Genomic DNA, 57058 nt, shown 5'->3' on the forward strand with positions numbered 1-57058 from the left:
TTGATCTCCTTGATGCGGTCCCAGGTGAAGCCCATCCGGTCGACCGCGCCCGGTCCGAAGTTCTCGACCATGACGTCCGAGCGCCGGATCAGCTCGGTGAGGATCTCCTTGCCGCGCTCGGTCTTGGTGTTGAGGGTGATGCTCCGCTTGTTGCAGTTGAGCATCGTGAAGTAGAGGGAGTCGACGTCCGGCAGATCGCGCAGCTGCTTGCGCGTGATGTCGCCGCTCGGCGCCTCCAGCTTGACGACGTCCGCGCCGAGCCAGGCGAGCAGCTGGGTCGCGGAGGGCCCGGACTGTACGTGCGTCATGTCCAGCACCCGGATGCCGTCGAGTGCCTTGGCCGGCGTTCCGGTCATGGGTGCCACCTCACTTGTACATCGTCTGGTTCATGGTTCCGGGGGCGTACGCGTCCGGGTCGACCCAGACGTTGACCAGGGACGGCTTGCCGGACTCGCGGGCCCGGCGCAGCGCGGGGCCGATGTCGGCGGGGTCGCGGACCTCCTCGCCGTGGCCGCCCAGCATCCGCGCGAACCGGTCGTAGGGCACGTCGCCGAGGGTGTTGCCGACCCGCTCGCGTTCCTTGCCGTACTTGGCGGCCTGGCCGTAACGGATCTGGTTCATGGAGGAGTTGTTGCCGACGATGCCGACGAAGGGGAGGTCGTAGCGGACGAGGGTCTCGAAGTCCCAGCCGGTGAGCGAGAAGGCGCCGTCGCCGAAGAGGGCGACGACCTCCTTGTCGGGCCGCGCCTGCTTGGCCGCGAGCACGAAGGGGATTCCGACGCCGAGTGTGCCCAGCGGACCCGGGTCCATCCAGTGGCCCGGTGACTTGGGCTGCACGACCTGCCCGGAGAAGGTGACGATGTCGCCGCCGTCGCCGATGTAGATCGAGTCCTCGGTGAGGAAGTCGTTGATCTCGCTGACCAGCCGGTACGGGTGGATGGGGGAGGCGTCCGACCTGAGCTGCGGCAACCGCTTGTCGAGGGCGGTCTGTTCCGCGGCGCGCAGTTCGTCGAGCCACTCCTTGCGTTTGGACGCCCCTGCGTCGACCCGTCCCGACGCGGCCTCGGTCACCGATTTCAGGACGAGTCCCGCGTCACCGACGATCCCGAGGTCGACGTCGCGGTTCTTGCCGACGGTGCGGTAGTCGAGGTCGATCTGCACGACGGTCGCGTCCGGGGAGAGCCGCTTGCCGTAGCCCATGCGGAAGTCGAAGGGCGTGCCGACGATGACGATGAGGTCGGCGTTCGAGAAGGCGTAGCGGCGCGAGAGCTGGAAGTGGTGCGGGTCGCCGGGCGGGAGGGTGCCGCGTCCGGCGCCGTTCATGTACGCCGGGATGTTCAGCGTGCGGACCAGTTCGACGGCCGTCTCGGTCGCGCGGGCCGTCCACACCTGGCTGCCGAGCAGGATGGCCGGCTTCTCCGCGTGGACCAGCAGGTCGGCGAGCCGCTGCACCGCCTCCGGGTCACCGCCCGAGCGGGTCGAGGCCCGGTAGGCCCCGGCCTTCGGGACCCGTGCCTTGCCGACCGCCACCTTGGCGTCCAGTACGTCGCGCGGGATCTCCAGGAAGGAGGGGCCCGGGGCACCGTGGTAGCACTCGCGGAAGGCCATCGACACCATGTCGGCGGCCCGGGCCGTGTCCGGCACGGTCGCCGCGAACTTGGTGATCGGGGTCATCATGTCGACGTGCGGCAGGTCCTGGAGGGACCCCATCTTGTGCTGGGTGTGCGCGCCCTGACCGCCGATCAGCAGTATCGGCGACTCGGCGCGGAAGGCGTTGGCGACACCGGTGACGGCGTCGGTCGTACCCGGTCCCGCGGTGACCACCGCGCAGCCGGGCTTGCCGGTGACGCGGGCGTAACCGTCGGCGGCGTGCGCGGCGACTTGCTCGTGGCGTACGTCGACGACCTCGATGCCCTCGTCGACGCAGCCGTCGTAGATGTCGATGATGTGGCCGCCGCACAGCGTGTAGATGCGGTCGACCCCCTCGGCCTTGAGTGCCTTGGCAACGAGGTGTCCGCCGGAAATGACGTCCTGGGTGTCGTCGGGCATGGCGAAGTCCTGTCCCTTCACGAGGGGTTGGGGCGCTGTCGCGGTACATTGCATACAGTCGACGAATACTGTATGAAGCTTGTTATCCCGCATCCGGTGGGTGGTGTCCAGGGGGCGTGCGGCACTTTCAGTCAGGAGCCGAAATGGACCTGTACGAACACCAGGCAAGGGAACTCTTCGAGGAACACGGCATCGTGGTGCCGCGGGCCGAGGTCACCGACTCGCCCGAACGGGCCCGTGAGATCGCCCGCGCGCTCGGCGGACGGGCCGTCGTCAAGGCACAGGTGAAGACCGGCGGGCGCGGCAAAGCGGGCGGAGTGAGGCCGGCCGCCGACCCGCCCGCGGCCGAGGAGGCGGCACGGCACATCCTCGGCATGGACATCAAGGGCCACACGGTCGACACGGTGATGCTCGCCGAACCCGTCGACATCGACCGCGAGTTCTACGTCGCCTACGTCCTCGACCGCGCGGCCGGCCGCTTCCTCGCGATCGCGTCCGCGGAGGGCGGCATGGAGATCGAGGAGGTCGCGGCCGAGCGGCCCGAAGCAGTGGCGCGCGTCCCCGTCGACCCGGCCGTGGGCGTGCACACGGCGATGGCGGTACGCATCGCGGACGCCGCGGGCCTGCCTCCGCAGACCGTCGACGTGCTGGTACGGCTGTGGAAGGCGCTGGTCCGTGAGGACGCCCTGCTCGTCGAGATCAACCCGCTGGTCAGGACGGTCGAGGGCAGGATCGTGGCTCTCGACGGCAAGGTCACTCTCGACGACAACGCCCTCTTCCGGCAGACCCGTCGGGAAGGCGGACGGGCGACGCCCGCCGACCCGCTGGAGGCGCGGGCCGCGGCCAAGGGCCTGAACTACGTCAAGCTCGACGGAGAGGTGGGCGTCATCGGCAACGGCGCCGGCCTGGTGATGTCGACGCTCGACGTGGTCGCCGGCTGTGGTGCCCGGCCCGCCAACTTCCTCGACATCGGCGGCGGAGCCTCCGCCCGGGTCATGGCCGACGGACTCTCGGTCGTCCTCTCCGACCCCGCAGTGAAGTCCGTCCTCGTCAACGTCTTCGGCGGCATCACCGCCTGCGACGCGGTCGCCGACGGCATCGTCCGGGCCCTGGACGAGGTCCGGCTGACCAAACCGCTGGTCGTACGCCTCGACGGCAACAACGCCGCCCGCGGCCGGGCCCTCCTCGACGCACGCGCGCATCCGCTCGTCGAACAGGCCACCACCATGGACGGCGCCGCCCGCCGTGCCGCCCGACTCGCCACCGCGGCATAAGGAGACAGAACGACATGGCGATCCACCTCACCAAGGAGAGCAAGATCCTCGTCCAGGGCATGACCGGTGCCGAGGGCATGAGGCACACCCGCCGCATGCTGGCCGCCGGCACCGACGTGGTCGGCGGCGTCAACCCCCGCAAGGCGGGTCGCACCGTGGACTTCGACGAGCGGGCCGTGCCGGTCTTCGGATCGGTGCGAGAGGGTGTCGAGCGCACCGGCGCGGACGTCACCGTCGTGTTCGTGCCGCCAGCCTTCGCCAAGGCCGCGGTCGTCGAAGCCGCCGACGCCGGCATCGGCCTCGCCGTCGTCATCACCGAGGGCATCCCCGTCCACGACTCCGTCGCCTTCACCGCGTACGCCAAGGCCCGGGGCACCCGGGTCATCGGCCCCAACTGCCCCGGCCTGATCAGCCCCGGCCAGTCCAACGCGGGCATCATCCCGCCCGACATCACCAAGCCCGGCCCCATCGGCCTGGTCTCCAAGTCCGGCACGCTCACCTACCAACTGATGTACGAACTCCGCGACATCGGCTTCTCGACCTGCGTCGGCATCGGCGGCGACCCGGTCGTCGGCACCAGCCACATCGACTGCCTCACCGCCTTCCAGGACGACCCCGACACCGAACTGATCGTCCTCATCGGCGAGATCGGCGGCGACGCGGAGGAACGCGCGGCGCGCTACATCCGGGACCATGTCACCAAGCCGGTCGTCGGCTACATCGCCGGCTTCACGGCGCCCGAGGGAAGGACCATGGGCCACGCCGGAGCCATCGTGTCGGGTTCCTCGGGCACGGCGCGAGCGAAGAAAGACGCGCTCGAGGCCGCCGGGGTGCGGGTCGGGAGCACCCCGACCGAGACGGCACGGCACGTCGTCGCCGTACTGGGCGGCGCGGCACAGGACGGGGCCTCCGCATGAAACCCTCCGGTGACATGACACCCGCCGCGGGTGCGGCGTCCGCGGCCGGCACGGCACCAACGGCCGGCACGGCACCCGCCGCCGGTACGACGCCCGCCGCGAGCCGGATGTCCGCCGCCGGTACGGCACCCACGGGCGGTACGGCATCCACGGGCGGTACGGCACCCACGGGCGGCACGGCGGCCGCCGCGAGCACGATGTCCGCCGGCGGCACGCCACTCATCGCCGCCACGACCAACCTCGCCGCGACCACCGCGCCCGCCGCAGCCGGCGCGACCACCGCAGCCGGCGCGACCACCGCACCCGCGCTCTCCCTCAAGCCCGGCACCTCCTGGGCCGACGCGTGGCAGCGCTGCCAGGCCGTCGCCCCCGAGGCGTTCCGGGACGAACGTGTCCTCAACCTCTGGGCCGCGAGCTGGCGGGCGGACGGCCGCGTCCTGCCCGCCACCAGCCCCGTCGACGGCACCCCGATCGCCGGCCCGCCACGGCTGGACGGCGAGACGGCCCACCGGGCCGTACGCGCCTCGCTCGACCAGCACCGCGCCTGGCGCCACGTCCCCCTCCCGGGACGCCGCGCCCGTGTCGCGGCCACCCTCGACGCCCTCGCTCGGCACCGCGAACTACTCGCGCTGCTGCTCGTCTGGGAGATCGGCAAACCCTGGCGGCTCGCGCAGGCCGACGTCGACCGGGCCGTCGACGGCGTGCGATGGTACGTCGACGGCATCGACGCGATGGCCGAAGGCCGGGCCCCGCTGGACGGGCCGGTGTCCAACATCGCGAGCTGGAACTACCCGATGAGCGTGCTCGTTCACGCATTGCTGGTACAGGCACTGGCGGGCAACGCGGTCATCGCCAAGACCCCGACCGACGGCGGCGTCGCCTGTCTGACCCTGGCCTGCGCGCTCGCCGCCCGCGAGGGAGTGCCCGTCACCCTCGTCAGCGGCAGCGGAGGCGAGCTGTCCCGGGCGCTGGTGCGGGCGCCCGAGATCGGCTGCGTCTCGTTCGTCGGCGGCCGCGACACCGGAGCCGCCGTCGCCACCGCCGTCGCCGACCTGGGCAAGCGGCACATCCTCGAGCAGGAAGGACTCAACACCTGGGGCATCTGGAACTTCACGGACTGGGACGCACTCACGGCGGTGATCCCGAAACTCTTCGACTACGGCAAGCAGCGCTGCACGGCCTACCCGCGCTTCGTCGTCCAGCGCAGCCTGTTCGACGCGTTCCTCGCGGCGTACCTCCCGGCCGTCCGCACGCTGCGCGTCGGCCACCCGCTCGCCGTCGGCGCACCGGACGACCCGTACCCCGCGCTCGACTTCGGGCCGGTGATCAACGCGGCCAAGGCCAGGGAACTGCGGGACCAGGTCGCCGAGGCCGTCGACCGCGGCGCCGTGCCCCTGCACCGCGGCAGCGCGGCCGACGCGCGGTTCCTGCCCGGCCAGGACACCTCGGCCTACGTCCAGCCGGTCACGCTCCTGGACCCGCCCCGGTCCTCGCCGCTGCACCACGCGGAACCGTTCGGTCCGGTCGACACCGTCGTCCTGGTCGACACCGAGGCCGAGCTGCTCGCCGCGATGAACGCCTCCAACGGAGCGCTGGTGGCCACGCTGTCGACGGACGACCCGGCAACCTACGCCAGGCTGGCGCCGCAGATCCGGGCGTTCAAGACCGGCCACGGCGTGCCACGTTCCCGCGGCGACCGGGACGAGCTGTTCGGCGGACACGGTGCGTCCTGGCGCGGGGCGTTCGTGGGCGGCGAGCTGCTGGTGCGCGCCGTCACGCGGGGCCCGGCGGGGGAGCGGCTGCCCGGGAACTTCCCGGACCACCACCTCATGCCGTGACGGCCGTGCCGCGAGCCGGGGGCCAGGGACGGTCCGCGGGTCAGCCGATGCCCTGCCGGTCCGGCTGAAGGCCGAACACCCGGTCCGCCGGGCTCGGCGCGTGCCGCTCGACGCCTTGCCGCAGCAGCTCGCGGTGGCGCAGCAGCGGCTCGCGCCGGTCCGGTGGGGCAAGGAGCAGCAGGTCGTCGAGACCGGCCAGCATGCGTCGCGTGACCTGCGGCGCCTCCGCGGCGCAGGCCCGGATTTCGGCGAACCCCAGATCCACCAGCTCGGCCCAGCCAGGCACGGGTTGCACCAGCCGGACCGCCCCGCGCCGGTCCCGGTACACGACGGCATCCAGTGGCCGCCGGGACAGGGTGGCCAGGATCTGCACGATGCGGTCCAGGGCCTGCACGGCGGTCGTCGGATCGTTGACCGCGCTCGACAGGGCCCGCAGCGCGATGTCGCAGAGCTGGCGGAGCCCGAACGCCAGATCCTGGTGGGAGGTGCGCTCCACTCCGACGGACAGGGCGTACCGCAGCGCCCGGCGCGGTGGAGCCTGCCCGCCGTGCACCGCCAGGACGGGGGTTCCGGGTACCAGGAAGTCGCCGGTCCGCGGGACCATCCGCAGCACGACCCCGTACTTGCGCGCCACCCGCACCAGCCGCGCGATGTGTACGTCCCGCAGCACACCGGCCTGCCCGTCGTGGGCCACCCACGCGGTCGCCGGTCCCAGGGCGGGAGCCTCCCCGCCGTCGGCCGGTACGGGCATCAGCGCGGCGCCCCGGAAGGACTCCGCGGCGATCCGGGCGATCACGTGGCTGACCCGCATCAGTCGCAGCGTCGCGTTCACGTACATCACGAACAGCAGCAGGCTCAGCGCCACCATGACGAGCGTGAGCACCGACTGCACCAGGGGGACCGACGTGACGACGGCCGGGTCGGCGCCACTGTCGTAGGAGGTCAGGACCAGCAGTGTCAGGACGAAGGTGGCGAGGAAGACCGCGAAGGTCGCCTTCGTGATCCGGCTGCGGACGAAGAGCCGCACCACCCGCGGGGTGAACTGTCCGCTCGCCATCTGCACGGCGACCAGCGAGATGCTGAACACCACGCCGATGAACGTCATCATCGCCGAGCCGACCGCGGTCACCACCGTCTTCGCGTCGTCCGCGAACCTGAGCAGGTCGGCCAGTGTGTCGAGGTCACCGTCGTCCCGCAGCGACCGGACGAGGGCGGCGTCGAGTTCCTGGGCCACCAGCCACACCACGAAGACACCGGCCATCGCCGCGGTGGGCGCGAACCAGAACGTGTCCCGCAGATGCTCCCTGAGCGGCGACAACGCCCGCGGCCGACGACTCGGAAGCGGGCCCTGGGTAACCATCCAGTCACTCATGGTGTGACCTTAGGCGTCGAGGGGGTACCGGCCCCGGATCGCCGCTCAGGGGAAGGAAACGCAGGTGAAAGGCACTGCGAAACCTTGGTATGGTTGTCCATGTCGCCGCCGGGACACCCCGCGCAGCGACAGACACCTGGTCCGGGTGGCGGAATGGCAGACGCGCTAGCTTGAGGTGCTAGTGCCCTTTATCGGGCGTGGGGGTTCAAGTCCCCCCTCGGACACAAGAGACAAGAGCAACAAGGCAAGACACAAGAGCAGGAACAGGCAGAAGCGAGATGCCGGCCGGGAAAGATCCCGGCCGGCATCTCGCGATGTCCCGGTGCTCGATGCTCGGTTCGGTTCGAAAACGCGATGCGACGACCCTCCCGGCCTCCCTGCACTCACCACGACACCGAGATCGAGTCGGGCGCGGCGGCCACGGGTCGGCCCGGCGGACTGGACAGCCCAGCCGGGACGGCCCGTGGGAGGGGCGGGTGGAACGGCATATTCCGCTGAACCGGGCGGAATAATCGCATACATGTCGAAGGGGACGAGCAATACGCTGATCGTCGTCCTTCTCGTATGGAGCGCCTTTGCCTACCCGTGGTTCGACAAGGGCTGCGACATCGCGGAGGCGTACACGGCGGTCCTCGAATACGGGGTGCCGGACGGCCTTGAGCCCCTTCCGGCCTGCTATGGCTGAGAGGCGAGTGAGGTCGTAGGCCGGCCGGACCGAGGGCGGGCAGGACCGGCACGGTGCCGCCGGGGCCGGGAAGGGCCCGACCGAGAGGGCCGGGACTCCGGGAGGGCCGGGACTCCGGCAAGGCCCGGGCCCCGGCCGCCTTCTGTCACCTGTCGGAGAGCAGCGCCTCCAGAGTGTCCGCCGTGTGCGGGTGGCGAGCCGTGAGTACGGTGCCGCCCGACGGACCGGAACGGGATGCCGGCCACCCTCCGTCGCAGCCCAGCAGCTCCGCCACCGCGTCGCACGCCGCCGGATGCGCGGACAGCAGTACGGCACCCGACGGCACGGGGGTCCCGGACCGCGCCCATTCCTCCTCGCAGCCCAGCAGTCCCGCCACCGCGTCGCAGGTCGTCGGATACTCCGGAAGCAGCGCGGCCCCCCGGGGCGCCTGGGACGCCGCCCCCTCCGCCCGACGGGCGGGAAGCGGCGCGGCCGGCATCCGCCACGGTGGTATCCACGCGTCCAGGGCAGCGAGCCGCCCCGGGAAGATCCGCCCCGCCTCACGGACCAGCAGCGGGGCGAGCTCCGCGGCACCGGACCGCAGGGTGGTGATGAGCAGCGGCAGCCACGGCAGCAGCACCGCGTCCGGCAGCCGTCCGAACGCGTTCGAGACCGCCTCCACCACCACGTCGGCCAGCCCCGGCACGGGCTCCAGGGCGTGCACGAAACCGCTGAGATAGCGCGGATAGGCGGGCACCACCAGCGGGTTGTCCAGCAACTCGGCGCAGCGGGCCCGCAACTCGGCCCGCGACAGGGTGCCGAGCTGCACCTGCGCCGCCCACAGCAGGGCCGTCTTCGACGGCTCCTCGGGGTGCGACTGGGCGACCGCCAGCTCCAGCTGGGTCCGGTCACAGCCCAGGGACAGTGCGAGACTCTCCATGCTGAACAGGAAGCCGAGCATCGCCGCGACCTGCCCGACCGTCGCGTCCTCGTCCCGGAACGCCGTCGGCAGCAGAGTGCAGTAGTGCGCGTAACCGGTCTTGACGAACGACTCGATCCACGCCGGCAGCACCGGCTCGCCGGTCCGGTAGTACGCCAGCAGCGCGCGCACCCGGCGCAGCACCTCCGGCGCACCGTCCACGCTGCGTTCGGTGGCGAGCACCTTCAGCGCGTGGGTGCCGAGCTCGTCGGCGAGGCGACGGCTGCGCAGGTACAGCGTCGCGTCCTCGACCGCCGCCAGCACGGTCGCCGTCGTCGCCCGGGGCCCGTACGCGTCCCGCCGCAGCCGCTGCTCCAGGACCTGCTCGATGCTGACACCCTCGTACCCCAGCTCGATGAGAGCCCGCTGGTGGGTGCCGATCGCCAGGTCCCACGACTCCTGGATCGAACGCTCACCGAGCCGCCGCTCACCCATGATCGGCCGTGCCGCGCCGTGCGGCATCAGGCGCCGCAGCATCCACAGCACGTCAGAGCACGCCTGAAGCTCCGGCCGGGAGGCCATGTCCAGCAGCGCCCGCTGCACGCCCCGCTGCTGAAGTTTCAGCCCGAGCGGCTCCAGCCGGTCGTGCACGTCGCGGGCGAGCGGTGGCAGCGCCTCGTAGCCGACCTGGCCGACACGGTCGCCGCCCATCATGATCTCGACGAGGCGCCGCACGTCACGCCGCCCGGGGACCGCGTCCTTCTCGATGCAGGTGACCGCCGCGTCCTGGAAGTCGTACGGCGTCGGTCTGGCCCGGTCCCGCATGCCGGCGAGCAGGATCGACGTCTCGAAGACCGCGATGGCGTCGGCGGTGGAGGCGAGGTAGCCGTTGCGCCTGGCCGCGCGCACGATGTCCACGGACCAGCCGAGCAGCTCCGCCTCGTCCAGCCCGTCGAGCACGGGCGGTCTGCGCAGGAAGCCGGACAGGTGGTCCGAGGCCGCGGACCGGGGCGGCTGGACGACTGCCGTCCCGCTCGTCTCACCCAGGGCCTTCGCCCCGGACTTCTTCGCCCCGGTCTTCTTCGCCGCGGTCTTCTTCGCGGCAGCCTTCTTCACCCCCGCCTGCCCCGCCAGCCGGTACGGCTGCACACGGGTGCGCTTCAGGCTCTTCGCCCACTCCGTGGCCGCGATCGACACCGACCCCGCGGCGAGGCCGAACTGCGCCTCGATCGCCGCGTGGCTGGACGGGATCAGCCCGTACTGCCAGGTGGTGGCGGAGCGCGGGGAGATGGTGAAGGTACCGGTGCCGTCCACCCCGAACTCCGCCACCCGGCTGGCCGCGTGGAACGCCCCGCAGACGTACAGGCAGTCCGCCGGATCGGTCCCGGTCGCGCTCAGGTGCTCGCGCATCCGGGTCCACATGTACCGCTCGCGGTCCTCGTCCACGCGCACGCGGTCGCCGTCGCCCGGAGCGAGCCGCCGGAACAGGCTGCCGACGAGGAACATGACCTGGCGGTAGGTGTCGTGGTCGGCGGCGCCGTCGCCGAGCGGTACCTCGACGTACTGGTGCCACCACTCCGACCAGTGCCGGACCTTCCCGTGGCGCAGCAGGTGCTGCTCCAACTCGGCGAAGCGCGGCCGCAGGTCACCGATCTCCACGCCGACGGCCTCGCCGTGCAGCCCCGCCTCGGGCTCCGTCCCGGCCGCGGGCACGGTGTCCTCCGTCGCGGCCTCCCGCGCCTGCTCGCCCCTGCTGTCCCACTGGAACACATGGTCCGAGGAACGGTCGACCAGGACCAGCTCGACGCCGGGAGTGTCGAGGGCATAGGCGATGGCCTGGTACTCGGCGGACGCCTCGGTGATCGGCGCGACGACCGACAACGGAGCCCACTCGGCGGGGAAGCCGTCGACGTCACCGGCGAACGCCTGCACCGCCACCGGCAACCGGCAGTTGCGCAGCTCGGTCAGGAGCGGCGCCATGTCCTCGCACAGCTCCAGATAGACGACCTTGGGCTGCTTCTCGCGCAGCCGGCGGGCCATGGCGGTCGCCGAGGCGGGGGAGTGGTGGCAGACCGGGAAGATCTCGAGCGGCTCGCGCACCGCGCGGTCGACGTCGTCGACCAGGCCGAGGAGGATGCCCTCCAGGGCGTCGGGCCCGCCCGCGAACGTGGCGGCGGCCTCCCGCAACTGCCCGCGGAGCGCGGCGAACGACGCGCTCTCCTGAGGCGTACTCATGACAGCGTGGCGATCGCGTCGCGGCCGCCCTCCAGGAACTCGGGCCAGGAGCCGCCCTCGTCCTTGCTGCGCGGCTCGACGACGCCGTGCAGGTACTTGTTGAGGATGGCCAGGTCCTCGGGCTCACGGCGGGTGAGGGAGCCGACGAGCGAGGAGGCGAGGGTACGGGCGGTCAGGGCGCGCTCGCCGAAGAAGTTGCTGTGCAGGACGGCGTCCTCCAGCACGCCGATCTGCTCGGCCGTCGACAGCGCGGACTCCAGCTTCTCGTCGTCGCTGCCGGCCGCGGCGGCGGAGGCGCGCAGGTCGGCGAAGCTCTGCAGGAGCACGTCGAGCAGCGTCGGCGGCACGTCGAGGTCGATCGAGTGCCGGCGCAGCAGTTCCTCGGTTCGGAAGCGGACGATCTCCGCCTCGCTCTTCCTGTTCGTCACGACCGGGATGCGGACGAAGTTGAAACGGCGCTTGAGCGCGGAGGACAGGTCGTTGACACCCCGGTCGCGGCTGTTGGCCGTGGCGATGACAGAGAAGCCGGGCCTGGCGAAGACGATGTTGTCGTCCCCGCCACCGCTCTCCAGTTCGGGAACCGAGATGTACTTCTCGGAAAGGATGGAGATCAGCGCGTCCTGCACGTCACTCGTGGACCGGGTCAGCTCCTCGAAGCGGCCGATGGAACCGGCCTCCATCGCGGTCATGATCGGCGAGGGGATCATCGACTCCCGGGACTGCCCCTTGGCGATGACCATGGAGACGTTCCACGAGTACTTGATGTGGTCCTCGGTGGTGCCGGCCGTGCCCTGCACCACCAGCGTGGAATTCCGGCTGATCGCGGCGGACAGCAGCTCGGCCAGCCAGCTCTTGCCGGTGCCCGGATCGCCGATGAGCAGCAGCCCGCGGTCGGAGGCGAGCGTGACGATCGACCGCTCCACGAAACTGCGGTCACCGAACCACTTCTGCGAGACCTCCCGGTCCAGACCGTCGGAGCGCTCGGAGCCGAGGATGAACAGACGGACCATCTTGGGCGACAGACGCCACGAGAACGGCTTGGGGCTGTCGTCGACCGACTCCAGCCAGTCGAGCTCCTCGGCGTACTTGATCTCGGCGGGTGCGCGCAGCAGATCGGACATGAGAGACAGGCCTTTCGATACGGTGGTCGAAGTGAACCGGGCGGTGGGTGAACGGTGGCGCCGGTCCGCTGATCAGGTGAGAAACGTCTTGAGTTCGTGCACGAGCTTCTTGATGTGCCCGGAGATCACCGGCGTGCCGAGATCCTTGAACCGCTCCCGGAACCAGGGGTTCACGCTGCCGCGCCCGGAGCTGGTCACCGAGCCGACCGGGATGAACTTCGCCCCGGACCGATGAACGGCGGCCATGCTGTCGAACAGCTCCTGGTGACGCCACTCGTAGAAGTCGGAGATCCACACCACGACGGTGTTGCGCGGCTCGGTGATCTTCGGCTGGGCGAGTGCCATGGCGACCGTGCCGTCGGTACCGCCGCCCAGCTTGGTGCGCAAGAGTGTCTCGAACGGGTCGTGCGCCCACGGAGTGAGGTCGAGTGCCTGCGTGTCGTACGCGATCAGGTGGACGTCCACCTTCGGCAACCCGGCGAATATGGACGCCAGGATGGTGCAGTTGACCATCGAGTCGACCATGGAACCCGACTGGTCCACGACGACGACGAGCCGCTGGGGCGTCGTCTTGCGGCTGGTGTGCCTGTAGTAGAGGCGGTCGACGTAGAGCCGCTCCTCCTCCGGGCTCCAGTTGGTGAGGTTCTTCCAGATGGTGCGGTCGATGTCGAGGTTGCGGAACACACGCTTGGGCGGGACGGACCGGTCGAGTTCGCCGGCCGTGGACTTCTCCACCTGGGTGCGCAGCACCTCGGTGACCTCGTCGACGTAGCGGCGGATCAGCGCCTTGGCGTTGGCGAGGGCCACACCGGAGAGGTTGTTCTTGTCCCGCAGCAGTTGCTCGATCAGGGACATGCTGGGCGTCAGCCGGGAGGCCAGCGCGGGGTCGGCGAGCACCTCGCGCAGGTGCATGCGCTTGACGAGACCGGCCTCGATGGATCCGAGCTCCGGCCCGATCGCCGGGATCAGCCGGCCGAGGTCGGGCAGCTGCCCGCCGCCCCCGGTACCGGTCGGGCTGACCCCACCACCGGCCGCCGACCGGCTGGCGCCCGCGCCCCGCCCGCCGCGCAACTCGCCCGGCCGGCAACGTAGGGACCGTTCCAGCCACTCGGCGTCGGACTGCCAACGGGCCAGCTGTTCGGCGGTGACGGTGCCGGGCCGGGAGGCGAAGACATTGAGCAGCACCTTCGACGCGAGCGCCGCACGCCGCACCTCGGCGGCCCGGTCACGCGCACCGTCCTCCTCCGGCTCGGGTGTCATCAGCCCGTCGAACTCGGCGGCCAGTCCCGGATGCCGCTGCACGACGGAGTCGACCGACGCGTCGGGGTCGAGGAGCGCGGGCGGCAGACCGATGTCCTCGACGACGGCGAGACTCGCCGACTCCAGGGAAGCCTGCTCCTCGGGGTCGAACAGCCGCGCCAGCAGACGCCAGTAGAGAACCTGCCGCCGGTTGTCGTACGCGTCGGGCTCGGGACCGGGTTCTCGCCCGGTGCTGAGGTCGGTCATTTCCGCAGCAGCCTTCCCGCGCGCTCGCGCAGTACGGTGACGGCGTCGGTGGCGGCCTTCTCGGCCCGGACCCCGGCCTTGTCGGTCGTGCCCCCGGCCCAGGCCCCGGCGTGCACGGCGACGGCCTTCTTCCGTACGACGTGCTCGACGGCGAGCGGCTGGAGCAGAAACTCCCCCGCGTCCCAGCGCAACAGCCCGAGACAGGCAACGGACGAGGCAACCGCCCGCGTGGTGAGAGGTCCCGCGGCCGGCACCCGGTCGGCGTCGACACGCAGACGCCCCCCGGCGACCTCGAGCACGACCCCGCCCCCTCCATCGGCCCGGTCGTCCCCGCCCTCCACGCCATACCCCTCCACCAGGACGGGCACCGCGATCCGGGCCGGATGCCGGTTCAGCGGCGACACGGCGAACGCGGCGGCGGTGGGCAGGGCCACCCGGGCGGTGGCGAAGGCGTCGGCGGGCTCGCCCGCACGGGCGCACGCGTCGTCCCACAGCAGATCGCCCTCGGCGGTGACGGGCATCGCGACGAGGTCCATGGAACGGCCCTCACTCACGGCGGTCAGCAGCGACATGTGCGGTCGCAGCAGCTGCCACAGTCCGGCCCCGACGACCGTGTCGGGCTTCGGGGCGGACACCGACGCCCGCAGCAGCCTGGGCGTACCACCGTCCGCCGGCTCGAACACCGCGTGCACCTGGGCCTGTACGGCGGTGGCGTGCTCCTGGACGTCGACACCGAGCGGCAGCAGACGCCCGGTCACCTCGGCCACGACCGGCACGGCGTCCGCCCCCGGCAGTGTCAGCAGCAGCGCACGCGACCACAGATCGGCCCAGCGGCGTACCGGAACACGCTCCAGGGCCGCCCCGGGACAGGAGGCGGCGAGCTCGGCGGCGAACCCGTCGAGCAGCGCGGCGAGCCGGCGCGACGCCGGGTCGGGCAGCATCGCGGACACGATGGGCGCCGCCCCGCCGATCAACTCGTGATCGATGCCCTGCCAGCCCGCCCGTGCCAGATCACACAGCCAACTGCGCGCGGCGAGACGCAGGTTGGCGGCATGCTCCGCACCGGGTGCCTGGGTGATGGCGGCATCGGCGCGGGGCCGATCGACGGCCTCCTCCGCCCGGGCGACGAGCGCGTCGTGTACGGACCCGAGCAGAGCGGTGCGGGCGGCCGCGAGGGCGGTGAAGTGGTCCTCACCGCCGGCTCCGGCGGCCGTCTTGTCGGCGGCCTCGGCAACCCGCGAGGCCAGCGGCGTCCCGGCGACGGCGTCGGCGAGTCCCGCCAGCCCGCCGGCCTGCCCGGGCTGCGGACGGAGCAGTCCGCCGACGAGGGCCTCGTCGAACCCGTCCACGGCCGCGAGGGCCTCGTCGAGCCCGTCGACGTCGAAAAGCAGATCGGCACGCATCAGGAGGCCACCGCCCTGGTCGTCGGGAACCATTGCATCTCGGGCAACGGGACAGTAGTCGGCTTGAGTTCGAGATAGGCAAGGTGCCGCAGGAACCGGCTGAACACCTGTGCCGCCGCGGAACCGTCGTCCGGGCCGGGCCGCGCGGCCGTCATGGCGGAGACGAGGACGTGCGCGTCCACGGCGCCCTCGGCATCGACCCTCAGATACCGGGCCACGCGCTCGGCTCCGTACTGAAGCACGGCCTCGCCGACGAGCGCGCGTATGTGGTTGCAGAACGAGCCGCGCGCCCCGCCGCAGGGCCGGTTGTTGTTGGTGCTGCACGAGTAGGCGTACGACCCCGCCGCGACCGAGGACACGTACACGCGCCCGATGTCCGACCCACTGGACACCACACCCTGCAACCTCCCGTCCGCCAGCTCGACGAAAGGCACCTTGGCAAGCTTCCGAGGCCGCGCGGACGGCACCACCCGCGCCGTGCTCGACTTCTCCCAGACGGACAACGCACCATCTCCCATGCATGCGAAAGGGGGGGCGTTCACGCCACCTCGGCGGAACGAGACCGAATCTATCGGCGGCCACTGACAACGCCGTCCGACCCCGCCGCGGCCTTGACGTCGGTCCGGAACCGGTCGCTACTTGTGCAGTGGACGTTGGGCGGCCGTCCATGTCTGTGTCAGCGGTGGGCGGAGAGGATGGCGCGTGGTTCGTCCCCGGTCTTCGATCCAGGCGATCCCCGGACCGACATCCTGAACGCCGGCCCCGAACTCGTCCGCGACGGCCGGGTGCACATCGCGGAGGTCGCCGAGTCACTCGGTCTGCGCGACGCGGTCAACCTCGACGGCGGCGGTTCGACGACGACGGTGACGGGCGGAGCCGTGCTCGACGACCCGGCGGACGCGGCCGGTGAACGCCCGGTCGGCGACGCTCTGTTGGTCTAGCCGCGCAGGCACGAGGACTGACTCCGGCCCTCCGTACGAAGACCGCCCCACGACAGCGCGAAGAACTGCAACCCACCCAGGGAGCCGCCGTGTTCGCGAACGTGCCACCCTTCCTGACCCCCCTCAGGACGAGAGCCCTCCTGACCCTGGCCGTCTTGCTGGCCACCCTCGCACCGGACACCCCGGCACCGGCCACCCCGGCACCGGCCGCGGGACAGCCGGACGCCGCCTCCCGCCCCGGTGCCGAAGTCGTCGCCGTCACCCAGGTCGCGGACCGGCAGGTCGATCTGTCGGTACGGTCGGCCGCCCTGGGAGGCCGCACGGTCGACGTCCGCCTGCTCACCCCGGACGGATGGGACCCGCACGACCGGCGCCACCGACGGCACTGGCCCACCCTCTGGCTACTGCACGGCTGCTGCGGCGACTACACGTCCTGGACCGCGATGACGGACGTGGCGGAGACCGACAGCCTGCGCGACGTCCTCGTCGTCATGCCCGAGGCCGGCTGGAACGGCTGGTACAGCGACTGGTGGAACCACGGCGAGGGCGGCGACCCGGCGTGGGAGACCTTCCACACGGTGGAGCTGCGCCGGCTGCTGGAGCGGGACTGGGGCGCGAGCGGCGACCGCGTGGTGGCCGGCCTGTCGATGGGCGGCCAGGGCGCCCTCCTCTACGCCGCCAGGCACCCCGGCATGTTCAAGGCGACGGCGGCCTACTCCGGCTCCGCGCACCCACTGCTGAACGAGGAGTCGGTCGACCGCATCATGGGCTTCTTCGCCGGCCGGAACGACGACCCGCTCCGCGTCTGGGGCGACCCGGACGCGCAACGCCGGATCTGGCAGGCCCACGACCCCTTCCACCTCGCCAAGCGGCTCAGGTCGATCCCGGTCTACCTGTCCTGCGGCGACGGCACCACCGGCCCGCTGGACCCACCGGGCAGTACGAGCGCGCTGGAGGCCGACTTCAACCGCCAGAACCACGCACTGGCCGCGGAGCTGCGACGGGTGGGGGCCCGGCACCTGACCACCAACTTCTACGGTCCGGGGACCCATGCCTGGGCGTATTGGGAGCGGGAGCTGCATGCTTCGCTGCCGATGCTGCTGGGGGCGCTGGGGGACGACGGCTGAACCGGCCACGGCGGTGGCCGGTGGCGGTTGCCAGGGTGCCCGGGTGCCCGGGTGCCCGGGTGCTTGGGTGCTTGGGCCGGACGACGGCGAGCAGGCCGGCCCGGGCGGAGGCATGCGGCCGGTCACCGGGATCGAGGGCTCACTCGTGGTCGACGATCGCCGCGACCGTCTTCCGGTGCCTCTCGTTGTCGTCCGCTGCCTTGCGCAGTTCCTCGGTGTGCTTCTTGATCTGCGCTTCCTGGTACCGACGTTCCTCCGTCGACCAGATGGCGACGAGCCGGGTCTGCTTCTTGCAGGCCACGTCGGCGAGCGCCATGTCGATCTCCTCGCGGCTCACCGGAAGGACGTCGATGTCGAAGGGCAGGTCCTCGCCGACCGGAGCCGTCGCCGCGTAACCCTTGTCGCGCATGCAGTGGGACCACTGCTCGAACACCGCGGTGACGCGCGGGCCGTTCATCGTCCGCTTGTGGGACTCGGCCTTGATGTCCGCGGCCACCTCGGCACGGGAGCCGTGCGGCGCGTCGTGCTCGCCGGTCAGTTCGGCACCGGCCTCGGCCACGCACCCTTCCGGCGCGCCGTCCTCGCCAACGCCGTTGAGGGCGGCCGTGTAGGAGGGGTCGCCGCGTCGGGCGCGCATCCAGTCGGCGCGCCGTGCAGCCGCCTTGGTGTCCTTCCTCGCCGCTTCGTCGACGGCGGACGGCAGGTGGTACCCGTACTTCCGTGCTGTGGCGGTGTCGGCCACTCCGTAGCGTCGCTTGTTGCCGTAGACGCCGTTGTCCCTGACGCCCGCCTCCAGGACCGAGCCGGCAGGCCGGGGGAAGGAGAAACCGGACTTCCGCATGCAGCGGTCGACGAGTACGGCACGAGCGAGCGCTGTCCGGGTCTGGTCGCGGACCGTCGGCAGGTAGGTGTTGACGGGGAGAATCACTTCCCCGGGTGCGGGCGCGGCGGTTGGCGGTGCCACGGGCTTGTCGGGAACGGCGGAGCCCTGGCCGAGGCAAGCCGTGGCGGACATCGCGACCGCCGCGGTGAGCACGGCCCTCGCGGTCGACGCGGCCGGAACGGGCAGTCGCCACCGGGGCAGAGGCGGACGCGGGGGCATGAGGCGATTCCACTTCATCGGATCCACCGAAGTCGTCGGAGCGGGCGCGGGGATGCCGTTCCAGACGCTTCCGGGCCCGCGGTGTGGGATCCGCGGGCGCGGAAGGGCCGGACCGGCCGCTCGGGATCAAACGCCGATGTACACCGACGCGTTGTCGTTCCAGGTGTAGTAGAGCTCCCCGCGCTGTCCGCCGTAGAGCCAGTCGTAGTTCCCCGCGTAGTTGGGGGAGTAGTAGCTCCTGCAGTAGGCGGCCCACGAGTCGCACTGGATCTTCCGGGCGTTGTTGCGGACGACCTGGCCGGCGCCCGATCCCGTCCCCGCGCGGTAGTGGTTGTCGCCGAGGTTGGCGTTGTCGTTCCAGCCGCCCCAGTAGGCAGAGCTCCAGGTGCTGTAGTAGAAGCAGACGTAGTAGCCCGTCGAGTAGCAGCGCGACTCGTTGCCGTTCTGCCCGACGTGCTTGGAAGCGGCCTGCGCCGGGGCGGCCGTCAGGGGCAGCGCGGACACCGCCAGCCCTGCCGCCAGCAGCGTGCCGGCGAGTTTGGTCTTGAGTTTCATGGTCGGCCTCCTGTGGGTGGAGTCATGTCCATGTCGCTGTGCAGTACCAGACCGTATGGTCGTGGGCCTGCTCGGTCGTCCCGCAAGGGGTGGAGATTCGCGTGCAACCGCTGCCGTAGCGCCGGGATGTACGACAGGGGGTGTACGGCGAGGGGTTCAGGCGGGTATCGGCCAGGCCGGCGGCGGATGGCGCGTGTGCAGGTGGGGGGGCATCGGCCGCGCGAGTCACTTAATGCATACGATGTGCAAGTGCATCACAGCGACTACAGCATCAGGACGGCGGTCGCCCGCGACCTCGGCGCCGCCCGAGCCGTCATGCTCGACACCGTCTACCGCGACTTCGGCACCGGGTACGTCCCGCGCTGGCACGGTGACGTCATCGACCTGGCCGGCGCGTACCTGACCCCGAAGCGGCACGCCCTCCTCGTCGCGGTCGACGCGGACGGCGAGGTCGTCGCGACCGGCGCCCTCGACTCCCGTGGCCCCGCGCACCCCCCGAACCCGCGCCGCGTAGCCGAGCGCTACCCCTCCGGCGTGACCGCGCAGCTGCGCCGGGTGTACGTGCGGCCCGAGCACCGCCGGCGCGGCCTCGCCCGGCGGCTCGTCGACGGGCTGCTCGCCTTCGCCGCCGCGGACGGCGGGTACCGGGCCGTCTACCTGCACACCGATCCCGCCGTCACCGGCGCCGAGCCCTTCTGGCGGTCGCTCGCCAAGGTCGTGCACGACGAGCGGGAGGACGCGGGCGGTGGGCAGGGGATCGTGCACTTCGACGTGCCGATGGGATGAGGGGCGCCAAGGTAATGGAAACGGTTGTCATGTAGGCTCCCGCTCGCTGCCGCCTTCGCCCCGCTCGCTCGCTGCCCCCTTCGCCCCGCCCGCTCGCCCGCTCGCACCCGATTGATCCGAGGACAATGCGCTCCCACCGCCGCTCCCGGCTGCTCGCCCCGCTCCTGCTCGTCCCGCTGACAGCCGGCTGCTTCGCCTCCGGCGGCGGGGACGACTCCGGTTCCGGCGCGGAGGGAGGCGGCGACGGATCCCGGCTCCGCGTGGCCCTCGCCTTCCCGCCCGCCGAGGGACTCTCGCCGTACGGCGCCGACGCGACCCTCCTGAGCCGTCTCGGTGTCACGGAGGGCCTCACCGCGCTCGACGCCAACGGCAGTGCCGCGCCCGCGCTCGCCGAGTCCTGGCGCAGGGACGGGGGCAAGGCCTGGGAGTTCACGCTCCGCGACGCCACCTTCCAGGACGGCGGTGACGTCACCCCGGCAGCCGTCGCGGACTCCCTCACCCGAGCCACCGGCGCCGAGCCCGCGCCCGCCGCACTGACCGGGGTCACCCTCAGCGCCGAGGCACAGGGCGAGCGGGTCGTCCGCATCACCACCGCCGAGCCCGACCCCGTACTGCCGCTGCGGCTCTCCAGCCCCAGCCTCGCCATCCTGTCCGCCAAGGCGTACGGGAAGGAGAACGGCCGAGTCGACCCCGTCGGCCACGCCACCGGCCCCTTCGAACTGACCAAGGTCAACGGCGCCACCTCCGCCTCTCTCGACCGGTTCGACGACTACTGGGGCGGCCGCGCCCAGGCCTCCGGTATCGACGCCCGCTTCATCGCCGACGGCACCGCCCGCACCAACGCCCTGCGGACCGGCGAGCTCGACATCGCCGAGGCCGTTCCCGTCTCCCAGGCGGCGACCCTCGGCGAGGACACCCGGCGCGACACCGCCACCACCCGGACGACCAGCCTGCTGCTCAACGCTTCCTCCGGGCCCTTCGAGGACGCCGGGCTGCGGGCCGCCGCCCGGGCCGCCGTCGACACCTCCGTGTTCGCCAAGGACGTCTACGAGGGATACGCGGACCCCGGTGCCGGCCTCTACGGGCCCGCCGTGACCTGGGCCGAGGGCAAGCGGACCGAACCCGTGGGACGCGCGGCGGCCACGAAACCCGGCGGTGCCACCGTCAACCTCGCCACCTACGACAACCGGCCCGAACTGCCCGAGGTCGCCCAGGTGGTGAAGCAGCAGCTGGAGGAGGCCGGGTTCAAGGTGAAGCTCACCGTGCGCGAGTACTCGCGGCTGGAGGGGGACGCCCTAGCGGGGAAGTTCGACGCGTTCGTACTCGCCCGCAACACCCTCGTCGACACGGGTGATCCCGTCGCCGTCCTCGCCAGTGACTACACCTGTGACGGCGGCTACAACATCGCCCAGCTCTGCGACAAGGACGTCGACGCGGCCGTCGCCGAGGCCGAGCGGACCGCCGACACCGCGAAGCGGCAGGACGCCGCCATGGCCGCCGAGGCCCGGATCCTCGGCGGCGACGCCGTCGTGCCGCTCGTGCACCAGCGGATCATCACCGGCGTGGCCGGCTCCGTACAGGGCGTGATCCTCGACCCGTACGAGCGGACGCTCGTCGGCACCGGCACGCGGCGCTGAGCCGTGCGGCAGCGGATGGCCACCGCGGCGTGGCGGGTCGTTCTCGCGGGCGGGCTCGTCTGCGGCATCGGACTGCTGCCGTGGCTCACGCACACCGACCCGGCCCACACCGTCCTCAAGGCGCGGTCGGCCGAGCGGGAGCCCACCCCCGAGGTGCTCGCCGACATCCGTGCGCAGCTCGGGCTCGGCGACGGGCCGCTGCACCTGCTCGGGCGGTGGCTCGGCGGGCTCCTGCGCGGTGACGCCGGACAGTCGTGGATCTCCGGCGGCGACGTCCTGCCCGACGTGCTCCAGGCGCTCGGGGCCTCCCTGCTGCTCATGGCCGTCGCGCTCGTCGTGGCCGCCCTCACCGCCGGGCTCGTCTGCGCCCGCACGCTCAGGCTCGGCGCGCGGCGGCGGCTCGGGGAACGGCGACACGGTGGCACCGCCGCCGCCGTGGTCGCCTCCCTGCCCGAGTTCCTCGTCGCCTCCGTGCTCGCCACCGTCGTCGGGGTGCAGTGGGGGTGGCTGCCCGCGCTGGGGTGGTACGGGCCCCAGTGGACCGTACTGCCCGCGCTCGCGCTCGGGCTGCCGGCCGGGGCCGTGCTCGGGCGGCTGCTCGACGACCTGCTGCCCGGCGCGTTCGGTGAGCCGTGGGCGCTGGCCGCCGCCGCCCGGGGGCTGACGGGCCGGCGCATCGCACGGCAGGCGTTGCGGCGGTGCGCGCCCGCGCTGCTGCCCAACCTCGGGCTGTTCGTCGTGGGCCTGACCGGCGGAGCCGTCGCCGTCGAGCAGGTCTTCGACATCCCGGGCCTCGGCCGCACCACCCTCCAGGCCGCCCTCGCCCAGGACCTGCCCGTCCTCCAGGCCGGCACCCTCGCCCTCGTCCTCCTCGCGGCGCTCGCCACCGGTGCCACCCGCATCGCCGCCCGCCTGCTCACCGGACCCGCACTGCGCGACGGCGCGCTGTCCTCCCTGCACCGCCCCGCCCCGCCCGCCCGCGGCTTGCCGCCCCTCCTCTGCGGTGCCGTCCTGATCGCCGTCATCGGGCTCGGCCTGCCGCGCGACCCGCTCGCCCTCAGCACCGGGGACCGACTGCGGGCGCCCTCCCCCGAGCATCCCTTCGGTACCGACGCCCTCGGGCGCGACCTGCTCGCCCGGGTCGGTCACGGGGCTCTCGACACGCTGCTCCTCGCCCTCGCCATCAGCGCCGCCGCCCTTCTCACGGGCGTACTCCTCGGCCTCGTACCCCGCCTCTCCGCGCCGCTCGTCGACACCGTCAACGCCGTGCCGCCCGTACTCGCCGCCCTCCTCGTCACCGCCGTGGCGGGAAGCGGGCCGGTGACGCCCGCGCTCGCCGTGGGCGCCGTGGCCTGGGCGCCGCTCGCCGCGCACACCTCCTCCCTGCTGCGGCAGGAACGCGCCACCCTGCACATCACGGCCACCCGGGGGCTGGGTGCCGGACGGTGGCACCTGCTGCGCCGCGAACTGCTGCCCGCCGTACTGCCGCCCGTCCTGCGCCACGCCCTGCTGCGGCTGCCGGGTGTCGCCCTCGCGCTCGCCTCCCTCGGCTTCCTCGGGCTCGGCGCCCAGCCGCCGTCCCCGGAGTGGGGCCTGCTCCTCGCCGAGAACCAGCCCTACGCCGAGCGCGCCCCCTGGGCCGTCCTCGCCCCCGCCGCCGTCCTCGCCCTGCTCGGCGCGCTGGCCGTCACCGCGGCGGGCGGACTGCGCCGGCGCCGGCTGCGGCCCCGGAGTACGTCACCGGTCGTCAGCCGAGAGACCGTCGAAGAGAAGGAACCGGTCGGAGCCCGATGACCTCCACGTCCATCGGCCGGCTCGTCGCAAGGCCCGGTCGCGGGGTCCCGCCTTCCCCGCTCTCGCCGCTGCTCCGCCTGCTGATCGTCACCCAACTCGCCTTCAACGTCGGCTTCTTCGCCGTCCTGCCCTTCCTCTCCGAGCACCTGGGGCAGTCCATCGGCATGGCGGGGTGGCTGGTCGGGTTCGTGCTGGGGCTGCGTACCTTCAGCCAGCAGGGGCTGTTCGTGGTCGGCGGGGCGCTGGCCGACCGCTACGGCATCCGGCCCGTCGTACTCGCCGGGTGCGCGCTGCGGATCGCCGGGTTCGCGTGGCTCGGGTTCGCCGAGCGGACCTGGGCGGTCGTCGGGGCGGTGCTGCTCATCGGCTTCGCCGCCGCGCTCTTCTCGCCGGCCGTCGAGTCCGAGGTGGCCCGGCAGGCCGTCGTCCGGGAGGAGGAGGGGGGCGGGGACCGGACCCGGGTGCTCGCGCTGTTCACCGTCGCCGGGCAGGCCGGGGCGTTCGTCGGGCCGTTGCTGGGTGCCTTGCTGCTGGGCGTCGGCTTCCGTACCGCGTGCCTGGCCGGGGCCGGTGTCTTCGTGCTCGTGCTCGCCGGGCACGCGTGGCTGCTGCCGCAGCGTGTTCCCGGACGGGCGCGGGTCCGGGTCAAGGGCGGGGCGCGGCTGCTGCTGCGCAACCGGCGCTTCCTCGCGCTGTGCTGCGCGTACGGCGCCTACCTGCTCGCCTACAACCAGCTCTACCTCGCGCTGCCCGCCGAGGTCGAGCGTGCCGCCGGTTCGCAGGCGCCGCTGGCCTGGCTGTTCGCGCTGTCCTCGCTGCTGGTGGTGACCGCGCAGCTGCCGGTGACCCGATGGGCGGGGGAGCGGCTGGCGCCGCGCCGGTCGATGGTGGCGGGGCTGGCGCTGATCGCGGCCGGCTTCGCCGTCGTCGCCCTCGCACGGCCCGCCGGGTGGACGGGGACGGGTGGGCTGGTGCCCGCCGCCGGGTTCGTCGTGCTGCTCACCATCGGGCAGATGCTCGTCGCGCCCGTCGCCCGTGCCTGGGTACCGGACCTGGCCGAGGACGGGCGGCTCGGGCTGTACACGGGGGCGCTGTCCTCGGTCTCCGGGCTCATCGTGCTGGCCGGCAGCTCGGCCACGGGCCTGCTGCTGGACAGCGGGCTGCCGGCCGGCGTGCCGTGGCTGGTCCTGGCCGCCGTACCGCTGGCGGCGGTGGGACTGCTGCCCCGGCGCAGCTGAGTCCTTCCTGGGACAGCGGCGCCGCCGGTCTGCTGGACGACGCGGGCTCCGGCACCCACGGCCCGCCTCGGTCCCGGGCGTGGGGCGAGACCGCCTGTTGACCGCGCCCGAGCGCCGGGGATCTCCGCGTCCGGGAGGTATCTGCGAACATTGGCACATGGACGCGCGGAGCAGGAACCATGTGACGGTGACCGGGCGGTCCGGGGGGCCGGTGGTGATGCTGGCGCACGGGTTCGGCTGCGATCAGAACATGTGGCGGCTGGTGGTGCCGACGCTGGAGCGTGACTTCACCGTGGTGCTCTTCGACCACGTCGGCGCGGGAAGGTCCGACCTGTCGGCGTGGAGCCGCAACCGCTACTCGACGCTCGACGGATACGCCGACGACGTGCTGGAGCTGTGCCGGGAGCTTGCACTGGGCCCCGTCACGTTCGTAGGGCATTCGGTGAGCGCCATGATGGGTGTGCTGGCCGCCGCACGGGAGCCCGAGGCGTTCGCCGGGCTGGTGCTGCTCGCCCCTTCGCCGTGCTTCATCGACGACCCCGAGGCCGGTTACCGGGGCGGCTTCAGCGCCGAGGACATCGACGAGCTGCTGGAGTCGCTGGAGGCGAACTACCTGGGCTGGTCGAACGCGATGGCACCGGTCATCATGGGCAATCCGGACCGGCCGGAGCTGGGCGAGGAGCTGACCAACAGCTTCTGCCGCACCGATCCCGAGATCGCCCGGCTCTTCGCCCGGGTGACCTTCCTGTCCGACAACCGCACCGACCTCGCCGAGGTCGGGGTGCCCACGCTGGTCGCCCAGTGCTCCAGCGACGCGATCGCCCCGCCGGAGGTGGGCGCCTTCGTCCACGCGCAGATCCCGGGGAGCCGGCTGGTCACGCTGAACGCCACGGGGCACTGCCCCCAGCTCGCCGCCCCGGAGGAGACCGCGGCAGCCATCGCCGCCTTCGCGGGAGCCCCCCGGTGACGTGCGGGACCGACGGCGAAGAGGGCGGTCCGGACAGGGACGAGGGCCCGGGAGACGAGCAGGCGCAGTTCTCCGCCCTGCTGGAGGACAGCGCCGAGGACCTGTACGAGCATGCGCCGTGCGGCTACCTGTCGACGCAGTTGGACGGCCGGATCGCGAAGGTCAACGCCACCCTGCTGAACTGGCTCGGCTACCGGCGCGACGACCTGGTGGGCCGCAGACACTTCTCCGACCTGCTCACGGTCGGCGGCCGGCTCTACCATGAGACCCACTTCGCCCCGCTGCTCAGAATGCAGGGCGAGATCAGCGGCATCGCCCTGGAACTGAAGGCCGCGGACGGCTCGCGCCTGCCCGTCCTGGTCACCTCGGCGGTGAAAACGGGCAGCGACGGACAGCCCCTGCTGATCCGCACCACCGTCTTCGACGCCCGGGACCGCCGCGCCTACGAAACCGAGCTGCTGCGCGCCCGCGAGGAAGCCGACCGGGAACGCGACCGCCTCCAGACCCTGGCCACCACCCTGCAGAAGACGCTGCTGCCGCCGGCGCTGGTGGACGTACCCGGCCTGGAGGTGGCCGCGTACTACCACGTGGCCTCCGTGGACGAGGTGGGCGGCGACTTCTACGACCTGTTCCCCCTGGCAGGCGGGACCTGGGGGCTCTTCCTGGGCGATGTGTGCGGCAAGGGCGCCGCCGCCGCGGCCGTCACCTCGCTGGCCCGCTACACCCTGCGCGCCGCCGCCGTCTACGACCCCGACCCGGCCGCCGTGCTCGGCAACCTCAACACGGTCCTCAACCACGAGTACAACGGCACCGACCCCCGCTTCTGCACCGTCGTCTTCGGCCTGCTCACCCCCGACCCCGACCCCGACCGGAAAGGCTTCCGCATCACCCTGGCCAGCGGCGGCCACCCGCCCGCCCTGCTGATGCGCGCCGACGGCACCGCCGACTTCCTGCCCACCCCCGGAGGGCAGCTCATCGGGGTCCTCCCCGACGCCGAGATCGCCACCACCACCGTCCACCTCGACCCCGGCGACACCGTGCTCCTGCACACGGACGGCCTGACCGAAGCCCACACCAACGCCACCGAGGGCGGCGGGGAACGCTACGGCGACGACGCCCTCCTCGACTTCGGCCGCGCCCTCGCCCCCACCACCGCCGCCGGCACCATCAGCGCGGTCCGCGACCTGCTCGACGCCTTCGGCACCGGCGTGGACGACGACACCGCCGTCCTCGCCATCCACGCGCCACGTCCCCACAGTGAAGAGCGGCAGTGACCCAGCACCTGACCCTCCACACCCGTACCACCATCGCCGGGCCGGTCATCGAACTCGCCGGGGACCTCGACCACGACACGGCCGACGAGGTTCGCGCCACGCTGCCCGGTCTCGGCCTTCGCCCCGGTGAGCAGCTCGTCCTCGACCTCGGCGGCCTGACCTTCTGCGACTCCAGCGGCATCACCGTGCTCATCGCCGCCCGCAACCACGCCATGACGGCCGGCGCGGGCTTCGCGTTGGCGGCGGTCCCCGACCGCGTCAGCCGGATCCTCCGTATCGTCGGGCTGGACCAGGTCTTTCCCGCCCACTCCACGGCCGAGGCCGCCGAGGCCGCCTGGCGGCCCGGCGGCAGCTGACCGGCCGCCGCCGAACCCGACCAGCCGGACGCGGGCCCCGGCCGTGCCGCCCGGCCGGCCGTGACCTGATGGCGTCCACCTCCCGCAAGGCGGGGGAGCAGGACCTCACCAGGCCCTGCCCTGCCCGGCCCCTGCCCGGGCCTCACCGGACGGCGAGTTCCCGCAGCACCCCGGCCGCCGGGGCGCCGCCCCGCGTCCGCGACCCCCGCCACAGCCACAGCACGTCCCGGCCGAAGGACCACACCAGCAGCCCCAGCGCCAGCAGCACCACCCCGGTGTTGACCGAGTGCGGCAGCAGTCGGGCGCCGGCCAGCAGCAGCAACACGCCCTGCAGCGCGGCCACCGCCTTGCGTGCCGTGCTCGGCGGCAGCGGGGCGGTCAGCCAAGGCCACATCCGGGCCGCGGCGACGAACACGTACCGCATGCCGCCGATCAGCAGCACCCACGGACCCTGGTCCATCGCGACGTACACGCTGAGCACGAGGATCAGGAACGCGTCGACCTCCATGTCGAACCGGGCGCCCAGCGGCGTGGACGTGCCGGTACGGCGGGCGACTCTGCCGTCCACGCCGTCCAGGATCAGGGCCACGGCGGTCAGGCCGACGAGGAGGGAGACGGGCGGCGCGCTCCGGAAGGAGTCCGCGACCAGGGCCGTGACCCCGCCGACCAGGGTGGCCCGCCCCAGGGTGACCCGGTTGGCGGGGCCGAACGACGGCAGCCGGGAGCGGTGCAGGGCCCGTGAGAGCACCGCCCAGGTCGCGAACGCGAACGCGAGGCCGGTCAGCCAGCCCGCCGTGCCCATGCCGAACGCCGTAGCGAGCAGCGACAGGAGCAGGATCTGCGCGCCCGCCCCCACCGCGGTCTCCTGCTGAACGGGCCTCGCGTCGTACCCGTCGTACGTGTTGTTCAGGGCCACCGAACACCCTCCGGCCGTGTGACAGAGTCGATCAACGCCGCTACCTTGTGCGCGGCTCGTGCATCCCTCGGTACGTGGGCGGCTTCCCGATCGTTCAGGAGGACATCCGATGACAGGCATGGCACGTGCGTTCTGGCTCGAATCGCCGGGCCGGGGCGCGATCCGCGACGTGGTACTGCCGGTGCCCGGCGAGGACGAGGTGCTCGTGCGCACGCTCCACAGCGGCGTGAGCCGGGGCACGGAGACCCTCGTCTTCGGCGGCCGGGTGCCCGGGAACCAGTACGCGGCCATGCGCGCGCCGTTCCAGGAGGGCGACTTCCCGGGGCCGGTGAAGTACGGCTACCTGAACGTCGGTGTGGTGGAGGAGGGTCCGGACGCCCTCGTCGGACGTACCGTCTTCTGCCTGTACCCGCACCAGACCCGGTACGTCGTCCCGGCCGCCGCCGTCACCCCGGTGCCGCCGGAGGTCCCCGCCGGGCGGGCCGTGCTCGCCGGCACCGTGGAGACCGCCGTCAACGCCCTGTGGGACGCGGCGCCCCTGATCGGCGACCGGATCGCCGTGGTCGGCGGCGGCATGGTCGGCTGCTCGGTGGCCGCCCTGCTGGCCCGCTTCCCGGGCGTCCGCGTCCAGTTGGTCGACGCCGACCCGGCCAGGGCCGAGGTCGCCGAGGCTCTCGGCGTCGGCTTCGCGTCCCCCGCCGACGCCCGCGGCGGCCTCGACCTCGTCGTCCACGCGAGTGCGACGGAAGCGGGCCTCGCCAGGTCAATGGAGCTGCTGCGGCCGGAGGGCACCGTCCTCGAACTGAGCTGGTACGGCGACCGGCGCGTCGCCCTCCCGCTCGGCGAGGCCTTCCACTCCCGGCGCCTGACCCTGCGCAGCAGCCAGGTCGGCACCGTCTCCCCGGCGCGCGGCGCCACCCGCGGCTACGCCGACCGGCTCGCCCTCGCCCTCGACCTGCTCGCCGCCCCGGCACTCGACGCCCTCGTCACCGGCGAGTCCGCGTTCGCCGAACTGCCGGACGTGCTCCCGGGGTTGGCCTCCGGGGAGATCCCCGCCCTGTGCCACCGCATCCGGTACGCCGGCGACGACGGCTGACCCGACGGGATTCATCGGCGCCTGACCTTGAGAAAAGACGTGCGGGACGCTGAACAGGGGAAGGCACCGAGCCGTAATAGACGGCACCCCGCGCGGCGATCGGCGGGGGATCAGACGCGCCACACCTGGAGGGTCGTCCGTTGTTCAGCATCACCGTCCGCGATCACATCATGATCGCCCACAGTTTCCGCGGCGACGTCTTCGGGCCCGCGCAGCGCCTGCACGGAGCGACGTTCCTGGTGGACGCCACCTTCCGGCGCGAGCAGCTGGACGAGGACAACATCGTCGTCGACATCGGCCTGGCCACCCGGGAACTGGGTGCCGTCGTCAGCGAGCTGAACTACCGCAACCTCGACAACGAACCCGACTTCGCCGGCGTCAACACCTCCACGGAGTTCCTGGCCAAGGTCATCGCCGACCGGCTCGCCGAACGCGTCCACAAGGGCGGGCTCGGCGAGGGGGCCAAGGGCCTGGCCGGCCTCACCGTGACCCTGCACGAGTCGCACGTCGCCTGGGCGAGTTACGAGCGTGCGCTGTGACCGACACGTCCGTGGAAACGGCGACGGCGGCCACGTCGACGGCCGGTGCGACCGCCGGACACGCCCGGCTCGCCTACGTCCCCGCACAGCTGTCCGCGCCGGCTCCGGCCCCGAGGAACGGGGGGATCGTCCCCATGTCCCTGCGCTCCGTGCACTTCGTCATGCCGGACTCGGTCGACGACCCGGCCGCACCGAGCGGTGGCAACGCCTACGACCGGCGGGTGCGGCTGGACCTGCCCGGCTTCGGCTGGCGGGTACGGGGTCTGCCCGTGGCCGGTGACTGGCCGCGGCCGGACGACGCCGCACGCGCGGAACTCGCTCGGGTTCTGCGCCGGTTGCCGGACGGCGCCGTCGTCCTCCTCGACGGCCTGGTCGCCTGCGGAGTGCCGGAGGTCGTGGTCCCGGAGGCGGAGCGGCTGCGGATGGCCGTCGTCGTCCACCTCCCGCTCGGCGACGAGACCGGCCTCGACCCCGCCGCGGCCATCGAACTGGACGCCCGCGAACGCGCGGTACTGCGCGCCGTCCCGGCCGTCGTCGCCACCAGCGACTGGGCGGTCCGCCGCCTGGTCTCCCACCACGGCCTCGACCCGGACCGCGTCCACGTCGCCGCCCCCGGCGCCGACATCGCGCCCCTCGCGCCCGGCACCGACGGCGTCTCCCGGCTGCTGTGCGTCGCCGCCGTCACCCCCCGCAAGGGCCAGCACCGGCTGGTGGAGGCGCTGGCGGCGGTCGCCGACCTGCCGTGGAGCTGCGTGTGCGTCGGCGGGCTCGGGCAGGACCCGGAGTACGTCGACCGGCTGCGGGCGCTGATCGCGCGGTACGGACTGGAGGACCGACTGGTGCTGGCCGGGCCCCGGGCCGGTGCGGAACTGGACGCCGCCTACTCCACCGCCGACCTGATGGTCCTCACCTCGTACGCGGAGACGTACGGCATGGCCGTGACGGAGGCCCTCGCGCGCGGCATCCCCGTGCTGGCGACGGACGTCGGCGGCCTCCCGGAGGCCGTCGGGCGGGCTCCCGACGGCGGGGTGCCCGGCATCCTCGTACCGCCGGAGGACCCCGTGGCCCTCGCCGCCGAACTGCGCGGCTGGTTCGGGGAAGCGGACGTACGACGCCGGTTGAAGGCCGCGGCACGCGGCCGCCGCGCCGCCCTCGACGGCTGGGCGGCCACGGCCCGGAGCCTGGCGGGCGTACTGCACCGGCTGCCGAGCGAACCCCGGAGGGCGGCATGAGGAGGACCACGGCACCGGCCGGAGGAGCGGTCCCGGCCCAGCCCGGTCCGCGCGACGCCCCCGAGCCGGCGAACGGTGTGATCCCGGGGGCGGGCCCGGCCGAGCCGCTCACCGGCCGCCCCGGGCAGCCTCCCGCGGAGCGCGCCACCCTCCGCCTCCGGGAGACCCCGGGGCACCCCGGCGAACCACCGCGCTACGCCCCCGAGTGGCTGCGGCTGCGCGAGCCCGCCGATGCCGCCGCGCGGGCGCACGACCTGCTCGACCCGCTGCGGATCCGGCTGGCCAACCTGCCGAGGCGGGCGGACGGGCTCGTCGTGCACGACGTGGGATGCGGCACCGGCTCGATGGGCCGCTGGCTCGCCCCGCTGCTCGACGGCGCCCAGCACTGGGTGCTGCACGACCACGACCCCTACCTCCTGCACTTCGCCGCCGTCGCCGCCCCGCGTTCGGCCGCCGACGGAAGCCGTGTCACGGTCGAGACCCGGCGCGGCGACCTCGCCCGCCTCACCCCGGACGCGCTGAACGGCGCCGCGCTGGTGACGGCGTCCGCGCTGCTCGACGTCCTCACGCGCGAGGAGGTCGGCACTCTCGCCGCCGCCTGCGCCTCGGCCGGCTGCCCGGCCCTGCTGACCCTCTCCGTCGCCGGACGGGTCGACCTCACCCCCGCCCATCCCCTGGACGCCGAGATCGCCGACGCGTTCGACGACCACCAGCGGCGCACCGGCTTGCTCGGGCCCGACGCGGTCACCGTGGCGGCGGAGGCCTTCGCCGCGCACGGCGCCACGGTGCGGGCGCACCCCAGTCCCTGGCGGCTGGGCCCCGGGGAGACCGCGCTCACCGCCCAGTGGCTACGGGGCTGGGTCGGCGCGGCCGTCGAACAACGCCCGGAGCTGCGCGAACCGGCCGCCCGGTACCTGGACGAGCGCCTCGCGGCCTGTGCCTCGGGGGAGTTGCGCGTCGTCGTCCACCACACCGACCTGCTGGCGTTGTGCCGGCCGACGGGCGGGGCCTCGTGAGCGCACCGGCGGTGGCGGCGGGAACGGGGGCCCGGCCGACGGCGGCACCGGCGGGGACAGGGGTGCCGCCGACCGCGGTACGCCAGGAGGAGGCGGCCCCCGGCGGCGGCTCTTCCGGCGGCGACAAGGCTCGCCGCCGCGCCCTGCGCACCCACCTCGGCAGCCTCGCGGGCGTCGCCATCCTCGCCGTACTGCTGTGGCGGACGGGGACCGGTGTCCTGCTGGACGGGCTGCGCCGGATCGACGGCGTCACGCTGCTGACGGCGCTCGGCATCGGCCTGGTCACCACGGTGTTCAGCGCCTGGCGCTGGGCCCTGGTGGCCCGGGGGCTGCGCATCCGGCTGCCGCTCGGACCGGCCGTCGCCGACTACTACCGTGCGCTGTTCCTCAACGCCGCCCTCCCCGGCGGCGTCCTCGGCGACGTGCACCGCGCGGTACGGCACGGACGCAGTACCGGCGACCTGGGGCGCGGCGTGCGGGCCGTCGTCCTCGAACGGGCCGCCGGACAGGTCGCGTTGACCGGCGTCGGCGTCGCGGTGCTGCTCACCATGGAGTCACCGGTGCTGGCCGGGACCCGGCACCTCGCACCGCTCGTGGGGATGGGCGTACTCGGCGCGCTCGCCGTCGTCCTCGCCCTGCGCATGAGCCGGGCCCCCTCCCGCGAGGGGCGGGCAGCGGCCGGGGCCCTGCGGGCGACCCTCCGCGAGGCGCGCGAAGGGGTGCTGTCCCGGCGGAACCTGCCGGGAGTCGCGGTGTCGTCCGTCGTCGTACTGGCCGGGCACCTCGCGATGTTCGTCCTCGCCGCCCGGGTGGCCGGCAGCGATGCCTCCGTCGCCGTACTGACGCCGCTGGCCGTGCTGGCGCTGCTCGCCATGGGACTGCCGCTGAACGTCGGCGGCTGGGGCCCACGGGAGGGCGTCACCGCCTGGGCGTTCGGCGCGGCCGGGCTGGGCGCGGGCACCGGACTGGGCGTGGCCGTGGTCTACGGAGTCCTCAGCCTGGTGGCGAGCCTGCCCGGCGTCGCCGTCCTCGTCGTCCGCTGGTACGAGGGGCTGCGCGGCGGCACCGCGCCGCACCGCGCGCCCGACGGGCGCTACCCCCGCTCACCACCCGGTGCCGTGCCCGTCACCGACGTCAACAGCGAGAAACACGCCCCGAAGGAATCCACGAGACCCGCCAGCAGTTCCTGCCCCTTTTCCGCCGAACCCAGTGAAGGCCGCCCGATGACACCGGAATCGGTATAGGCGGACATACCGAGGGAGAGCAGATGACGCCGGTCGTCCGCGACGGAATCGGCGGCCTCGTAACCGGGCCGGACGTATTCGGGGTGCGTGTGCAGAAGAATGGAGGTCTCGATTTCCCCCGCGTGCATGTCGGTGAGCAGCGAGGTGGCCACTCCCGCCCGCTCCCGCGCCGCCTCCCAGTCCTCCGCCGCGGGGAACAGCGCCATCCGCTCGCCGCGTGCGGAGGATTCCTGGACGACGTTGCCCAGTACGTAGTTTCCGCCGTGCCCGTTGACCACCACCAGGGCGTCGACGCCCGAGCGGCGCAGCGACTCCGCTATGTCCCTCACCACCGCGTGAAGGGTCACCGAGGAGATGCTGACGGTCCCCGGCCAGTCCGCGTGTTCATGGGAGCAGCCGATCGTCACCGGCGGGAGCAGGTGCACCGGGTAGGCGGCGGCGATCTCCCGGGCCACGGCGCACGCGACGAGTGTGTCGGTCGCCAGCGGCAGGTACGGTCCGTGCTGTTCGAAACTCCCGACCGGCAGCACCGCCACCTGTCGCGGAACTCCGAAGCCCCGCCTGCGCACGTCGTCGCTCGTGTCCGCCGGCACCAGTGAAACATCCATTCCCGCACGGCCTTTCGTCTCTGTTGAGCAATCTGTTGTGGGACCTGTTGAGGGATCCGCTGAGGATCTGTTGAGGAACGCGAGAATCATGACAGAAAATATCGGTGTACTCGGCAAGAAAGCCTCGCAGCGCACGGACGTGGAACGCGTCGTGGTCACGCCGCTGCCCACCGTCTACGGGGAATTCCGGGCGTTCGGCTATTTCGACCACGAGCGCGGTGACGAGCAAGTGGCGCTCGCGTACGGCGACCTGGGTGCCGACGGCGTGCTCACCCGGCTGCACTCGGAGTGCCTGACGGGGGACGCGTTCGGTTCCCAGCACTGCGAGTGCGGCGACCAACTGGCCTGCGCGCTGCGGGCGGTGGCCGCCGCGGGCAGCGGCGTCGTGGTCTACCTGCGCGGGCACGAGGGGCGCGGCATCGGACTGCTCGCCAAGCTGCGTGCGATGGCGTTGCAGGCCGAGGGTCTGGACACGGTGGAGGCGAACCTCGCCCTCGGCCTGCCGGTGGACGCCCGCGACTACGGTGTCGCCGCCCGCATCCTGGACGACCTCGGGGTGCGGTCCGTGCGCCTGATGTCCAACAACCCGCGCAAGCGGGAGGCGTTGCTGCGGCACGGCATCCAGGTCGCCGAACAGGTGCCGCTGCTGATAGCGCCGTGCGAGAGCAACATCACCTATCTGCGGACCAAGCGGGAGCGGCTGGACCACCACCTGCCGCACCTGGACGCCGTGGCCGCCCACCCTTCCTGAGCCGCCCGGGCGGGAGCGGACGGATCAGCCCGCCACGGCCTCGTGCACGAGCCGCTTGAGGTCCGGGTAGACCGTGTGCGAGGACTTCGGGCGCACCTGGGTCATGAACTGCACCGTCAGGTCACGGCCCGGGTCGATCCAGAAGGTCGTCGTCGCCACCCCGCTCCAGCCGTAGGTGCCGAGCCCGGAGGGCGCCTGGGTGCGGTCCGGATCGATCACCACGGAGACGCCGAGACCGAAGCCGACACCGTCGTTGCCGGGTTCGTCGTGCGCCGGGCGGCTGCCGTAGGCGCGCAGGTCGGCGTCGCCGGGCAGGTGGTTGCGGGTCATGAGGTCCACCGTCCCGGGGCTGAGCAGGCGGACGCCGTCCAGTTCGCCCCGGCGCCGCAGGAGCTCCGCGAAGCGGTGCACGTCGTACGCGCTGGAGACCAGGCCGCCGCTGCCGGACAGGAAGCGCGGCCGGCCCCGCAGCGGCAGCCCGGGGACCGGTTCGATGCCGCCGCCGTCCGTCTCGCCGTACAGCTCGGCCAGCCGCCCGGCCTGCTCGTCGGTGACGTGGAAGCCGGTGTCCGTCATGCCGAGCGGCCGGAAGACGCGCTCGGCGCAGTACACGTCGAGCGGCTGCCCGGACACCACCTCCACGAGCCGTCCGAGCACGTTGGCGGCCACCGAGTAGTTCCACTGTGTGCCCGGCTCGAACTGCAGCGGCAGGCTCGCGTACAGGTCGACCGTCTCGGCCAGACCCGCGCCCGGCCGCACCGACGACTGCAGGCCGGCCGCGCGGTACAGCTCGTCGACGGGGTGGGCGTGGTAGAAACCGAAGGTCAGCCCGGCGGTGTGGGTCATCAGATGCCGGACGAGGACCGGACCGGCGGCCGGCCGGGTGACGACGGCGTCCCCGGACCCTTCGACGTACACCCGCGGCTCCGCGAACGCGGGGAGGTACCGCGCCACCGGGTCGTCGAGCGACAGCCGCCCCTCCTCCACCAGCATCAGCACGGCCACGGACGTGACCGGCTTGGTCATGGAGTAGATCCGCCACAGCGTGTCGGCCGCCACGGGCAGTCCCGCCGCGACGTCCCGCCGCCCGTACACGGTCAGATGGGCGACCCGCCCGCCGCGGGCGACGGCCACCAGGAACCCGGGCATCCTGCCCTCGTCGACCTGCCGGGCGAAGTGCAGGTCGAGCCGGTCGAGCGCATTCGGATCCAGCCCGGCCGCACCCGCGTCGACCTCCTGCCGCAGCGGTGCCATCCCCATCGCCCTCCTTGGTCGTTCGTCGAGGTGGGTCCGTGCTACCCCGCGCGGGCGCCTTCAGACCTCATGACCCGCCGCTGCCACCGGTGCGCGCCTCGATCGCGCGGAGGACCGCGACCATGTCCTCGCCGCCGTGCCCGAAGACCTCGGCGGGGCCCGCCGCCACCCCGGCGCCGGCCGCGCGCAGGGGCTCGGCACGGGCAGGCGTGCGGTCGAAGACAGCCGCGACGGCGAGGGGGCGCCGACGCGTCGTAGGGCGTGACGGCCGAGCGGGTCAGGCCGTCACCGTCTCGGGCCGTGCCGCCTCCTCGCGGGTCCGCTCGCCGAGTTCCTCCGTGGGAACCTCGTGGGTCTCGCGGGCGGAGCAGGCGGCGACCACCGGCGGGACGCACAGCGCCGCCGTGAACAGCGCCACCGCGAACCAGTCGTCCCCGTCCGGACCGGCGATCTGCGCCGCGAAGGTCACCGCGAACCCGGCGACCGCGAAGCCGATCTGCGTACCGATCGCCACGCCGGACAGCCGGACCCGGGTGGAGAACATCTCGCCGTAGAAGGCGGGCCACACGCCGTTCGCGGCACTGTAGACGACGCCGAAGGCGACGATGCCGGTCAGGAACGTCAGAGCGTACGAGCCGGTCGAGATCGCCCACAGGTACAGGAACATCGTGACCGCGCTGCCCACCGCGCCGATCAGGTACACCGGACGCCGGCCGATGCGGTCGGACAGCATCGCCCACAGCGGGATCGCGGCGAGCGCGACGACGTTGGCGAGGGCACCCACCCACAGCATGGCGGTACGGGACATGCCGACCGAGTCGCTGGTGGCGTACGCCAGCGCCCAGACCGTGAAGATCGTGCTGACCGAGGCGATGAGCGCACCCGCGACCACCCGCAGCACGTCCGCCCAGTGGTCGCGCGCCAGCACGGCCAGCGGCATCTTCACCAAGCCCTCCGTGGCGGTCTGCTGCGTGAAGGCCGGCGTCTCGTCCAGCTTGCGGCGGATGACGTAGCCGACGATCGCGACCACGACGCTCAGCCAGAACGGCACGCGCCAGCCCCAGGCCAGCAGCTGGTCCTCGGGGAGCGCGGCGATGGGGAGGAAGACCAGGGTGGCGAGCAGCTGCCCGCCCTGGGTGCCGCTGAGGGTGAAGCTGGTGAAGAAGCCGCGTTGGTGCGGTGGCGCGTGTTCCAGGGTCATGGAGTTGGCGCTGGCCTGCTCGCCCGCCGCCGAGATGCCCTGGAGGACCCGGCACAGCACCAGCAGGACCGGGGCGAGCGTGCCGACCTGGTCGCGCGTGGGCAGACAGCCGATGAGGAACGTCGACACGCCCATCAGGATCAGCGTGAACACCATGATCTTCTTGCGGCCCATGCGGTCGCCGATGTGACCGAGGAAGAACGCGCCGACCGGGCGGGCGGCGTACGCGACGCCGAACGTGGCCAGCGACAGCAGGGTCGCGGTGGCCGGGTCGGACTCGTCGAAGAAGACCTCGGGGAAGATCAGCGCGGCGGCGCTGCCGTAGATGAAGAAGTCGTAGTACTCGAGCGCGCTGCCGATCCAGGCGGCGGTCGCGGCCTTCTTCGGCTGGCCGGGCGGGGCGGCGCCCTGGGACGCGGGGGCGGGGACGGACACGGCGTTGCTCCTTCGGGGGGCTCCACGGCAGGCGGAGTGAGCGGAGGGGAGAAGTGCCGATCGGCTAATTAACCCACTGGGTAGTTAGTCGCGGTTGGGAAGGGATGCTGCGCGCACGTTTCCCGTGTGTCAAGAGGTCTCGTCGCTCCGCCGCCGCCGCGGTCAGTCCGCCGCGCGCTCCGCCGTGAGGTAGGCGATCACCATGTCGCCGAGCATGGCCCGGTAGTGCTCGCGCTGGTCGGGGGCCACCAGATCGCGGCCGAACAGGGCGCCGAAGGTGTGCCGGTTGGCGACCCGGAAGAAGCAGAAGGAGCTGATCATCGCGTGCAGGTCGACGGCGTCGACGTCGGCCGTGAACAGGCCGGACCGCTGCCCGTCCGCCAGGATCCGGCGGATCACGTCGAGCGCCGGGGAACCGATGCTGGCCAGCATCTCCGAGGACGCGATGTGCTCGGCGTCGTGGATGTTCTCGATGCTCACCAGGCGGATGAAGTCGGGGTGCCGCTCGTGGTGGTCGAACGTCACCTCCGCGAGGCGCCGGACGGCCGCCACCGGGTCCAGGTGCTCGACGTCGAGCTGCTGCTCGGCGTCCCGGATCACGCCGTACGCCCGCTCCAGCACGGCCGTGAACAGCTGTTCCTTGCCGCCGAAGTAGTAGTAGATCATCCGCTTCGTGGTGCGGGTGCGGGCGGCGATCTCGTCGACGCGGGCGCCGTCGTAGCCGGCCCGGGCGAACTCCCGCGTCGCCACGTCGAGGATCTCGGCCCGGGTGCGGGCGGCGTCGCGGGTGCGGGTGCCGGATCGTGCCGGTTCGTCGACGCTGGTCATCGGGTTCCTTCGGCTGCGGGGCGGCTGCGGGGCGGCTGCGGGGCGGGGCTGCGGGCTGGTGCGTGCCGGTGATTCTAGAAGCCCCCGCCTTCCCGCACGCCCCGACCTCCTGCTATGACTAACGTACTGGTTCGTACATTGGTCGCTCGGGCAGCAGCCCGAGCCGCTCAGGAGGTCCCCGGTGGCCAAGGACTCGTATCTCGTCGGGCTGATCGGCTCCGGCATCGGCCCCTCGCTCAGCCCGGCACTGCACGAGCGGGAGGCCGCCCGGCAGGGTCTGCGCTACCTGTACCGGCTGATCGACATCGACACCCTCCGCGTCCGGCCCGAGGCGGTGGGAGACCTGCTGCGCGCGGCCCGCGACCTGGGTTTCGACGGGCTGAACATCACCCACCCGTGCAAGCAGCTGGTCATCGAGCACCTGGACGCGCTCGCCCCGCGGGCCGAGGCGCTCGGCGCGGTCAACACCGTCGTCTTCGACGACCGCGGCCGGGCCACCGGCCACAACACCGACGTCACCGGCTTCGCGGCCTCCTTCGCCCGAGGACTGCCCGACGCTCGGCTGGAGCGGATCGTGCAGCTCGGCGCCGGCGGCGCGGGAGCGGCCGTCGCCCACGCCACGCTCACCCTGGGCGCCGGACGGATCACCGTCGTCGACGCGCTGCCCGAACGGGCCGCCGCCCTGGCCGCCCAGCTCGACCGGCACTTCGGCGACGGCCGCGCCGCCCACGCCGCCCCGGCCCGGCTGCCCGGGCTGCTGACCACGGCCGACGGCGTCGTGCACGCCACCCCCACCGGCATGGCCGCCCACCCCGGCCTGCCCCTGCCCGCCGAACTGCTCCACCCCGGGCTGTGGATCGCCGAGGTCGTCTACCGCCCCCTGGAGACCGAGCTGCTGCGCACCGCCCGCACCCTCGGCTGCGCCACCCTCGACGGCGGCGGCATGGCCGTCTTCCAGGCCGTGGACGCGTTCCGGCTGTTCACCGGGCGGGAACCCGACGCCGAGCGGATGCTCGCCGACATCACCGACCTGGCGGGCGCCCTCGCGGCCCCGCAGTAGGAAAGAGGTAGCCACGTGCGGACGTCCATCGCCACCGTCTCCCTGAGCGGATCCCTCACCGAGAAGCTCACGGCCGCCTCCCGGGCCGGCTTCGACGGCGTGGAGATCTTCGAGAACGACCTGCTGGCCAGCCCTCTGACCCCCGAGGAGATCCGCGCCCGCTGCGCCGACCTGGGCCTCACCATCGACCTCTACCAGCCCGTGCGGGACGTCGAGGCACTGCCCGAGGACGAGTTCGCCCGAGCCCTGCGCCGCGCCCGGCACAAGTTCGAGCTGACGCGCAGGCTCGGTGCCGACACCGTCCTGGTCTGCTCCAGCGTCTCTCCGCACGCCGTGGACGACGACGCGCTGGCCGCCGAGCAGCTGAGCCGACTCGCCGGCCTGGCCCGGGAGCACGGCGTCCGCGTCGCCTACGAGGCGCTCGCCTGGGGCCGGCACATCAGCACCTACGACCACGCCTGGCACGTCGTCGAGAGCGCCGGCCACCCCGCGCTCGGCACCTGCCTGGACAGCTTCCACATCCTTTCCCGGGGCAGCGACCCCAAAGGCATCGAGGACATCCCCGGCGAGAAGATCTTCTTCCTCCAGCTCGCCGACGCCCCGCTGCTCGCCATGGACGTCCTCCAGTGGAGCCGCCACTACCGCTGCTTCCCCGGCCAGGGCGGCTTCGACGTCGCCGGGCTGGTGCGGCACGTACTGCGCGCCGGTTACGACGGTCCCCTGTCCCTGGAGGTCTTCAACGACGTCTTCCGGCAGTCCGAGGCGGGCCCCACGGCCGTGGACGCCCAGCGCTCCCTGCGCACGCTCCAGGAGACGGCCGGCCTCGCCGCGCCGCCCGCGCCCGCCCCGCCCACCGGGGTCGCCTTCGCCGAACTGGTCACGCCCGACGCCGCACCCGTCTCGGCCGTCCTCGGCGCGCTGGGCTTCGCCCGCACCGCACGGCACCGCGGCAAGCCCGTCGACCTGTGGCAGCGGGGCGACGCCCGCGTCCTGGTCAACACCGGACCGGCCGAACGCCGCGACGGCACCCGGCTCGCCGCCGTCGGCCTGGAGTCGCCCGACCCCGCCGGAGCGGCCCGCCGCGCCGAGGCCCTGCTGGCACCGGTGCTGCCGCGCCGCCGCGCGCCCGGCGACGCCCCGCTGGAGGCGGTCGCCGCGCCCGACGGCACGGAGCTGTTCTTCTGCTCCACCGAGCGCCCCGGACCGCCCGACTGGCGGGCGGACTTCGAAGACACGGGGGCCGCTGCCGAGGCCGGACGGGGCTGGCGCGTCGACCACCTCTCCCTCACCCAGCCCTGGCACCAGTTCGACGAGGCGGCGCTCTTCCACCGCGGCGTCCTCGGACTGCGCCCGCAGGAGAGCGTGGACGTCGCCGACCCCTACGGCCTGCTGCGCAGTCGCGCCGTCACCACCGAGGACGGCGGGGTCCGCATCGTCCTGACCGTCGGCGCGGCTCCCGCCGACGACACCGCACACGCCCAGCACATCGCCCTGGCCACCGACGACGTGGTCGCCGCCGCCCGCCGCTACCGTGCCGCCGGCGGCCCGCTGCTGCCGATCCCGGCCAACTACCACGACGACCTCGCCGCCCGCTTCGAGTTCGCCGACGGCGAGCTTGAGACGTACCGGGAGCTGGGCATCCTCTACGACCGCGACGCGCACGGCACCTTCCGGCACTGCTACACGCACACCGTCGGCCGGGTCTTCTTCGAGCTCGTCCAGCGGGACGGCGGATACCGCGGCTACGGCGCGGCGAACGCCCCGGTCCGGCTGGCCGCGCAGCACGCGGTGCGGGGGTTCACTGGCGGCTGACGGTGCGGGTCAGACCGGTGATCACCGTGGTGGCCAGGATCCAGCCCGTGACGATCAGGACGTAGGAGAGCGTCTGGTACCCGCCCTCGGGCGCGAAGGCGTTCTCCTGACCGAAGGAGATCACCGGCAGCAGCAGGTCCAGGGTGTAGAAGACCGGGTCGAAGTCGGGGGACTCGGCCGGCTTGAGCGGCGGCGGGTGGTGCCGGCCGTAGACGACCGATCCGATCGCGAGCAGCGACAGCAGCCAGCCCCCGGCCCGCAGCGGACGGAAGCCGTAGCCGACCGTGACGTCCTGGAGGTGTCCCCACAGCCGGGCGTACCAGGGCAGCGTGCGGCGGTGCCGCCGCTGTTTGGCCAGCTGGACCAGCCGGGCCGCGTCGTCGTCGCCGATGCGGCGGTAGGAGGCGGTCAGCTGCTCGTAGATGTACGGCAGGTAGCTGTCGCCGCGCTCCAGCATCGGCAGCCGCCTCGCGGCGGGCTCGTGCGGGATGAGCGACGTGTAGGCGAGGTCGTTCAGCTGGACCCAGTGCGGTACCACCTCCGGTTCGACGAACAGCACCTCCACCTGGGAGCGGCGCAGATTGAGGGCGCCCTCCACCCGCGGGCACTGGCGCAGCCACAGTTCGCCGATCACACAGCTGCTCGCGCGCAGCGCGGTCCCCGCGGGATTGACCAGGCGCGCCTGCGACAGGTCGAGCCGGCCGGGTATACGGGCGCCGCGGAATTCCAGCCGGCCCCGCACCTCGGCGTGCCGCATCAGCACGTCGGCCTCGGCCGCGAGCGTCTCGGCCTGCAGGGCGGTGCCGTCCGGCCGGTCGAGTACCGCGTCGGTGAGGTTGACCGTCCCGGCCACCCGGGCGCCGTCGAGCCGCACCGTGCCCCGCGTCCGGAGCCCCGGAGCCCACAGGTCGGCCCCCAGGACCGCCTGGTTCAGCTGGAGCACCGGTCCCTCGGTGTCCGGCGCGCGGATCCGCGTGCTCTCCAGATACAGGCTGCCGGTGATCTCCGCACCGCCCAGCCGCACCATCCCGTCGAACCGGGCGCGGGTCAGCCGCAGCACGCCGTCCACCCGGACGGCGTGCGCGATCAGGCCGGGCAGCACGGACTCGCTCAGGTTCAGCTCGCGCAGCCGGGCCGCGTAGAGCCTGGGCACGTCCTCGAAGTGGCAGTGCCGCAGCCGCACGGGGTGGTCCACCGTCGCGTACTGGAGTTCCAGCCGCCCGGTGACGCGCGCACCCGCCAGACTCAGCGCCGCCACCTCGCCGTCCTCCCGGGGGCCGTCCAGGAGCAGCGCACGCAGCACACCGGCGCGCACGGTGCGTTCCGGGCCCCAGGTGCCGCCGTCGGCGGGGTCCTCGTCGTCGGCGGCGCGGAAGTCCACCGCGGTGCCGGTGGCGAACGCCCGCCAGACGCGCGCCTCGGCCGGTGTCAGGTCGTTGATCTCCATCAGGGACGGACTCTGACCCGGACCGGCCGGTCACGTCAACGCGCTTTCCGTGCCGCCTACTTCTTGGCGGCCTCGACCGCGTGCCCGCCGAACTGGTTGCGCAGCGCGGCGACCATCTTCATCTGCGGCGAGTCGTCCTGCCGGGACGCGAACCGGGCGAAGAGGGAGGCCGTGATCGCGGGCAGCGGCACCGCGTTGTCGATGGCCGCCTCCACGGTCCAGCGCCCCTCACCGGAGTCCTCCGCGTACCCGCGCAGTTCGTCCAGGTGGTGGTCCTCGTCGAGGGCCTTGACGGCCAGGTCGAGGAGCCAGGAGCGGATGACGGTGCCCTCCTGCCAGGAGCGGAAGACCTCGCGGACGTTGTCCACGGAGTCGACCTTCTCCAGCAGCTCCCAGCCCTCGGCGTACGCCTGCATCATGGCGTACTCGATGCCGTTGTGGACCATCTTGGAGAAGTGCCCGGCGCCGACCCTGCCCGCGTGGACGTAGCCGTAGGGGCCCTCCGGCTTGAGCGCGTCGAAGACGGGCTTCAGGTCCTCGACGGTCTCCTTCTCGCCGCCCACCATCAGGGCGTAGCCGTTCTTCAGGCCCCACACGCCGCCCGAGACGCCCGCGTCGACGAAGTTGATGCCGCGCCTGCCGAGCTCCTCGGCGTGCTTCTCGTCGTCCGTCCAGCGGGAGTTGCCGCCGTCGATCACGGTGTCACCGGGCTTGAGCAGCGTCGCCAGCTGGTCGATGACGTGCTGGGTGGCGGCGCCGGCCGGGACCATCACCCAGACCGCGCGCGGCCGGTCCAGCCGGTCGACCAGCTCGACCAGACTGTCGACGTCGGCCCGCTCGGGATTGGTGTCGTATCCGACGACGGTGTGGCCGGCGTTGCGCAGACGCTCGCGCATGTTGCCGCCCATCTTGCCGAGACCAACAAGACCGATCTGCATGTCAGTGCACTTCCTTCAGTTCGCGGTAGGCGGCCACCAGCGCGGCCGTGGACGGATCGAGGCCGGGCACGTCCGAGCCCTCGGTCAGGGCGGGCTCGACGCGCTTGGCCAGCACCTTGCCGAGCTCGACGCCCCACTGGTCGAAGGAGTCGATGTCCCAGACCGCGCCCTGGACGAACACCTTGTGCTCGTAGAGCGCGATGAGCTGGCCGAGGACGGAGGGGGTCAGTTCGGTGGCCAGGATGGTGGTGGTCGGGTGGTTGCCCGGGAAGGTGCGGTGCGGCACCTGCTCCTCGGCCACGCCCTCCGCCCTGACCTCCCCCGCGCTCTTGCCGAAGGCGAGCGCCTGTCCCTGGGCGAACAGGTTGGCCATCAGCAGGTCGTGCTGGGCCTTCAGCTCGTCGCTCAGCTCGGCGACGGGCCGGGCGAAGCCGATCAGGTCGGCCGGGACGAGCTTCGTGCCCTGGTGGATGAGCTGGTAGTACGCGTGCTGTCCGTTGGTGCCGGGCGTGCCCCAGACCACCGGGCCGGTCTGCCACTCCACGGGGCGTCCCGCACGGTCGACGGACTTGCCGTTGGACTCCATGTCGAGCTGCTGGAGGTAGGCGGTGAACTTCGACAGGTAGTGGCTGTACGGCAGTACCGCGTGCGACTGGGCGCCGAGGAAGTTGCCGTACCAGACACCCAGCAGACCCAGGATCAGCGGAGCGTTGGCCGGGGCCTCGGCGTTGCGGAAGTGCTCGTCGACGATGCGGAATCCGTCGAGCATCTCCCGGAAGCGGTCCGGGCCGATGGCGATCATCAGGGAGAGCCCGATCGCCGAGTCGTACGAGTAGCGGCCGCCGACCCAGTCCCAGAACTCGAACATGTTGGCCGTGTCGATGCCGAAGCCGGCGACCTTCTCGGCGTTCGTCGACAGCGCGACGAAGTGCTGGGCGACGGCCTTCTCGTCGCCCTTTCCGGCACCGTCCAGCCCGGCCAGCAGCCAGGAGCGCGCCGAGGTCGCGTTCGTGATCGTCTCGATGGTGGTGAAGGTCTTGGACGCCACGATGAACAGCGTCTCCGCCGGGTCCAGGTCCCGGACCGCCTCGTGCAGGTCGGCGCCGTCCACGTTCGACACGAAACGGAAGGTGAGCGAGCGGTCGGTGAAGGCGCGCAGCGCCTCGTACGCCATCGCCGGGCCGAGATCCGAGCCGCCGATGCCGATGTTGACGACGTTCCTGATGCGCTTGCCGGTGTATCCGGTCCACTCACCGCAACGCACCCGGTCCGCGAAGGCGGCCATCTTGTCCAGCACGGCGTGCACCTTGGGCACGACGTTCTCGCCGCCGGCCTCGATCACCGCGTCCCGCGGGGCGCGCAGCGCGGTGTGCAGCACCGCCCGGTCCTCGGTGATGTTGATCCGCTCGCCGCGGAACATGGCGTCGCGCAGGTCGAACACGCCGGTGGCGGAGGCCAGTTCGCGCAGCAGCGCCAGCGTGTCGTCGGTGACCAGGTTCTTGGAGTAGTCGATGCGCAGGTCGCCGACGCGCACGACGTACCGCTCCGCCCGTGAGGGGTCCGCGGCGAACAGCTCGCGCAGGTCCGGCCGCGGCAGCGCGTCCTTGCGGTGGTCCGCCAGCGCGGTCCACTCCGGTCGCCGGTCGAGCTTCGGGGTGTCAGACATGGACAGGGGTCTCCTTGCCGGCCTCGCCGCGCAGGGCGATGGCGTACATCTCGTCGGCGTCGAGGCGCCTGAGCTCCTCGGCGATGAGTTCGGCGGTCGTGCGGACCTTCAGCGCGAGGGAGCGCGGGGGCTGGTCGGGCAGGGTCATCGTGGCGATGGGGCCCTCCGGCCGGTCGATGACGATCTCGCCGTTCGCGGTGCCCAGGCGGACGGCCGTGACGACCGGTCCGTCGGTGAGCACGCGCTCGACCCGGACGTGCAGCCGGGCCTCCAGCCAGCGGGCCAGCAGTTCGGCGGCCGGGTTGTCGGCCTCGGCCTCCACGGCCGCGGAGGTCACCGGTACCCGGGCCTGGTCCAGCGCCGCGGCCAGCATGGAGCGCCACAGCGTCAGCCGGGTCCAGGCGAGGTCGGTGTCGCCGGGCGCGTAGGAGCGCACCCGGCTCTCCAGGACCTCCATCGGCCGCTCGGCCGCGTACAGGTCGGTGATGCGGCGCTGGGCCAGCGCCCCCAGCGGGTCCTTCGCGGGGTTGTCGGGCGCCTCCACCGGCCACCACACGACGACCGGGGCGTCCGGCAGCAGCAGGGGCAGCACCACCGAGTCCGCGTGCTCGGACACCTCCCCGTACATGCGCAGCACGACCGTCTCGCCGGTGCCGGCCTCGGAGCCCACCCGGACCTCGGCGTCGAGGTGCGAGCGGGTGCGGTCGCGCAGGTTGCGGGGGTGGCGCTTGATGACGACCAGGGTGCGCGAGGGGTGCTCGTGCGAGGCCTCCTCGGCGGCCTTGGTGGCGTCGTAGGCGTTCTCCTCGTCCGTGACGACCACGATCGTCAGGACCATGCCGACGGCCGGTGTGCCGATGGCGCGGCGGCCCTGCACGAGCGCCTTGTTGATCTTGCTTGCCGTGGTGTCGGTCAGGTCGATCCTCATGGCCTGCGCCAGCTCCGTCCGTCTCGTGCGAGCATCTCGTCGGCTTCGCGGGGTCCCCAACTGCCCGAGGCGTACCGCGCGGGCCGCTCGTGCGCGCCCCAGTACTCCTCGATCGGGTCGAGGATCCGCCAGGACTCCTCCACCTCCTGGTGACGGGGGAACAGGTTGGCGTCGCCCAGAAGGACATCCAGGATCAGCCGTTCGTAGGCCTCCGGGCTGGACTCCGTGAACGACTCGCCGTAGGCGAAGTCCATGGACACGTCCCGGATCTCCATCGACGTGCCCGGCACCTTGGAGCCGAACCGCACCGTCATGCCCTCGTCGGGCTGCACCCGGATGACGATCGCGTTCTCGCCCAGCTCCTCCGTCGCGGTGGAGTCGAAGGGCGAGTGCGGGGCCCGCTGGAAGACCACCGCGATCTCCGTCACCCGGCGGCCGAGCCGCTTGCCGGTGCGCAGGTAGAAGGGGACGCCCGCCCAGCGGCGGTTGTCGATGCCCAGCTTGATCGCCGCGTACGTGTCGGTCGTGGAGGCCGGGTCGATGCCCTCCTCCTCCAGATAGCCGGGCACCTGCGCGCCGCCCTGCCAGCCGCCCGCGTACTGCCCGCGCACGGTGTGCTCGCCGAGGTCGTCCGGCAGCCGTACCGCCCGCAGCACCTTGAGCTTCTCGGTGAGCAGCGACGCCGCGTCGAAGGAGGCGGGCTCCTCCATGGCCGTCAGGGCCATCAGCTGGAGCAGGTGGTTCTGGATGACGTCACGGGCGGCGCCGATGCCGTCGTAGTAGCCGGCCCGGCCGCCGATGCCGATGTCCTCGGCCATGGTGATCTGCACGTGGTCGACGTAGGACCGGTTCCAGATCGGCTCGTACATCTGGTTGGCGAAGCGCAGGGCCAGGATGTTCTGGACGGTCTCCTTGCCCAGGTAGTGGTCGATGCGGAAGACCTGCTCCGGGTCGAAGACCTCGTGCACCAGCGCGTTGAGGTCCCGGGCGCTGTCCAGGTCGTGCCCGAACGGCTTCTCGATCACCGCGCGGCGCCAGGAGCCGTCGGGGGCGTCGGTCAGTCCGTGCTTCTTGAGCTGCTGGACGACCTTCGGGAAGAACTTCGGCGGCACCGAGAGGTAGAAGGCGTAGTTGCCGCTGGTGCCGCGGGAGGCGTCCAGCTCCTCGACGGCCTTGCGCAGCTGTTCGAAGGCGTTGTCGTCGTCGAAGTCGCCGGGGATGAAGCGCATGCCCTCGGCGAGCTGCTGCCAGACCTCCTCGCGGAACGGTGTGCGCGCGTGTTCCTTCACGGCGTCGTGCACGACCTGGGCGAAGTCCTGGTTCTCCCAGTCCCGGCGGGCGAAGCCGACCAGGGAGAAGCCCGGTGGCAGCAGGCCGCGGTTGGCCAGGTCGTAGACGGCCGGCATCAGCTTGCGGCGGGACAGGTCGCCGGTGACACCGAAGATGACCAGTCCGGACGGGCCCGCGATACGCGGGAGGCGCCGGTCCTGGGGATCGCGCAGGGGGTTGCTCCAGTCGAGGGGCGCCACGGGTGCGACGGCCTCCGCGCCGGCCCCCGCCGCCTTCGTGCCCCTGGCGGCGCGGGCCGCCTGGGACTTCTTGGCGGTCCGGGCGGCCCCGGCCCCCTTGGCGGCCTTCGAGGCCCCGGCTGCCCGGGACTCCTCGGCCTCCTCGGCGTGCGACGGCCCCGCCGCCTCCCGGGCGGTCCTCGTCTCCTTGGCCTCCTTCGTCGCCTTGGTCTCGTGGACCGTCGTAGCGGGAAGGTCCTCGCTCATTCCCCGTCAACTCCCTTGCTGTCGAGGGACTTCGTCACGGCGTCCAGCAGGTCCTGCCAGGCCACCTCGAACTTGGCCACGCCTTCCTGCTCCAGCTGCTGCACCACCTCGTCGTACGAGATGCCGAGCCGTTCCACGGCCGCGAGGTCGGCCCGGGCCTGGGCGTAACCACCGGTGACCGTGTCGCCCCGCACGTCGCCGTGATCGGCGGCGGCGTCCAGGGTGGCCTCCGGCATCGTGTTCACGGTGCCGGGAGCGACCAGCTCCTCCACGTACAGGGTGTCCCGGAATGCCGGGTCCTTCACCCCGGTGGACGCCCACAGGGGGCGCTGGGTGTTCGCGCGGGCCCCGGCCAGGGCGGTGAAGCGCTCCCCCGAGAACGTGTGTTCGTATGCCTCGTAGGCCAGTCGCGCGTTGGCCAGTGCCGCCTTCCCCTTCAGGGCGAGTGCCTCGCCCGTGCCCAGCAGCGTCAGACGCTTGTCGATCTCGCTGTCGACCCGGGAGACGAAGAAGGAGGCGACGGATTGGATGCCCGCCAGGTCCAGCCCGGCCGCCTGCGCCTTCTCCAGGCCGGCGAGGTAGGCGTCCATGACCTCGCGGTAGCGCTCCAGGGAGAAGATCAGCGTGACGTTGACACTGATGCCGGCGCCGATGACCTCGGTGATCGCCGGGAGTCCGGCCTTCGTCGCCGGGATCTTGATCATGACGTTGGGGCGGTCGACCAGCCAGGCCAGCTGACGCGCCTCGGCGATCGTGGCCCGGGTGTCGTGGGCCAGACGCGGGTCGACCTCGATGGAGACCCGGCCGTCCCGGCCGCCGGTGGCGTCGTACACCTCGCGCAGCACGTCGGCGGCGGCGCGGACGTCGGCGGTGGTCATCATGCGGACCGCCTCGTCGACGGTGACGCCCCGGGTCGCGAGGTCGGCGAGCTGCTCCTCGTAGCCCTCGCCGGAGCCGATGGCGGCCTGGAAGATGGACGGGTTGGTGGTCACGCCGACGACGTTCTTCGACCGGATCAGCCCGGCGAGGCCGCCGGACTCGATCCGCCGCCGCGACAGGTCGTCCAGCCAGACGGAGACGCCCGCCTCGGACAGGCGCCGCAGTGCTCCCGCGGTCGCGGTTGCTTCGGTCACAGTGATCATCTTCTCTTTCTGCGGTTCTCGCCCGCGGTTCTTGCTCACGGTTTTGGCCGCCGTCGGATCCGGCCGGCTCAGCCGCGGGCGGCGGCCTGGGACTCCCTGGCGGCGGCGGCGACGTGCTCGGCGGTGAAGCCGAACTCGGTGAACAGGGTCCCGGCGTCGGCGGAGGCGCCGAAGTGCTCCAGGGACACGATGCGGCCCGCGTCCCCGACGAACCGGTGCCAGGTCAGGCCGATACCGGCCTCCACGGCCACCCGGACCCGCACGGACGGCGGCAGCACGCTCTCGCGGTACTCGCGCGGCTGCTCCTCGAACCACTCCACCGACGGCATCGACACCACCCGTGTGGGCGTGCCCTCCGCCTCCAGGACCTCCCGCGCGGCCACGGCGAGCTGTACCTCCGAGCCGGTGGCGATCAGGACGGCGTCCGGGGCGCCGGTGGAGGCGTCGGCGAGGACGTAGCCGCCGCGCGCCGCGTCCGGGTTGGGCTCGTACGTCGGTACGCCCTGACGGGTCAGGACGAGGCCGTGGGGCGCCGGGCGGGCGGAGTGCCGCCTGAGGATCTCGGCCCAGGCGGTGGCGGTCTCGTTGGCGTCGGCCGGACGGACGACGTTGAGGCCGGGGACGGCGCGCAGCGAGGCCAGGTGCTCGACCGGCTGGTGGGTCGGGCCGTCCTCGCCCAGGCCGACGGAGTCGTGCGTCCACACGTAGGTCACCGGCAGCTGCATCAGGGCGGACATGCGGACGGCGTTGCGCATGTAGTCCGAGAAGACCAGGAAGGTGCCGCCGTAGACCCGGGTGTCGCCGTGCAGGGCGATGCCGTTCATCTCCGCGGCCATCGAGAACTCGCGGATGCCGAAGTGCACGGTGCGGCCGTAGGGGTCGGCCTGCGGCAGCGGGTTGCCCTCGGGGAGGAAGGAGCTGGTTTTGTCGATGGTGGTGTTGTTCGAGCCGGCGAGGTCGGCGGATCCGCCCCACAGCTCGGGCAGCACCGGGCCGAGGGCCTGGAGGACCTTGCCGGAGGCGGCGCGGGTGGCGACCGCCTTGCCGGTCTCGAACACCGGCAGGGCGTCCTCCCAGCCCTCCGGCAGCCGGCCGGCCACCACGCGGTCGAACAGCGCCGCGTGCTCCGGCTGGTCGTCGCGCCACGCGGCGATCCGCTTGTCCCAGGCGGCGTGCGCCTCGGCGCCCCGGTCCAGGGCCCGGCGGGTGTGGGCGAGGACCTCGTCGGCGACCTCGAAGGACCGCTCCGGGTCGAAGCCGAGGACGCGCTTGGTGGCGGCGACCTCGTCCTCGCCGAGGGCGGAGCCGTGGGACGCCTCGGTGTTCCGGGCGTTCGGGGCGGGCCACGCGATGATCGTGCGCATGGCGATGATGGAGGGCCGGCCGGTCTCGGCCCGCGCGGCCGTCAGCGCCGCGTACAGCGCGTGCACGTCGACGTCACCGCTCTCGGCGGGCTCGATGCGCTGCACGTGCCAGCCGTAGGCCTCGTAGCGCTTCAGCACGTCCTCGGAGAAGGCGGTCGCGGTGTCGCCCTCGATGGAGATGTGGTTGTCGTCGTAGAGGAAGACGAGGTTGCCGAGCCTTTGGTGGCCGGCCATCGACGACGCCTCGGCGGAGACGCCTTCCTGGAGGTCGCCGTCGGAGACGATCGCCCAGACGGTGTGGTCGAAGGGGGACTCGCCGGCCGGGGCCTGAGGGTCGAACAGACCGCGCTCGTAACGGGCGGCCATCGCCATGCCCACCGCGTTGGCGACGCCCTGGCCGAGCGGGCCGGTCGTCGTCTCCACGCCCGCGGTGTGCCCGTACTCCGGGTGGCCGGGCGTCTTCGAGCCGTGTGTGCGGAACGCCTTCAGGTCGTCCAGCTCCAACTCGTATCCGGCGAGGTAGAGCTGCGTGTAGAGGGTCAGCGAGGTGTGGCCGGGGGAGAGGACGAAGCGGTCACGGCCGGTCCACTCGGGGTCGGCGGGGTCGTGCCGCATCACCTTCTGAAAGATCGTGTACGCCGCCGGGGCCAGGGCCATCGCCGTGCCGGGATGGCCGTTCCCGGCCTTCTGCACGGCATCGGCCGCGAGGACTCGGGCGGTGTCGACGGCACGCCGGTCGAGTTCGGTCCATTCGAAGCGGTCCGCGCCGTCCATTGTGTGCGTGCTCATCTTCAAGTAATCCTCGATCGGAGCAGAGAAACGATCTGACGTGTTCAAACTTAAAAGTCTGACTTTTGAGAGTGAAGGTCGTGGTGTGCCAGCCTGTGGTGAAACTGGGACACGCCCCGGCGTCGGGGCGCACGGGTGGGACGGCGCGAGAAGGACATGGCGGACGAAAGCATCGAAGACGGCGGTAGCGACGGCCGTGGTGACAGCCGTGGTGACGGCGGTGGTGACGGTGGCGGTGACGCCAGGGGCGGCGACGGGATCAGAACGTTCCCCTTCCCGGTCGATCTCAGCCTCCTCGGCGTCGGCATGCAGGTCGGTCCCATGGGCGCCGGCCGCACCTGGCACGCGCACGCCCCGCTGCACCGCGTGCACCGCATCGACTTCCACGTCGTCATGCTCTTCACCGGAGGCCCGGTACGTCACATGATCGACTTCGCCGAGTACGAGGCGACGGCCGGCGATCTGCTGTGGATCCGGCCCGGACAGGTCCACCGCTTCTCGCAGACGAGCGAGTACCGCGGAACGGTGCTGACCATGCAGCCCGGCTTCCTGCCCCGCGCCACCGTGGAAGCCACGGGCCTCTACCGGTACGACCTGCCGCCCCTGCTCCGGCCCGACGAGGCGCGGCTCGCCGGGCTCACGGCCGCGCTCGACCAGCTCCGCCGCGAGTACGAGGACGCCACCAGCCTGCCGCTGAGCCTGCACACCGCCGTGCTGCGCCACACGCTCTCCGCGTTCCTGCTGCGCCTCGCGCACCTCGCGGCCAGTTCGGCCCGGGCGGCACGCCACGGGCGGGCGGACGCGCCGGGCGACACCACCTTCACCCTCTTCCGGGACGCGGTCGAGCGGGGCTTCGCCACCAACCACAGCGTCAGCGCCTACGCCGACGCGCTCGGTTACTCCCGCCGCACCCTCGTCCGCGCGGTGCGCGCCGCCACCGGCGAGACGCCCAAGGGCTTCATCGACAAACGCGTCGTCCTGGAGGCCAAACGGCTCCTCGCGCACACCGGGATGCCCATCGGCCGGGTCGGCGCGGCGGTCGGCTTCCCGGACGCGGCGAACTTCTCCAAGTTCTTCCAGCAGCACACGGACCAGACGCCGGCGGCGTTCCGGGCGGAGCTGCGCTGAGCGGCCCTGTGCGGGCCATGACGAACCCGTGCGCACGCGCCGGGGCCGCGGCCCCTCCCCACCCCCGTGGGAGAAGAACCGCGGCCGTCTGCCCGGGCCGTGGCGCCCGCCCGGTCCGTGGCGTCTGCCCGGTCCGTGGCGTCTGCCCGGGCCGTGGCGCCCGCCCGGTCCGTGGCGTCTGCCCGGTCCGTGGCGCCCGCCCGGACCATGTCGCCCCGCGTCAGCGGCGCGCCGGCTCCGGCTCCGGCTCCGGCTCGGCCGGGGCGGTGGCGGCCTCCTCGCGCACACCGAACCGCTCGTGTGCCCGGCGCAGCGGCTTCGGAGCCCACCAGGCGCGGCGGCCGAGCAGCGCCATGGTCGCCGGCACCAGCAGCATCCGCACGACCGTGGCGTCGATCAGCACCGCCAGGGTGAGGCCGAGCCCGATCTGCAGGATCGGGGAGAAGCCGCCCGTCATGAAGGCCCCGAACACCACCGCGAGGAGCAGCGCGGCGCAGGTCACCACCCGGCCCGAGCGGCGCAGTCCGGTCACCACGGCCTCCCGGTCGTCACCGGTCTGCTCCCGGGCCTCGCGCATCCGCGCCAGGATGAACAGTTCGTAGTCCATGGCGAGGCCGAACGCGATCGCGATGATCAGCGGCGGCGCCGTCAGACTCAGCGCGCCCAGCCCCTCGGCGCCGATCAGCCCGGCCAGATGACCGTCCTGGAACACCCAGACGACGGCGCCGAGCGCGGCGGCGAGGCTGAGCACCGTGGTCGCGATCGTGCGCAGCGGCAGCAGCACCGAGCCCGTGAAGGCGAACAGCAGCACGAAGATCCCGGCCAGCACGGCCAGCGCGGCCCAGGGTGCCCGGTCGGCGAGCATCTGCCGGAAGTCGACCAGTTGCGCCGCGGTGCCGGTGACCTGGACGGGGGCGTCACCGCGCACGTCCCGTACCCGTTCGACCAGTTCGGTGGCCGCCTTGCCGTCGACCGGACCGGCCGGGGGCAGTTCGAGCACGGTCGTCCCGCCCGGCAGGTCACGGCTCGCGGTGCCCGGTGCGAGCGCACGGATGCGGTCGGCGGTCGCCGCGTCGGTGCCCGGCCGCAGGACCACGGTGACCGGCGAGACCCCGGTGCCCGGCGGGAAGTGCGCCTGGACGGCGTCGTACAACTGCCGGGCCTCGGTGCTCTTCGGGAGTTGCCGCGCGTCGCCGATGTTGATGCGCATGCCGGTGACGGGCAGCGCGAGCACCAGCAGGGCCGGGACGGCGACGGCCAGTACGGCCACGCGCCGGCGGGCGGCGAAGCCGGCCAGGCGGGCGAAGAGCCGGCCCTCCTCGCCCTTCGGGCGCACCTTCGCCGGGGCGATCTTGCCGCCGAACCTAGTCAGCAGCGCGGGCAGCAGGGTCAGTGCGGCGAGCATGTCGACGACGACCACCGCGGCCACCGCCAGACCCATGCTGCGCAGGAACGTACTCGGGAAGACCAGCAGCCCGGCCAGGCTCACCGCCACCGTCAGCCCGGAGAAGAGCACGGTCCGCCCGGCCGCCGCGACCGTGCGGTGCACGGCCTCCACCACGTCCGGGGTGTCCCGCCGCTCCTCGCGGAAGCGGACCAGCATCAGCAGGGCGTAGTCGACGGCGAGGCCGAGCCCCAGCATCGTCGTTACCTGGATCGCGTACACGGAGATGTCCGTGAACTGGCTGAAGGCGAACAGGCCCAGGAAGGCGCCCGCGATGCCGGCCACCGCGACCAGCAGCGGCAGTCCGGCCGCGCGCAGTCCGCCGAAGACGACCAGCAGCAGCACCAGCACGACCGGCAGCGAGATCAACTCCGCGTTCTTCACGTCCTCCTGGGCCCGCTCACCGAGCTGCTCGCCCAGCAGTGGCCCGCCGCTGACATGGACTCCGGCCGCGTCGATCTCGTGCAGCCGGCCGGCCGCCGCCTGCACCGCGCCCTCCTGGGCGTCGTCGTCCAGACCCCCCTTGAAGGCGACGGGCACGATCAGCGCCCGCCCGTCCTCGGCGACCAGGCCGCGCGTGGCGTACGGGTCGGGCACCGCGGCGACGCCCGCGATCTCCCTCAGGTCGGCGACGGCCCGCTCCACCTGGGCGCGCACCCCGGGGCCGGAGACGGCCGGGGCCTCGACGACGGCGGTGATCGACTCGCCCGACGGGTCGAGGCCGTCCAGGTACTCGGCGGCGACCGCCGACTCGGTGCCGGGGACGTCCGGGACATCGTCGGAGAGCTTGCCGAAGACCCCCGTCCCGAGGCCGAAGCCGAGCAGCAGGAACACGCCCCACAGGAGCATCACGGTCAGGGGGCGGCGGGTCGCCGCCCGGGCGAGTGTGGACAGCACGGTGCCTCCCGGCGATCGTCATCCGACAGGGGATGCGTCTTTCGACGTCGCCACCAGACTCGTGCCCGGCGGCCTAGTGCCGGATCGCCGGAGGGAGCGGTTTACGGGACTCGCCCGCACGGGGGAGACCGGCCCCCGCCTCACCCGTCAGGGGGAGCCCGGGGCCACCAGGCCGGTCTCGTACGCGCAGATCACCGCCTGCACCCGGTCCCTGAGACCGAGCTTGCCCAGCACGTTGCTGACATGGGTCTTGACGGTGTGTTCGCTCACGAACAGGGTCGTGGCCATCTCGGAGTTGGACAGCCCGCGCGCCAGCAGCCGCAGGGTCTCCACCTCGCGGGCGGTCAGCACGTCGAGGCGCTGCGGCGTGACCTCGGTGGTGGCCTCCGCCCGCCTGCGCCGCACGATGTCCGCGACCAGCCGGCGCGTCACCGCCGGGGCGAGCAGCGAGTCGCCGGCCGCGACCACCCGTACCGCGTGCACCAGGTCGTCCCGGCGCACGTCCTTGAGCAGGAAGCCGCTGGCGCCCGCGTACAACGCCTCGTACACGTACTCGTCCAGGTCGAAGGTGGTCAGCATGACGACCTTGCAGGCGGAGTGCGCGCACACCCGCCGGGCCGCGTCGAGGCCGTCCATGACCGGCATGCGGATGTCCAGGAGCAGCACGTCGGGCGCGTGCCGCTCGACCGCGGCCACCGCCTCGGCACCGTCACCCGCCTCCGCGACGACCTCGATGTCGGCCTGAGCCTCCAGAATCATGCTGAACCCGCTGCGGACCAGCTCCTGGTCGTCGGCGACGACCACCCGGATGCTCACCCGAGCGCCGCCCGCCGACCGGCCACGAGGGGCAGGCGTACGACGACGCGGAAGCCGCCGTCCGGCCCGCCGCCGGTGACGGCCCCGCCCCCGCAGGCCGCGGCCCGCTCCCGGATGCCTATCAGCCCGTGTCCGCCGCCGTCCGTCGCCGACGGGCCCCGCCCGTCGTCCGTCACCGTCAGGGTCACTTCGTCCTCCGCCCAGTCGAGCCCGACCGCCGCGGACGTAGCGTACGCGTGCTTGACCGTGTTGGTGAGTGCCTCCTGCACGATGCGGTAGGCGGCGACCTCGGTGTCCGGCGGCAGCTGGCGCGGCTCGCCGCTCACCCGCAACTCCACGCGCAGCCCGGTCGATTCGCCGACCTGCCGGATCAGACCGGACAGCGCGGCCAGGCCCGGCTGCGGCAGGCGCTGCGCCGCGGCCGCCGACTGTTCCTCCTTGAGCACGCCGAGGATGCGCCGCAGTTGGTTCATCGCGTCCCGGCCGGCGGTCGCGATCGCGTCGAACGCGGCCTCCGCGCGCGCCGGATCACTGCGCACGACGACCGGCCCCGCCTCGGCCTGCACCACCATCAGGCTGACCGCGTGCGCCAGGACGTCGTGCATGTCGCGGGCGATACGGGAGCGTTCCTGGGCCATGGCACGCGCGGTGTCGGCGGCCCGTTCCCGCTCCAGCCGCCGGGCCCGGTCCTCCAGCTCGGCGGTGTAGGCACGCTGGGTCCGGGCGAGCGTGCCCAGGGCGTACGCGCACACGATGCTCAGCAACTGGAAGGCGTACTCGAAGGGCTCGGCGTTCTCCTTGTGGCTGATGGTGACGGCGACCCCGACCAGCCAGCCCGCCAGCATCACCCGCCGTTGCCAGGGCCGGGCGAGTGCGGCCAGTGTGTAGAGGACGACGAACCCGCCGTACATCAGGTCGGGCGGTGGCGCGTGGTGCACCGCCTGGGTGGGGGTGGCCACCGACACCGCACAGGCGGTCGCGAAGGGCGCCGCGCGCCGCCACACCAGCGGTACCGCGGTGGCGGCCCCGAGCAGCCAGCCCTGCCCGGTCAGCGGATCGTCGCCCTCGTCCGGGAACAGCCACTGCAGGGAGACGGCGAACAGCACCAGCGCGGCGACGGCCGTGTCGACGGCGTACGGATTCGTCGTACGCAGCCGTGCGACGACGAAGGTGAGCGGGGACCGGGCGGACATGGGCGGCTCCTCGGGGCAAGGGCCGTCCCAGTATCACGACGTCCCCGGGCCGCGTCCTCACCGGTGAGAGGGATTTCCGGCGCCCGGCGGCGGGGGTCCGCCCCTCACCGGCCGGAGGGACGCCCGGCCCCGGAGCGGACCGTCTCCTCCGGCCGCCACCCCAGCACCCGTGACATCCCGCGCGCCGCCAGCCGCACCGCGGGCACGAGCGTCGGCACCTGCGCGCCGGCGTGCGGTACGACGACCGGGACGGCCGCGCTCACCGGGCCGTCCGGGCCGTCCGGGCCGTGCACCCCGGATGGCTCACCACCGTTGTGCGACGGGTGCGTGGTGTGGATGGGCGGCGGTGCCGAAAGCGGGGCCGGCCGCTCCGCCGGGCCGGGCGTGCCATGATCGGCGCCAGACGGACGGAAGTCGGGCCGGTGACGGAAGGGTGCGGGCGTGAGGCTGACGATTCTGGGCGG

46 protein-coding genes, 1 tRNA gene and 3 pseudogenes (2 of these 50 running past the window's edge) are annotated in these 57058 nt (G+C 72.8%); 24 read left to right on the plus strand and 26 right to left on the minus strand.

Going from position 1 to position 57058, the window contains the following annotated elements; translation table 11 throughout:
- Together frc and ACZ4V1_RS13670 are read right to left on the minus strand one after the other, a co-directional pair.
- On the minus strand, positions 1-356 hold the start of the coding sequence (gene frc / locus ACZ4V1_RS13665) for a formyl-CoA transferase (RefSeq protein ID WP_468334113.1). It extends 886 nt beyond the left edge of the window; the window shows 356 of its 1242 coding nt (coding positions 1-356); the start codon lies at positions 354-356; the stop codon falls past the left edge of the window.
- 10 nt (positions 357-366) lie between these two features.
- Entirely contained in the window at positions 367-2049 is a 1683-nt protein-coding gene (locus ACZ4V1_RS13670; RefSeq protein ID WP_468334116.1) for a thiamine pyrophosphate-binding protein, read from the minus strand.
- 143 nt (positions 2050-2192) lie between these two features.
- Here ACZ4V1_RS13670 and sucC point away from each other — a divergent pair, with 143 nt between their 5' ends.
- From sucC to ACZ4V1_RS13685, 3 genes are read left to right on the plus strand one after another with little or no spacing between them, the layout of a single operon-like run.
- Entirely contained in the window at positions 2193-3323 is a 1131-nt protein-coding gene (gene sucC / locus ACZ4V1_RS13675) for an ADP-forming succinate--CoA ligase subunit beta (protein WP_468334119.1), read from the plus strand.
- Positions 3324-3337: 14 nt separating this feature from the next.
- Positions 3338-4240: a succinate--CoA ligase subunit alpha gene (gene sucD / locus ACZ4V1_RS13680; protein ID WP_468334122.1), complete on the plus strand. Its 903-nt coding sequence runs from the start codon at positions 3338-3340 to the stop codon at positions 4238-4240.
- A complete protein-coding gene (locus tag ACZ4V1_RS13685; protein WP_468334125.1) occupies positions 4237-6078 on the plus strand; it encodes an aldehyde dehydrogenase family protein in 1842 nt (613 codons plus the stop codon). The genes sucD and ACZ4V1_RS13685 overlap by 4 nt, the downstream gene beginning before the upstream one ends.
- A 40-nt stretch (positions 6079-6118) precedes the next feature.
- Here the strand turns inward: ACZ4V1_RS13685 and ACZ4V1_RS13690 are convergent, their stop codons facing one another.
- Positions 6119-7450 carry a DUF2254 domain-containing protein gene (locus ACZ4V1_RS13690; RefSeq protein WP_468334128.1) on the minus strand — a complete coding sequence of 444 codons (1332 nt, stop codon included), beginning with the start codon at positions 7448-7450 and terminating at the stop codon, positions 6119-6121.
- A 139-nt stretch (positions 7451-7589) separates the two neighbouring features.
- Here ACZ4V1_RS13690 and ACZ4V1_RS13695 point away from each other — a divergent pair.
- Together ACZ4V1_RS13695 and ACZ4V1_RS13700 are read left to right on the plus strand one after the other, a co-directional pair.
- Positions 7590-7674: transfer RNA gene (locus tag ACZ4V1_RS13695), tRNA-Leu, on the plus strand.
- A gap of 296 nt (positions 7675-7970) precedes the next feature.
- Positions 7971-8135 (plus strand): hypothetical protein, encoded by a 165-nt coding sequence (locus ACZ4V1_RS13700; protein WP_468334131.1) that lies wholly within the window; start codon positions 7971-7973, stop codon positions 8133-8135.
- A 145-nt stretch (positions 8136-8280) separates the two neighbouring features.
- Here the strand turns inward: ACZ4V1_RS13700 and ACZ4V1_RS13705 are convergent, their stop codons facing one another.
- From ACZ4V1_RS13705 to ACZ4V1_RS13725, 5 genes are all read right to left on the minus strand, one after another.
- Positions 8281-11268, minus strand: a complete 2988-nt coding sequence (locus ACZ4V1_RS13705) for a DUF5682 family protein (protein WP_468334134.1) — start codon at positions 11266-11268, stop codon at positions 8281-8283.
- The gene (locus ACZ4V1_RS13710; RefSeq protein ID WP_468334137.1) at positions 11265-12389 is read right to left on the minus strand and encodes an ATP-binding protein; all 1125 of its coding nucleotides are present in this window, start codon (positions 12387-12389) and stop codon (positions 11265-11267) included. Before ACZ4V1_RS13710 ends, ACZ4V1_RS13705 begins: the two co-directional genes overlap by 4 nt.
- A gap of 72 nt (positions 12390-12461) precedes the next feature.
- The gene (locus ACZ4V1_RS13715; protein ID WP_468334140.1) at positions 12462-13895 is read right to left on the minus strand and encodes a vWA domain-containing protein; all 1434 of its coding nucleotides are present in this window, start codon (positions 13893-13895) and stop codon (positions 12462-12464) included.
- A complete protein-coding gene (locus tag ACZ4V1_RS13720; protein WP_468334143.1) occupies positions 13892-15331 on the minus strand; it encodes a hypothetical protein in 1440 nt (479 codons plus the stop codon). The genes ACZ4V1_RS13715 and ACZ4V1_RS13720 overlap by 4 nt, the downstream gene beginning before the upstream one ends.
- Positions 15298-15816, minus strand: coding sequence for a hypothetical protein (locus ACZ4V1_RS13725; RefSeq protein WP_468334146.1), 519 nt, complete (start codon positions 15814-15816; stop codon positions 15298-15300). Before ACZ4V1_RS13725 ends, ACZ4V1_RS13720 begins: the two co-directional genes overlap by 34 nt.
- 207 nt (positions 15817-16023) lie before the next feature.
- Here ACZ4V1_RS13725 and ACZ4V1_RS13730 point away from each other — a divergent pair.
- Positions 16024-16239, plus strand: a pseudogene (locus ACZ4V1_RS13730) (phosphodiester glycosidase family protein); the annotation flags it as partial.
- An 89-nt stretch (positions 16240-16328) separates the two neighbouring features.
- Positions 16329-17366, plus strand: a complete 1038-nt coding sequence (locus ACZ4V1_RS13735; RefSeq protein ID WP_468334149.1) for an alpha/beta hydrolase — start codon at positions 16329-16331, stop codon at positions 17364-17366.
- Between the two features lie 139 nt (positions 17367-17505).
- On the opposite strand, the gene ACZ4V1_RS13740 is transcribed toward ACZ4V1_RS13735, so the two are convergent.
- Together ACZ4V1_RS13740 and ACZ4V1_RS13745 are read right to left on the minus strand one after the other, a co-directional pair.
- Positions 17506-18486 (minus strand): hypothetical protein, encoded by a 981-nt coding sequence (locus ACZ4V1_RS13740; protein ID WP_468334152.1) that lies wholly within the window; start codon positions 18484-18486, stop codon positions 17506-17508.
- Between the two features lie 108 nt (positions 18487-18594).
- Positions 18595-19023 (minus strand): hypothetical protein, encoded by a 429-nt coding sequence (locus ACZ4V1_RS13745; protein ID WP_468334155.1) that lies wholly within the window; start codon positions 19021-19023, stop codon positions 18595-18597.
- A gap of 315 nt (positions 19024-19338) precedes the next feature.
- Between ACZ4V1_RS13745 and ACZ4V1_RS13750 the strand changes: the two genes are divergently transcribed.
- From ACZ4V1_RS13750 to ACZ4V1_RS13780, 7 genes are all read left to right on the plus strand, one after another.
- Positions 19339-19809 (plus strand): GNAT family N-acetyltransferase, encoded by a 471-nt coding sequence (locus tag ACZ4V1_RS13750; protein WP_468334828.1) that lies wholly within the window; start codon positions 19339-19341, stop codon positions 19807-19809.
- Positions 19810-19934: 125 nt separating this feature from the next.
- On the plus strand, positions 19935-21446 hold the full coding sequence (locus ACZ4V1_RS13755; protein WP_468334158.1) for an ABC transporter substrate-binding protein: 1512 nt from the start codon (positions 19935-19937) through the stop codon (positions 21444-21446).
- Positions 21447-21461: 15 nt separating this feature from the next.
- A complete protein-coding gene (locus ACZ4V1_RS13760) occupies positions 21462-23240 on the plus strand; it encodes an ABC transporter permease subunit (RefSeq protein ID WP_468334831.1) in 1779 nt (592 codons plus the stop codon).
- Complete coding sequence (locus ACZ4V1_RS13765) at positions 23237-24478, plus strand: MDR family MFS transporter (RefSeq protein ID WP_468334160.1); 1242 nt, start codon at positions 23237-23239, stop codon at positions 24476-24478. Before ACZ4V1_RS13760 ends, ACZ4V1_RS13765 begins: the two co-directional genes overlap by 4 nt.
- 157 nt (positions 24479-24635) lie before the next feature.
- Positions 24636-25445: an alpha/beta fold hydrolase gene (locus tag ACZ4V1_RS13770; RefSeq protein ID WP_468334163.1), complete on the plus strand. Its 810-nt coding sequence runs from the start codon at positions 24636-24638 to the stop codon at positions 25443-25445.
- Positions 25442-26719 (plus strand): PP2C family protein-serine/threonine phosphatase, encoded by a 1278-nt coding sequence (locus tag ACZ4V1_RS13775; protein ID WP_468334166.1) that lies wholly within the window; start codon positions 25442-25444, stop codon positions 26717-26719. The genes ACZ4V1_RS13770 and ACZ4V1_RS13775 overlap by 4 nt, the downstream gene beginning before the upstream one ends.
- The gene (locus tag ACZ4V1_RS13780) at positions 26716-27075 is read left to right on the plus strand and encodes an STAS domain-containing protein (RefSeq protein WP_468334169.1); all 360 of its coding nucleotides are present in this window, start codon (positions 26716-26718) and stop codon (positions 27073-27075) included. The genes ACZ4V1_RS13775 and ACZ4V1_RS13780 overlap by 4 nt, the downstream gene beginning before the upstream one ends.
- A 142-nt stretch (positions 27076-27217) precedes the next feature.
- On the opposite strand, the gene ACZ4V1_RS13785 is transcribed toward ACZ4V1_RS13780, so the two are convergent.
- On the minus strand, positions 27218-27991 hold the full coding sequence (locus tag ACZ4V1_RS13785) for a CDP-alcohol phosphatidyltransferase family protein (protein ID WP_468334172.1): 774 nt from the start codon (positions 27989-27991) through the stop codon (positions 27218-27220).
- A 109-nt stretch (positions 27992-28100) separates the two neighbouring features.
- Between ACZ4V1_RS13785 and ACZ4V1_RS13790 the strand changes: the two genes are divergently transcribed.
- The 5 genes and pseudogenes from ACZ4V1_RS13790 to ACZ4V1_RS13810 form a co-directional block, all read left to right on the plus strand.
- Positions 28101-29087, plus strand: a complete 987-nt coding sequence (locus tag ACZ4V1_RS13790; RefSeq protein ID WP_468334175.1) for a zinc-dependent alcohol dehydrogenase — start codon at positions 28101-28103, stop codon at positions 29085-29087.
- 140 nt (positions 29088-29227) lie between these two features.
- A complete protein-coding gene (locus ACZ4V1_RS13795; protein ID WP_121750136.1) occupies positions 29228-29626 on the plus strand; it encodes a 6-pyruvoyl trahydropterin synthase family protein in 399 nt (132 codons plus the stop codon).
- Positions 29623-30858: a glycosyltransferase family 4 protein gene (locus ACZ4V1_RS13800; RefSeq protein ID WP_468334179.1), complete on the plus strand. Its 1236-nt coding sequence runs from the start codon at positions 29623-29625 to the stop codon at positions 30856-30858. The genes ACZ4V1_RS13795 and ACZ4V1_RS13800 overlap by 4 nt, the downstream gene beginning before the upstream one ends.
- A complete protein-coding gene (locus ACZ4V1_RS13805; RefSeq protein WP_468334182.1) occupies positions 30855-31874 on the plus strand; it encodes a hypothetical protein in 1020 nt (339 codons plus the stop codon). Before ACZ4V1_RS13800 ends, ACZ4V1_RS13805 begins: the two co-directional genes overlap by 4 nt.
- A gap of 62 nt (positions 31875-31936) precedes the next feature.
- Positions 31937-32830 (plus strand): annotated as a pseudogene (locus ACZ4V1_RS13810) (lysylphosphatidylglycerol synthase transmembrane domain-containing protein); the annotation flags it as partial.
- 137 nt (positions 32831-32967) lie between these two features.
- Here ACZ4V1_RS13810 and ACZ4V1_RS13815 read toward each other — a convergent pair.
- Complete coding sequence (locus tag ACZ4V1_RS13815) at positions 32968-33726, minus strand: creatininase family protein (protein ID WP_468334185.1); 759 nt, start codon at positions 33724-33726, stop codon at positions 32968-32970.
- A gap of 88 nt (positions 33727-33814) precedes the next feature.
- Here ACZ4V1_RS13815 and ribA point away from each other — a divergent pair, with 88 nt between their 5' ends.
- Positions 33815-34477: a GTP cyclohydrolase II gene (gene ribA / locus ACZ4V1_RS13820; protein WP_468334188.1), complete on the plus strand. Its 663-nt coding sequence runs from the start codon at positions 33815-33817 to the stop codon at positions 34475-34477.
- Between the two features lie 24 nt (positions 34478-34501).
- Here ribA and ACZ4V1_RS13825 read toward each other — a convergent pair whose 3' ends face one another.
- The 3 genes from ACZ4V1_RS13825 to ACZ4V1_RS13835 form a co-directional block, all read right to left on the minus strand.
- The gene (locus tag ACZ4V1_RS13825) at positions 34502-35731 is read right to left on the minus strand and encodes a serine hydrolase domain-containing protein (protein ID WP_468334834.1); all 1230 of its coding nucleotides are present in this window, start codon (positions 35729-35731) and stop codon (positions 34502-34504) included.
- A gap of 277 nt (positions 35732-36008) precedes the next feature.
- The gene (locus ACZ4V1_RS13830; RefSeq protein ID WP_468334191.1) at positions 36009-37367 is read right to left on the minus strand and encodes an MFS transporter; all 1359 of its coding nucleotides are present in this window, start codon (positions 37365-37367) and stop codon (positions 36009-36011) included.
- A gap of 162 nt (positions 37368-37529) precedes the next feature.
- The gene (locus tag ACZ4V1_RS13835; protein ID WP_468334194.1) at positions 37530-38195 is read right to left on the minus strand and encodes a TetR/AcrR family transcriptional regulator; all 666 of its coding nucleotides are present in this window, start codon (positions 38193-38195) and stop codon (positions 37530-37532) included.
- Positions 38196-38376: 181 nt separating this feature from the next.
- Here ACZ4V1_RS13835 and ACZ4V1_RS13840 point away from each other — a divergent pair, with 181 nt between their 5' ends.
- Together ACZ4V1_RS13840 and ACZ4V1_RS13845 are read left to right on the plus strand one after the other, a co-directional pair.
- Entirely contained in the window at positions 38377-39255 is an 879-nt protein-coding gene (locus tag ACZ4V1_RS13840) for a shikimate dehydrogenase (protein ID WP_468334197.1), read from the plus strand.
- A 15-nt stretch (positions 39256-39270) separates the two neighbouring features.
- On the plus strand, positions 39271-41067 hold the full coding sequence (locus ACZ4V1_RS13845) for a bifunctional sugar phosphate isomerase/epimerase/4-hydroxyphenylpyruvate dioxygenase family protein (RefSeq protein ID WP_468334200.1): 1797 nt from the start codon (positions 39271-39273) through the stop codon (positions 41065-41067).
- Here ACZ4V1_RS13845 and ACZ4V1_RS13850 read toward each other — a convergent pair.
- From ACZ4V1_RS13850 to tkt, 7 genes are all read right to left on the minus strand, one after another.
- Entirely contained in the window at positions 41054-42514 is a 1461-nt protein-coding gene (locus tag ACZ4V1_RS13850; protein ID WP_468334203.1) for a membrane-associated oxidoreductase, read from the minus strand. The two genes, ACZ4V1_RS13845 and ACZ4V1_RS13850, sit on opposite strands and share 14 nt — an antisense overlap.
- A gap of 56 nt (positions 42515-42570) precedes the next feature.
- Positions 42571-43452 (minus strand): phosphogluconate dehydrogenase (NAD(+)-dependent, decarboxylating), encoded by an 882-nt coding sequence (gnd, locus tag ACZ4V1_RS13855; RefSeq protein WP_468334206.1) that lies wholly within the window; start codon positions 43450-43452, stop codon positions 42571-42573.
- Position 43453: 1 nt separating this feature from the next.
- Positions 43454-45118: a glucose-6-phosphate isomerase gene (gene pgi, locus ACZ4V1_RS13860; RefSeq protein WP_468334209.1), complete on the minus strand. Its 1665-nt coding sequence runs from the start codon at positions 45116-45118 to the stop codon at positions 43454-43456.
- Positions 45111-46046, minus strand: coding sequence for a glucose-6-phosphate dehydrogenase assembly protein OpcA (gene opcA, locus ACZ4V1_RS13865; RefSeq protein ID WP_468334212.1), 936 nt, complete (start codon positions 46044-46046; stop codon positions 45111-45113). The genes pgi and opcA overlap by 8 nt, the downstream gene beginning before the upstream one ends.
- Complete coding sequence (gene zwf, locus ACZ4V1_RS13870) at positions 46043-47821, minus strand: glucose-6-phosphate dehydrogenase (RefSeq protein WP_468334215.1); 1779 nt, start codon at positions 47819-47821, stop codon at positions 46043-46045. Before zwf ends, opcA begins: the two co-directional genes overlap by 4 nt.
- The gene (tal, locus tag ACZ4V1_RS13875) at positions 47818-48963 is read right to left on the minus strand and encodes a transaldolase (RefSeq protein WP_468334218.1); all 1146 of its coding nucleotides are present in this window, start codon (positions 48961-48963) and stop codon (positions 47818-47820) included. Before tal ends, zwf begins: the two co-directional genes overlap by 4 nt.
- A 68-nt stretch (positions 48964-49031) precedes the next feature.
- Positions 49032-51116 (minus strand): transketolase, encoded by a 2085-nt coding sequence (tkt, locus tag ACZ4V1_RS13880; protein ID WP_468334221.1) that lies wholly within the window; start codon positions 51114-51116, stop codon positions 49032-49034.
- Between the two features lie 156 nt (positions 51117-51272).
- Here tkt and ACZ4V1_RS13885 point away from each other — a divergent pair, with 156 nt between their 5' ends.
- Entirely contained in the window at positions 51273-52244 is a 972-nt protein-coding gene (locus ACZ4V1_RS13885; protein ID WP_468334224.1) for a helix-turn-helix transcriptional regulator, read from the plus strand.
- Positions 52245-52464: 220 nt separating this feature from the next.
- Here ACZ4V1_RS13885 and ACZ4V1_RS13890 read toward each other — a convergent pair whose 3' ends face one another.
- From ACZ4V1_RS13890 to ACZ4V1_RS13905, 4 genes and pseudogenes are all read right to left on the minus strand, one after another.
- Positions 52465-54585: an MMPL family transporter gene (locus ACZ4V1_RS13890; RefSeq protein ID WP_468334226.1), complete on the minus strand. Its 2121-nt coding sequence runs from the start codon at positions 54583-54585 to the stop codon at positions 52465-52467.
- 147 nt (positions 54586-54732) lie between these two features.
- Positions 54733-55401 carry a response regulator gene (locus tag ACZ4V1_RS13895; protein WP_468334229.1) on the minus strand — a complete coding sequence of 223 codons (669 nt, stop codon included), beginning with the start codon at positions 55399-55401 and terminating at the stop codon, positions 54733-54735.
- Positions 55398-56594: a sensor histidine kinase gene (locus tag ACZ4V1_RS13900; protein WP_468334232.1), complete on the minus strand. Its 1197-nt coding sequence runs from the start codon at positions 56592-56594 to the stop codon at positions 55398-55400. The genes ACZ4V1_RS13895 and ACZ4V1_RS13900 overlap by 4 nt, the downstream gene beginning before the upstream one ends.
- 104 nt (positions 56595-56698) lie before the next feature.
- Positions 56699-56872 (minus strand): annotated as a pseudogene (locus ACZ4V1_RS13905) (IclR family transcriptional regulator); the annotation flags it as partial.
- A 163-nt stretch (positions 56873-57035) separates the two neighbouring features.
- Here ACZ4V1_RS13905 and ACZ4V1_RS13910 point away from each other — a divergent pair.
- On the plus strand, positions 57036-57058 hold the beginning of the coding sequence (locus ACZ4V1_RS13910) for a 6-phospho-beta-glucosidase (protein ID WP_468334235.1). 1315 nt of this gene lie beyond the right edge of the window; the window shows 23 of its 1338 coding nt (coding positions 1-23); its start codon is at positions 57036-57038; its stop codon lies off the right edge, out of view.

This window comes from Streptomyces sp. NPDC028991 (assembly GCF_055564775.1).

What these genes read in the sequence shown, in the direction of transcription:
- ACZ4V1_RS13670 (WP_468334116.1), bottom strand. Translation starts at nt 2,049, where the DNA reads ATGCCCGACGACACCCAGGACGTCATTTCCGGCGGACACCTCGTTGCC.
- sucC (WP_468334119.1), top strand. Translation starts at nt 2,193, where the DNA reads ATGGACCTGTACGAACACCAGGCAAGGGAACTCTTCGAGGAACACGGC.
- sucD (WP_468334122.1), top strand. Translation starts at nt 3,338, where the DNA reads ATGGCGATCCACCTCACCAAGGAGAGCAAGATCCTCGTCCAGGGCATG.
- ACZ4V1_RS13685 (WP_468334125.1), top strand. Translation starts at nt 4,237, where the DNA reads ATGAAACCCTCCGGTGACATGACACCCGCCGCGGGTGCGGCGTCCGCG.
- ACZ4V1_RS13690 (WP_468334128.1), bottom strand. Translation starts at nt 7,450, where the DNA reads ATGAGTGACTGGATGGTTACCCAGGGCCCGCTTCCGAGTCGTCGGCCG.
- ACZ4V1_RS13700 (WP_468334131.1), top strand. Translation starts at nt 7,971, where the DNA reads ATGTCGAAGGGGACGAGCAATACGCTGATCGTCGTCCTTCTCGTATGG.
- ACZ4V1_RS13705 (WP_468334134.1), bottom strand. Translation starts at nt 11,268, where the DNA reads ATGAGTACGCCTCAGGAGAGCGCGTCGTTCGCCGCGCTCCGCGGGCAG.
- ACZ4V1_RS13710 (WP_468334137.1), bottom strand. Translation starts at nt 12,389, where the DNA reads ATGTCCGATCTGCTGCGCGCACCCGCCGAGATCAAGTACGCCGAGGAG.
- ACZ4V1_RS13715 (WP_468334140.1), bottom strand. Translation starts at nt 13,895, where the DNA reads ATGACCGACCTCAGCACCGGGCGAGAACCCGGTCCCGAGCCCGACGCG.
- ACZ4V1_RS13720 (WP_468334143.1), bottom strand. Translation starts at nt 15,331, where the DNA reads ATGGTTCCCGACGACCAGGGCGGTGGCCTCCTGATGCGTGCCGATCTG.
- ACZ4V1_RS13725 (WP_468334146.1), bottom strand. Translation starts at nt 15,816, where the DNA reads ATGGGAGATGGTGCGTTGTCCGTCTGGGAGAAGTCGAGCACGGCGCGG.
- ACZ4V1_RS13740 (WP_468334152.1), bottom strand. Translation starts at nt 18,486, where the DNA reads ATGAAGTGGAATCGCCTCATGCCCCCGCGTCCGCCTCTGCCCCGGTGG.
- ACZ4V1_RS13745 (WP_468334155.1), bottom strand. Translation starts at nt 19,023, where the DNA reads ATGAAACTCAAGACCAAACTCGCCGGCACGCTGCTGGCGGCAGGGCTG.
- ACZ4V1_RS13750 (WP_468334828.1), top strand. Translation starts at nt 19,339, where the DNA reads ATGCTCGACACCGTCTACCGCGACTTCGGCACCGGGTACGTCCCGCGC.
- ACZ4V1_RS13755 (WP_468334158.1), top strand. Translation starts at nt 19,935, where the DNA reads ATGCGCTCCCACCGCCGCTCCCGGCTGCTCGCCCCGCTCCTGCTCGTC.
- ACZ4V1_RS13760 (WP_468334831.1), top strand. Translation starts at nt 21,462, where the DNA reads ATGGCCACCGCGGCGTGGCGGGTCGTTCTCGCGGGCGGGCTCGTCTGC.
- ACZ4V1_RS13765 (WP_468334160.1), top strand. Translation starts at nt 23,237, where the DNA reads ATGACCTCCACGTCCATCGGCCGGCTCGTCGCAAGGCCCGGTCGCGGG.
- ACZ4V1_RS13770 (WP_468334163.1), top strand. Translation starts at nt 24,636, where the DNA reads ATGGACGCGCGGAGCAGGAACCATGTGACGGTGACCGGGCGGTCCGGG.
- ACZ4V1_RS13790 (WP_468334175.1), top strand. Translation starts at nt 28,101, where the DNA reads ATGACAGGCATGGCACGTGCGTTCTGGCTCGAATCGCCGGGCCGGGGC.
- ACZ4V1_RS13805 (WP_468334182.1), top strand. Translation starts at nt 30,855, where the DNA reads ATGAGGAGGACCACGGCACCGGCCGGAGGAGCGGTCCCGGCCCAGCCC.
- ACZ4V1_RS13815 (WP_468334185.1), bottom strand. Translation starts at nt 33,726, where the DNA reads ATGGATGTTTCACTGGTGCCGGCGGACACGAGCGACGACGTGCGCAGG.
- ribA (WP_468334188.1), top strand. Translation starts at nt 33,815, where the DNA reads ATGACAGAAAATATCGGTGTACTCGGCAAGAAAGCCTCGCAGCGCACG.
- ACZ4V1_RS13825 (WP_468334834.1), bottom strand. Translation starts at nt 35,731, where the DNA reads ATGGCACCGCTGCGGCAGGAGGTCGACGCGGGTGCGGCCGGGCTGGAT.
- ACZ4V1_RS13835 (WP_468334194.1), bottom strand. Translation starts at nt 38,195, where the DNA reads ATGACCAGCGTCGACGAACCGGCACGATCCGGCACCCGCACCCGCGAC.
- ACZ4V1_RS13850 (WP_468334203.1), bottom strand. Translation starts at nt 42,514, where the DNA reads ATGGAGATCAACGACCTGACACCGGCCGAGGCGCGCGTCTGGCGGGCG.
- gnd (WP_468334206.1), bottom strand. Translation starts at nt 43,452, where the DNA reads ATGCAGATCGGTCTTGTTGGTCTCGGCAAGATGGGCGGCAACATGCGC.
- pgi (WP_468334209.1), bottom strand. Translation starts at nt 45,118, where the DNA reads ATGTCTGACACCCCGAAGCTCGACCGGCGACCGGAGTGGACCGCGCTG.
- opcA (WP_468334212.1), bottom strand. Translation starts at nt 46,046, where the DNA reads ATGAGGATCGACCTGACCGACACCACGGCAAGCAAGATCAACAAGGCG.
- zwf (WP_468334215.1), bottom strand. Translation starts at nt 47,821, where the DNA reads ATGAGCGAGGACCTTCCCGCTACGACGGTCCACGAGACCAAGGCGACG.
- tal (WP_468334218.1), bottom strand. Translation starts at nt 48,963, where the DNA reads ATGATCACTGTGACCGAAGCAACCGCGACCGCGGGAGCACTGCGGCGC.
- tkt (WP_468334221.1), bottom strand. Translation starts at nt 51,116, where the DNA reads ATGAGCACGCACACAATGGACGGCGCGGACCGCTTCGAATGGACCGAA.
- ACZ4V1_RS13885 (WP_468334224.1), top strand. Translation starts at nt 51,273, where the DNA reads ATGGCGGACGAAAGCATCGAAGACGGCGGTAGCGACGGCCGTGGTGAC.
- ACZ4V1_RS13900 (WP_468334232.1), bottom strand. Translation starts at nt 56,594, where the DNA reads ATGTCCGCCCGGTCCCCGCTCACCTTCGTCGTCGCACGGCTGCGTACG.